This window comes from Pedobacter sp. GR22-10, assembly GCF_026239715.1.
Lineage (GTDB): Bacteria > Bacteroidota > Bacteroidia > Sphingobacteriales > Sphingobacteriaceae > Pedobacter.
Genome location: NZ_JAPIVR010000005.1, coordinates 57,672 through 115,342, shown reverse-complemented (window position 1 = coordinate 115,342; position 57,671 = coordinate 57,672). Strand labels below are relative to the sequence as shown.

Annotated in this window: 55 protein-coding genes and 1 riboswitch (2 of these 56 cut by a window edge); of the genes, 25 read left to right on the top strand and 30 right to left on the bottom strand. The window is 38.6% G+C overall.

Annotated features, from left to right (window positions below; translation table 11 throughout):
* On the bottom strand, nucleotides 1-337 hold the 5' end (the start) of the coding sequence (locus OQX64_RS19325) for a lysylphosphatidylglycerol synthase domain-containing protein (protein ID WP_265819999.1). Its footprint begins 641 nt before the window's first position; the window shows 337 of its 978 coding nt (coding positions 1-337); the start codon lies at nucleotides 335-337; its stop codon lies beyond the left edge, outside the window.
* A 41-nt stretch (nucleotides 338-378) separates the two neighbouring features.
* On the opposite strand from OQX64_RS19325, the gene ruvC reads away from it, so the two are divergent.
* A complete protein-coding gene (ruvC, locus tag OQX64_RS19320; protein ID WP_265819998.1) occupies nucleotides 379-966 on the top strand; it encodes a crossover junction endodeoxyribonuclease RuvC in 588 nt (195 codons plus the stop codon).
* 88 nt (nucleotides 967-1,054) lie between these two features.
* Here the strand turns inward: ruvC and OQX64_RS19315 are convergent, their stop codons facing one another.
* From OQX64_RS19315 to OQX64_RS19305, 3 genes are all read right to left on the bottom strand, one after another.
* On the bottom strand, nucleotides 1,055-1,939 hold the full coding sequence (locus tag OQX64_RS19315; RefSeq protein WP_265819997.1) for a DUF4349 domain-containing protein: 885 nt from the start codon (nucleotides 1,937-1,939) through the stop codon (nucleotides 1,055-1,057).
* A gap of 331 nt (nucleotides 1,940-2,270) precedes the next feature.
* Nucleotides 2,271-2,489, bottom strand: coding sequence for a hypothetical protein (locus OQX64_RS19310; RefSeq protein WP_029287390.1), 219 nt, complete (start codon nucleotides 2,487-2,489; stop codon nucleotides 2,271-2,273).
* Nucleotides 2,490-2,546: 57 nt separating this feature from the next.
* The gene (locus tag OQX64_RS19305; protein WP_265819996.1) at nucleotides 2,547-3,311 is read right to left on the bottom strand and encodes a 5'-nucleotidase, lipoprotein e(P4) family; all 765 of its coding nucleotides are present in this window, start codon (nucleotides 3,309-3,311) and stop codon (nucleotides 2,547-2,549) included.
* Nucleotides 3,312-3,497: 186 nt separating this feature from the next.
* On the opposite strand from OQX64_RS19305, the gene OQX64_RS19300 reads away from it, so the two are divergent.
* Nucleotides 3,498-4,193 (top strand): hypothetical protein, encoded by a 696-nt coding sequence (locus OQX64_RS19300; RefSeq protein ID WP_265819995.1) that lies wholly within the window; start codon nucleotides 3,498-3,500, stop codon nucleotides 4,191-4,193.
* A gap of 66 nt (nucleotides 4,194-4,259) precedes the next feature.
* Here OQX64_RS19300 and OQX64_RS19295 read toward each other — a convergent pair whose 3' ends face one another.
* The 9 genes from OQX64_RS19295 to OQX64_RS19255 form a co-directional block, all read right to left on the bottom strand.
* Nucleotides 4,260-5,387, bottom strand: coding sequence for an ATP-binding protein (locus OQX64_RS19295; RefSeq protein ID WP_265819994.1), 1,128 nt, complete (start codon nucleotides 5,385-5,387; stop codon nucleotides 4,260-4,262).
* A gap of 200 nt (nucleotides 5,388-5,587) precedes the next feature.
* Nucleotides 5,588-6,475, bottom strand: a complete 888-nt coding sequence (atpG, locus tag OQX64_RS19290) for an ATP synthase F1 subunit gamma (protein ID WP_088299477.1) — start codon at nucleotides 6,473-6,475, stop codon at nucleotides 5,588-5,590.
* Nucleotides 6,476-6,562: 87 nt separating this feature from the next.
* Nucleotides 6,563-8,137, bottom strand: a complete 1,575-nt coding sequence (gene atpA, locus OQX64_RS19285) for a F0F1 ATP synthase subunit alpha (protein WP_088299478.1) — start codon at nucleotides 8,135-8,137, stop codon at nucleotides 6,563-6,565.
* A 179-nt stretch (nucleotides 8,138-8,316) separates the two neighbouring features.
* Nucleotides 8,317-8,856 carry an ATP synthase F1 subunit delta gene (gene atpH, locus OQX64_RS19280; protein ID WP_265819993.1) on the bottom strand — a complete coding sequence of 180 codons (540 nt, stop codon included), beginning with the start codon at nucleotides 8,854-8,856 and terminating at the stop codon, nucleotides 8,317-8,319.
* Between the two features lie 91 nt (nucleotides 8,857-8,947).
* Nucleotides 8,948-9,442: a F0F1 ATP synthase subunit B gene (locus tag OQX64_RS19275; protein ID WP_088299480.1), complete on the bottom strand. Its 495-nt coding sequence runs from the start codon at nucleotides 9,440-9,442 to the stop codon at nucleotides 8,948-8,950.
* A gap of 87 nt (nucleotides 9,443-9,529) precedes the next feature.
* The gene (gene atpE, locus OQX64_RS19270) at nucleotides 9,530-9,742 is read right to left on the bottom strand and encodes an ATP synthase F0 subunit C (RefSeq protein ID WP_088299481.1); all 213 of its coding nucleotides are present in this window, start codon (nucleotides 9,740-9,742) and stop codon (nucleotides 9,530-9,532) included.
* A gap of 40 nt (nucleotides 9,743-9,782) precedes the next feature.
* The gene (gene atpB, locus OQX64_RS19265; RefSeq protein WP_265819992.1) at nucleotides 9,783-10,946 is read right to left on the bottom strand and encodes a F0F1 ATP synthase subunit A; all 1,164 of its coding nucleotides are present in this window, start codon (nucleotides 10,944-10,946) and stop codon (nucleotides 9,783-9,785) included.
* Nucleotides 10,947-10,960: 14 nt separating this feature from the next.
* Nucleotides 10,961-11,383 (bottom strand): hypothetical protein, encoded by a 423-nt coding sequence (locus OQX64_RS19260; RefSeq protein ID WP_265819991.1) that lies wholly within the window; start codon nucleotides 11,381-11,383, stop codon nucleotides 10,961-10,963.
* 170 nt (nucleotides 11,384-11,553) lie between these two features.
* Nucleotides 11,554-11,775, bottom strand: a complete 222-nt coding sequence (locus OQX64_RS19255; RefSeq protein ID WP_088299483.1) for an AtpZ/AtpI family protein — start codon at nucleotides 11,773-11,775, stop codon at nucleotides 11,554-11,556.
* Between the two features lie 177 nt (nucleotides 11,776-11,952).
* Here OQX64_RS19255 and OQX64_RS19250 point away from each other — a divergent pair, with 177 nt between their 5' ends.
* The 5 genes from OQX64_RS19250 to OQX64_RS19230 all read left to right on the top strand — a co-directional run bounded on the left by OQX64_RS19250 (nucleotide 11,953) and on the right by OQX64_RS19230 (nucleotide 20,838).
* The gene (locus OQX64_RS19250; RefSeq protein ID WP_265819990.1) at nucleotides 11,953-14,655 is read left to right on the top strand and encodes a tetratricopeptide repeat protein; all 2,703 of its coding nucleotides are present in this window, start codon (nucleotides 11,953-11,955) and stop codon (nucleotides 14,653-14,655) included.
* A 111-nt stretch (nucleotides 14,656-14,766) separates the two neighbouring features.
* Nucleotides 14,767-16,989, top strand: coding sequence for a transglycosylase domain-containing protein (locus tag OQX64_RS19245; protein ID WP_088299485.1), 2,223 nt, complete (start codon nucleotides 14,767-14,769; stop codon nucleotides 16,987-16,989).
* A gap of 115 nt (nucleotides 16,990-17,104) precedes the next feature.
* Nucleotides 17,105-18,907 carry an excinuclease ABC subunit UvrC gene (uvrC, locus tag OQX64_RS19240; RefSeq protein ID WP_265819989.1) on the top strand — a complete coding sequence of 601 codons (1,803 nt, stop codon included), beginning with the start codon at nucleotides 17,105-17,107 and terminating at the stop codon, nucleotides 18,905-18,907.
* 120 nt (nucleotides 18,908-19,027) lie between these two features.
* Nucleotides 19,028-19,426, top strand: coding sequence for a nuclease A inhibitor family protein (locus OQX64_RS19235; RefSeq protein WP_265819988.1), 399 nt, complete (start codon nucleotides 19,028-19,030; stop codon nucleotides 19,424-19,426).
* A 35-nt stretch (nucleotides 19,427-19,461) separates the two neighbouring features.
* The gene (locus OQX64_RS19230; protein WP_265819987.1) at nucleotides 19,462-20,838 is read left to right on the top strand and encodes a DNA/RNA non-specific endonuclease; all 1,377 of its coding nucleotides are present in this window, start codon (nucleotides 19,462-19,464) and stop codon (nucleotides 20,836-20,838) included.
* 149 nt (nucleotides 20,839-20,987) lie between these two features.
* Here the strand turns inward: OQX64_RS19230 and OQX64_RS22490 are convergent, their stop codons facing one another.
* Nucleotides 20,988-21,110: a hypothetical protein gene (locus tag OQX64_RS22490; protein ID WP_323670588.1), complete on the bottom strand. Its 123-nt coding sequence runs from the start codon at nucleotides 21,108-21,110 to the stop codon at nucleotides 20,988-20,990.
* A gap of 323 nt (nucleotides 21,111-21,433) precedes the next feature.
* Between OQX64_RS22490 and OQX64_RS19220 the strand changes: the two genes are divergently transcribed.
* The 5 genes from OQX64_RS19220 to bioA are packed head-to-tail and all read left to right on the top strand — an operon-like array spanning nucleotide 21,434 to nucleotide 26,209.
* Nucleotides 21,434-22,153: a hypothetical protein gene (locus tag OQX64_RS19220; RefSeq protein WP_322974980.1), complete on the top strand. Its 720-nt coding sequence runs from the start codon at nucleotides 21,434-21,436 to the stop codon at nucleotides 22,151-22,153.
* Nucleotides 22,146-23,255, top strand: a complete 1,110-nt coding sequence (locus tag OQX64_RS19215) for an aminotransferase class I/II-fold pyridoxal phosphate-dependent enzyme (protein ID WP_265819986.1) — start codon at nucleotides 22,146-22,148, stop codon at nucleotides 23,253-23,255. The genes OQX64_RS19220 and OQX64_RS19215 overlap by 8 nt, the downstream gene beginning before the upstream one ends.
* A 34-nt stretch (nucleotides 23,256-23,289) precedes the next feature.
* Nucleotides 23,290-23,898, top strand: a complete 609-nt coding sequence (bioD, locus tag OQX64_RS19210; protein WP_265819985.1) for a dethiobiotin synthase — start codon at nucleotides 23,290-23,292, stop codon at nucleotides 23,896-23,898.
* Entirely contained in the window at nucleotides 23,895-24,884 is a 990-nt protein-coding gene (bioB, locus tag OQX64_RS19205; RefSeq protein WP_265819984.1) for a biotin synthase BioB, read from the top strand. The genes bioD and bioB overlap by 4 nt, the downstream gene beginning before the upstream one ends.
* Nucleotides 24,885-24,934: 50 nt before the next feature.
* Nucleotides 24,935-26,209: an adenosylmethionine--8-amino-7-oxononanoate transaminase gene (bioA, locus tag OQX64_RS19200; RefSeq protein WP_322974979.1), complete on the top strand. Its 1,275-nt coding sequence runs from the start codon at nucleotides 24,935-24,937 to the stop codon at nucleotides 26,207-26,209.
* A gap of 151 nt (nucleotides 26,210-26,360) precedes the next feature.
* Here the strand turns inward: bioA and gldN are convergent, their stop codons facing one another.
* The 6 genes from gldN to OQX64_RS19170 form a co-directional block, all read right to left on the bottom strand.
* Complete coding sequence (gene gldN, locus OQX64_RS19195; RefSeq protein ID WP_088299922.1) at nucleotides 26,361-27,266, bottom strand: gliding motility protein GldN; 906 nt, start codon at nucleotides 27,264-27,266, stop codon at nucleotides 26,361-26,363.
* A gap of 7 nt (nucleotides 27,267-27,273) precedes the next feature.
* Nucleotides 27,274-28,806 (bottom strand): gliding motility protein GldM, encoded by a 1,533-nt coding sequence (gene gldM / locus OQX64_RS19190; protein WP_088299494.1) that lies wholly within the window; start codon nucleotides 28,804-28,806, stop codon nucleotides 27,274-27,276.
* Between the two features lie 39 nt (nucleotides 28,807-28,845).
* The gene (gldL, locus tag OQX64_RS19185; RefSeq protein ID WP_265819982.1) at nucleotides 28,846-29,655 is read right to left on the bottom strand and encodes a gliding motility protein GldL; all 810 of its coding nucleotides are present in this window, start codon (nucleotides 29,653-29,655) and stop codon (nucleotides 28,846-28,848) included.
* A gap of 38 nt (nucleotides 29,656-29,693) precedes the next feature.
* On the bottom strand, nucleotides 29,694-31,019 hold the full coding sequence (locus OQX64_RS19180; RefSeq protein ID WP_088299496.1) for an SUMF1/EgtB/PvdO family nonheme iron enzyme: 1,326 nt from the start codon (nucleotides 31,017-31,019) through the stop codon (nucleotides 29,694-29,696).
* 220 nt (nucleotides 31,020-31,239) lie between these two features.
* Nucleotides 31,240-32,010, bottom strand: a complete 771-nt coding sequence (locus OQX64_RS19175) for a uroporphyrinogen-III synthase (protein ID WP_088299497.1) — start codon at nucleotides 32,008-32,010, stop codon at nucleotides 31,240-31,242.
* Between the two features lie 14 nt (nucleotides 32,011-32,024).
* A complete protein-coding gene (locus tag OQX64_RS19170; protein WP_265819981.1) occupies nucleotides 32,025-33,005 on the bottom strand; it encodes a DUF4271 domain-containing protein in 981 nt (326 codons plus the stop codon).
* Between the two features lie 93 nt (nucleotides 33,006-33,098).
* Here OQX64_RS19170 and hemW point away from each other — a divergent pair, with 93 nt between their 5' ends.
* The 7 genes from hemW to OQX64_RS19135 all read left to right on the top strand — a co-directional run bounded on the left by hemW (nucleotide 33,099) and on the right by OQX64_RS19135 (nucleotide 39,466).
* Nucleotides 33,099-34,232 (top strand): radical SAM family heme chaperone HemW, encoded by a 1,134-nt coding sequence (hemW, locus tag OQX64_RS19165; protein ID WP_265819980.1) that lies wholly within the window; start codon nucleotides 33,099-33,101, stop codon nucleotides 34,230-34,232.
* Between the two features lie 86 nt (nucleotides 34,233-34,318).
* Entirely contained in the window at nucleotides 34,319-35,101 is a 783-nt protein-coding gene (locus OQX64_RS19160; protein ID WP_088299500.1) for an SDR family oxidoreductase, read from the top strand.
* A gap of 190 nt (nucleotides 35,102-35,291) precedes the next feature.
* Complete coding sequence (locus tag OQX64_RS19155; protein WP_088299923.1) at nucleotides 35,292-35,843, top strand: fasciclin domain-containing protein; 552 nt, start codon at nucleotides 35,292-35,294, stop codon at nucleotides 35,841-35,843.
* 279 nt (nucleotides 35,844-36,122) lie between these two features.
* A complete protein-coding gene (locus OQX64_RS19150; protein WP_265819979.1) occupies nucleotides 36,123-36,908 on the top strand; it encodes a DUF3050 domain-containing protein in 786 nt (261 codons plus the stop codon).
* A gap of 127 nt (nucleotides 36,909-37,035) precedes the next feature.
* Nucleotides 37,036-37,914: a cupin-like domain-containing protein gene (locus OQX64_RS19145; protein WP_265819978.1), complete on the top strand. Its 879-nt coding sequence runs from the start codon at nucleotides 37,036-37,038 to the stop codon at nucleotides 37,912-37,914.
* A gap of 101 nt (nucleotides 37,915-38,015) precedes the next feature.
* On the top strand, nucleotides 38,016-38,849 hold the full coding sequence (locus OQX64_RS19140) for a hypothetical protein (RefSeq protein WP_265819977.1): 834 nt from the start codon (nucleotides 38,016-38,018) through the stop codon (nucleotides 38,847-38,849).
* Between the two features lie 11 nt (nucleotides 38,850-38,860).
* Nucleotides 38,861-39,466, top strand: coding sequence for a sugar O-acetyltransferase (locus tag OQX64_RS19135; protein WP_265819976.1), 606 nt, complete (start codon nucleotides 38,861-38,863; stop codon nucleotides 39,464-39,466).
* Nucleotides 39,467-39,547: 81 nt separating this feature from the next.
* On the opposite strand, the gene OQX64_RS19130 is transcribed toward OQX64_RS19135, so the two are convergent.
* Nucleotides 39,548-39,973: a YybH family protein gene (locus OQX64_RS19130; protein ID WP_265819975.1), complete on the bottom strand. Its 426-nt coding sequence runs from the start codon at nucleotides 39,971-39,973 to the stop codon at nucleotides 39,548-39,550.
* Between the two features lie 87 nt (nucleotides 39,974-40,060).
* On the opposite strand from OQX64_RS19130, the gene OQX64_RS19125 reads away from it, so the two are divergent.
* Nucleotides 40,061-40,927 (top strand): carbohydrate kinase family protein, encoded by an 867-nt coding sequence (locus tag OQX64_RS19125; RefSeq protein ID WP_265819974.1) that lies wholly within the window; start codon nucleotides 40,061-40,063, stop codon nucleotides 40,925-40,927.
* A 63-nt stretch (nucleotides 40,928-40,990) separates the two neighbouring features.
* Here the strand turns inward: OQX64_RS19125 and OQX64_RS19120 are convergent, their stop codons facing one another.
* Nucleotides 40,991-41,944: a Smr/MutS family protein gene (locus OQX64_RS19120; RefSeq protein WP_265819973.1), complete on the bottom strand. Its 954-nt coding sequence runs from the start codon at nucleotides 41,942-41,944 to the stop codon at nucleotides 40,991-40,993.
* Between the two features lie 226 nt (nucleotides 41,945-42,170).
* The gene (gene rsgA / locus OQX64_RS19115; protein WP_088299924.1) at nucleotides 42,171-43,091 is read right to left on the bottom strand and encodes a ribosome small subunit-dependent GTPase A; all 921 of its coding nucleotides are present in this window, start codon (nucleotides 43,089-43,091) and stop codon (nucleotides 42,171-42,173) included.
* A 116-nt stretch (nucleotides 43,092-43,207) separates the two neighbouring features.
* Here rsgA and OQX64_RS19110 point away from each other — a divergent pair, with 116 nt between their 5' ends.
* Nucleotides 43,208-43,657, top strand: a complete 450-nt coding sequence (locus OQX64_RS19110; RefSeq protein WP_265819972.1) for a GyrI-like domain-containing protein — start codon at nucleotides 43,208-43,210, stop codon at nucleotides 43,655-43,657.
* Here the strand turns inward: OQX64_RS19110 and OQX64_RS22405 are convergent, their stop codons facing one another.
* Nucleotides 43,658-43,996, bottom strand: coding sequence for a hypothetical protein (locus tag OQX64_RS22405; protein WP_322974977.1), 339 nt, complete (start codon nucleotides 43,994-43,996; stop codon nucleotides 43,658-43,660).
* A 438-nt stretch (nucleotides 43,997-44,434) separates the two neighbouring features.
* On the opposite strand from OQX64_RS22405, the gene thrA reads away from it, so the two are divergent.
* The 4 genes from thrA (at nucleotide 44,435) to thrC (ending at nucleotide 49,619) form a co-directional block, all read left to right on the top strand.
* A complete protein-coding gene (gene thrA, locus OQX64_RS19100) occupies nucleotides 44,435-46,888 on the top strand; it encodes a bifunctional aspartate kinase/homoserine dehydrogenase I (RefSeq protein ID WP_265819971.1) in 2,454 nt (817 codons plus the stop codon).
* Between the two features lie 4 nt (nucleotides 46,889-46,892).
* Complete coding sequence (locus OQX64_RS19095) at nucleotides 46,893-47,213, top strand: hypothetical protein (RefSeq protein ID WP_265819970.1); 321 nt, start codon at nucleotides 46,893-46,895, stop codon at nucleotides 47,211-47,213.
* 50 nt (nucleotides 47,214-47,263) lie between these two features.
* Entirely contained in the window at nucleotides 47,264-48,196 is a 933-nt protein-coding gene (locus tag OQX64_RS19090; RefSeq protein ID WP_265819969.1) for a homoserine kinase, read from the top strand.
* 100 nt (nucleotides 48,197-48,296) lie between these two features.
* Complete coding sequence (gene thrC, locus OQX64_RS19085; protein WP_265819968.1) at nucleotides 48,297-49,619, top strand: threonine synthase; 1,323 nt, start codon at nucleotides 48,297-48,299, stop codon at nucleotides 49,617-49,619.
* 60 nt (nucleotides 49,620-49,679) lie between these two features.
* Here thrC and OQX64_RS19080 read toward each other — a convergent pair whose 3' ends face one another.
* From OQX64_RS19080 to OQX64_RS19055, 6 genes are all read right to left on the bottom strand, one after another.
* Nucleotides 49,680-50,099: a tail fiber domain-containing protein gene (locus tag OQX64_RS19080; RefSeq protein ID WP_088299512.1), complete on the bottom strand. Its 420-nt coding sequence runs from the start codon at nucleotides 50,097-50,099 to the stop codon at nucleotides 49,680-49,682.
* A gap of 82 nt (nucleotides 50,100-50,181) precedes the next feature.
* Nucleotides 50,182-50,484: a hypothetical protein gene (locus OQX64_RS19075; RefSeq protein ID WP_088299513.1), complete on the bottom strand. Its 303-nt coding sequence runs from the start codon at nucleotides 50,482-50,484 to the stop codon at nucleotides 50,182-50,184.
* 45 nt (nucleotides 50,485-50,529) lie between these two features.
* Complete coding sequence (locus tag OQX64_RS19070; RefSeq protein ID WP_265819967.1) at nucleotides 50,530-51,921, bottom strand: pyridoxal phosphate-dependent decarboxylase family protein; 1,392 nt, start codon at nucleotides 51,919-51,921, stop codon at nucleotides 50,530-50,532.
* A 44-nt stretch (nucleotides 51,922-51,965) separates the two neighbouring features.
* Nucleotides 51,966-52,919: a methylenetetrahydrofolate reductase gene (locus tag OQX64_RS19065; protein WP_265819966.1), complete on the bottom strand. Its 954-nt coding sequence runs from the start codon at nucleotides 52,917-52,919 to the stop codon at nucleotides 51,966-51,968.
* A gap of 396 nt (nucleotides 52,920-53,315) precedes the next feature.
* Complete coding sequence (metH, locus tag OQX64_RS19060; RefSeq protein WP_265819965.1) at nucleotides 53,316-57,014, bottom strand: methionine synthase; 3,699 nt, start codon at nucleotides 57,012-57,014, stop codon at nucleotides 53,316-53,318.
* A 137-nt stretch (nucleotides 57,015-57,151) separates the two neighbouring features.
* Nucleotides 57,152-57,255, bottom strand: a riboswitch (SAM riboswitch).
* A gap of 152 nt (nucleotides 57,256-57,407) precedes the next feature.
* Nucleotides 57,408-57,671, bottom strand: the 3' end of a protein-coding gene (locus OQX64_RS19055) for a Bax inhibitor-1 family protein (RefSeq protein ID WP_265819964.1). The gene runs 474 nt beyond the window's last position; 264 of the gene's 738 nt are visible here — the last part of the coding sequence; its start codon lies beyond the right edge, outside the window; it ends in the stop codon at nucleotides 57,408-57,410.

Sequence of the window (57,671 nt, the reverse complement as noted above, 5' to 3'; positions counted from 1 at the left end):
AAACACGCCCGCCATATTCTCCTAACCGGTTTGGTGTAAAAATGGCCAATGTTAATCCGCAAAATACTGATTCTATCGCCCTGTAGAAGCTAATGTTTTCGATGTGATTCATCAACCTTTTCCATTTGGCCGCTTCCAGAAACCAGTTGAGCAGCATCAGCAGTAAAACCAAACCAATGACCAGGATAATTTCTACTTGCGGGATATCTATTAAAAGTATTTTAAAATTGCGCAGGTTTTGATTGGCCACCAGTTTATGGTAAATAAACCAGAAGGCAAATACCACAATGGCTGCTTTAATCAGGATGGATAATGTTTTTTTGCTCTTGTCTGTCAAGATTATCATTTTAGTTTGCAAATATGCTTAATATTGCTGTAATGTTGAATGAAAAAAAGGAACGGATAATCATGGGCATAGACCCAGGAACGGCGGTGATGGGCTATGGTATTATTTTAGAAAAGGGCAACAAAATAGAATTGATCAGCATGGGCATAGTCAAAATGACGCATCTTGACGATCCTTTTCTTAAACTTCAACGTATTTTTGAAAAAACGGTTGTACTCATTGATCAATATAAACCCGATGTGATGGCCATAGAGGCTCCGTTTTACGGCAAAAATATACAGGTGCTTTTAAAACTAGGTCGCGCACAGGGAACTGCTATTGCAGCTGCACTCTCCAGAAATATTTCGGTTACGGAATATTCTCCACGTAAAATCAAGCAATCCATTACCGGTTCCGGAAATGCAACCAAAGAACAGGTAGCGGCCATGTTGCAGCGCTTGCTTAATTTTAAGGAAACACCTGAATTCTTAGATGCTACGGACGGATTAGCAGTAGCTGTTTGCCATTCTTTTCAGAAAATTTCTTCATCAGGAAAATCAAAATCCTACTCGGGTTGGGAATCTTTTGTGAGCGACAATAAAACCAAGGTTAAAGGACTGGCTGTTAAGGTTAAAAAATAATGTTTTCTGGCTAACGATAATTTAAGTGACTAAAAACAGAAAACCGCCACTGCTTTTGATTTAACAGTGGCGATTAGTTTCAGCAGTTTTAGATTCGGGTATCGGTCAAACTACCAGATGTCTGTGTTTTAATTTTATCTTTTCTGATGAAATACCTGATCAGGAAGAATATCGCAACTCCGGTTAAGATTAATGCCCAAATGTTAGCCAAACCAATAATAAGCTCTTTAAAGATCGTCCATCCATTGATGATCCCCATCCATAACCGATTTCCAAAGGCTGGTTTGTAATCATAAATATCATCATTAGCCACAACGGTTGTTTTAATGGTATTATCCTGATAAAATTGAAGTGTAATGGTGCTGTACTTCACACGATTATCAATAGATAAGTTTTGTAATTTTTTATCCACATAATCATCCTTAATATTAAGGGAAGTTTCTACAGATGTACTTTTCTTGCCCGCAACCTTATTCATCTGATTTGCAGCTTCTATCCTGTTGCCTGCCTTCATTCTGTTGCCTAAATAGGCCAGACTCTGGTCGTCCAGTTTTAAAGATTGGTTATCCACAAATACAGCCATTTTAGCAACCGTATTGGTAAAATCATCTAATTTTTCAGCTGGAACATTTGCAACCAGATACCCTTCCGTGCGATAGGAAGTAATTTCTTTAAGGGAATCAACAGATTGTTTAACTTTTTGCGTTTCCTGAATAATACTTTCAATAGAAAATTCGGCAACTGTACCACCCTGGGCTTTAATGGTTTGACTTAACTGCTCTTTTGTGTTTTGAACGTTCTTTACGCGAAACCGCATATCAGCAGTTTTGATGATTTTAGGTTCAGCAACCGTAGCTACCGAATCAACAGCCATTATGGATTCTTTAGCTTCAACATTTTGATCGTTTTTATTGGCGTTGTTGCAGCCGAAAATGGTTAAAATAATGGCTATAGCAATTATATTCCTTTTCATGATTTTCTGGTTCTAATAAAGTAATCATTTTTAAATATTTGCTTCAAATGGCCATTTAAAGTTTCGACGTTTTTGGTTAGTTTATTACATCGTGTTTCCCTTTATACAAAAAATAGATTAAGGTAACCCAACTGACAAAAGCGTTTATTTCCTGATGATTTTTTGACGAAAATTCCATAAACGCAATTAATAATTTGAAATGTACAGGTGGATGGAAGCTATTGAAACCTCATTTCAGTTTCTCAAATTAATGGTTAATTCAACCCTTTTCAACAAAAAAGCCAATCATGTATTTAACATAATTGGCTCTTGTATTTAGAGAGAAAATATTTTATGCGTCTAATATTTTGAATACACCTTTAATGGCAATGATTGCACCAATAAATAAGATAATCCATGAAACCAAAGATAAAACCCAGGAGTCGAAAGCGAAACGTAAGTAAGTACCTAATATGGCAACAAGTACACCAAAAATCATTAGTTTATAAATTCCCGGCTGATTTGCCGTTTTCATACTCTCTGTATTATGCTTTAATTCGTTGTTCTCCATAATGTTTATTTCTATGATGCAGCAAAAGTAATACATATTGCTGAATAAATTATAATTTTAGTAACTTTTTAATCGTCCTAAACGTTGTTTTGCTTTCTCCTGATCACTTGGTTTTTCACCCTGATACAAAGGCTTTTCCCAATCGCCATACATCGGGTTTGGGAGTACAATATATTTTATACCAAAAAGGTTTTGATTTTCATTAACCTGCTCAAATGTATTTTTGTTTTCCCGGTAGAAAATATTACTAAAATCACTCAGGTTATCACCGCATAGCATTAAGATATTATGGGTTTCAGCAATTTTCTGCCGCCTTGGCTCTTTATTGGATGTTCCTTTAGCCACCAGCAGGTGTGCATCATTGGCATATGGAAAATCAAAGGCCTGAAGGTTTTTTAAGGTTGCGGCATAATCCTTTTCATCGCGGTTACTTAAATAAAAGGTTTCGATGTTCTTAGCTGCAGCAAATTTCAGAAAGGCCAATGCCCCCGGAACGGTATCGGCACGAGCCAAACTTGTCCATTGGGTCCAATCTGCTGCATCGTAGCTTAACCCCTTCTTAATCTCATGCCCTTGAAATGGCGAATTATCTAATACGGTTTCATCAATATCCACAATGATACAGTTTGGCTTTTTGCTGGTATCCGCCCATAATGCTTCCTTTAATGATAATCTGGCAAAGTTGTAAGCCTGGAAACATAAAGCCCTGTATTCTCCAGATGTTTGCTGCCAGAGCACGGCATTGGTGTAATCCCTGGCCGGAGATTGTGCGTTAGCAAAAGATGAAACAAATGTTAAAATAAGAAGGATGTATTTTTTCATGATTCGAAATTCTCCAACAAAGATATTAACTCCTTTTTAAGCGCAACACAATTACTTTAATTTAATCAGACTAATTACCAGCCAGATACACTAAAACAACAAATCATTTACGACTTAACTTAAACTATTCATTTCTGATTTATCAGATTTTATTATATTTAGAGACACACAAATAAAAACATTAATATGAAAATTAAAAATTTACCAGGAATTGCTATGGCATTGATGTGCCTTTTTGCCTGCAAGAAAGGTGATCCGGTCATTGAATCAAAAAACCCATTAGATTTACTTAAAGATTCAGCATCATATTCTATTAATGGGAAAAACTATATTTCTATGGGTATTGAAAAAAACTGGACTTATACAACACAATCCAATCTTAAAATTACTTCAGGCGAAAATTTTAATTATTTATTAGTTGGAGATAAGGATTCTTTATTATTTGTAAGAGAATATAGCATTAAAGCACCCTATACCAACATTGCCCTTTCATTTATCAAAATATACAATAAAAATGAAACAGAATTTGCAAATGAAAATAATGGCGGATATCTAAATTACCCAAAAAACAAAACAGATATTTTTTCTCCTGGTTCATATAAATATTCAACTGAATTTAATAGAAGCAATTCGACCTCTGGAATCGCATTTACACTAATTAATCAACAAGGCATATATAAATCATATAGTCAATCAGATTTAGGGAAACAGCCATCTGTTACACAAATTGATCAAAAGGATTCAAAATTTGAAATTATAAGTTTAAAAAAACAAGAATCGGGATATTTACTAGAAGCTAAATTCAATCTAAACGTTTTTGATGAAAATAAAAAACTGCTAAAAATAGAAAATGGATACATGAGAGTAAGCATCCTAAAATAATTAAAAAAGTAAAGAAGCCCACTTCTATTTAAGGAGCAGGCTTCTTCTATCGCATTGCTAAATGAATTAAATCTTCAAAAAAACTCCTCTATCTGCTTTAGATAAGATCAATGCTTCCGCCTCAGGATAAGCCTGAGTAAATGTCGTTGGTATTTTATTTTTACTTTTTTCGTTCCATTTAAACTCAACGGCCAGAAATTTTGAATCCGATTTCTCGACATAATCGATTTCCTGTTGCTGGGTGGTTCGCCAGAAAAAGCAATCTGCTTCCAATTGGTTTTGGTGTAAAAACTTCATCCGCTCGGCGATCATATAATTTTCAAACAAGGCACCGACATCATTCCTGTTATTTAATGAATTAAAATTCCGGGTAATCGCATTGACGATTCCGGTATCATAGAAATATATTTTCTTATTCTTTTTTATCTCATTACGCACATTACCTGAAAAGGCCGGCAGGGTGAAAACCACAAAAGATTTCTCAAGCAGACTGACATATTTATCAACTGTTTTCTGATCGGCTTTAACTAATTGAGCTAATTCTGAAAAATTAACTTCACTTCCTATTTGCAAGGCCAATGCCTTCACAATTTTCTCAAAGAGCAAGGGCTTTTTTACCTCTTCAAGTGCAAACAAATCTTTATATAAATAACTATCTGCCAATAATTTTAAATGTTCTTCAGCATTTTGAGGATCATTAATCACTTCGGGATAAGCTCCGTAAATCAAACGCTGTGCTATTGATCGTTCTTCAGTAATAAAATCTGTAGCACTTACTAATTCTGCATAGGAAAGCGGCAAAAGCATCATTTCATATTTCCGTCCGGTTAAAGGCTCGTTGATTTTACCTGAAAGCTCAAAATCAGACGAGCCTGTGGCAATTACCTGAATACCTTTAAAGCGATCTACTATGATCTTGATTAACAATCCTACCTCATTGATCCGCTGAGCTTCATCTAAAAACAATACTTCATAATCACCAAGTATTTGTACCAACTGGCTTGCATTGGGTTTAGCTAATGTTTCCCTAACATCTGCATCATCACCATTTAGATATAATGTTTTTTTATTTACCCTTGCTAATAATTGTTCCACAAAGGTGGTTTTTCCTGTTTGTCTTGGACCAAAAATAATAAAAGCCTTTCCCTTAAAAAGGCGAGCTATAGCATAATCCAACTGGTTTCTAACAATCATAGCTTAAAAACATTAATCAAATATATAATAATTCTGGATTACAATCCAGAATAAACATAATAATTTTGGATTACAATCCAGAATAAACATAACAATTTTGGATTGAAATATCATTACTTATAAAAAAACCCATTTCAATTAAGAAATGGGCCTTGTATGATTTAAATGAAGACTAAATAATTTCGACTCTAGGCTACATTCTATCCGTTCAATGCTGCTGCACCACTAACAATCTCAGTCAACTCAGTGGTAATGGCTGCCTGACGGGCTTGGTTATAAGAAAGTTTTAAGGCTTTCAATAATTCACCGGCATTTTCTGTTGCCTTATCCATTGAAGTCATACGTGCGCCGTGCTCAGATGCATGTGAATCTAACACGGCCTTATATAACTGTATTTTAATAGATTTTGGAATCAATTGCTCAACAATATCTTCCTGGGATGGTTCAAGAATATAATCAACATTAGAAGCCTTTGTATCTATTTTGACAGCTTCTTCTGCTTTTGGTAATGGTAATAACTGTTCAGTGGTAATAAATTGAACAGCCGCGTTTCTGAAACGGTTGTAAACCACTTCCACCTTATCAAAATCACCTTTGATAAAACCAGCCATAATGGCATCAGTAATCTTGGTTACATTTTCAAAAGTTAAAGCAGCGTATACTTCATTATTGTTTCCAATCACATTGTATTTACGTTTTTCGTAAAAATCCTGTGTTTTCTTACCGATAGAAATAATACTTACATTACCATTCTTCAACTGCTCGCTATATTTCTCGGCAATTAAATTATTGGCCGCTTTAATCACGTTCATGTTGAAAGCACCAGCTAAACCACGGTTAGAGGATACAGTTACAATTAAAACCTTATTGGGCTCACGTTCCTGAATAAAAGGTGATGAAGACCCTTCTAAACTTGCTGAAAGATTTTCTAAAATCTCTTTCAGTTTAGTTGCATAAGGACGTAAAGCGATAATTGCATTGGTAGCACGCTTCAACTTTGCAGCGGAAACCATTTTCATAGCTTTCGTGATCTGCTGGGTTGATTGTACCGATGCAATCCGGTTTCTTACTTCTTTTAAATTAGCCATTCTTTATTTAGATGTGAGAGGTGAGATATAAGATATGAGACGTTTCTGGCCCAATCTCACATCTCAAATCTCATGTCTCAAACCCTATTAATATTTACCTGAAATCTCTTTTGCTACTGTATCTAAAACACCTGTAATGTTATCATCAAATTTTCCAGCTTTTAGGGCTGATAAAGTTTCTGGATGACGCATTTCCAATTGAGTTAAAAATTCAGTTTCAAATTCTTTAACCTTGTTAACCGGTACGTTACGCATTAGGTTTTTAGTACCTGCATAAACAATCGCCACTTGTTTCTCTACACTGAATGGAGAAAACTGTGCTTGCTTTAACATTTCTACGTTACGTGCACCTTTATCTAAAACTGATTTCGTTGCAGCATCTAAGTCAGAACCGAATTTAGAAAAAGCCTCTAATTCGCGATATTGCGCCTGATCTAACTTTAAAGTACCTGCTACTTTTTTCATCGACTTAATCTGTGCATTACCACCAACACGTGACACCGAAATACCTACGTTAATAGCCGGACGAATACCTGAGTTGAATAAGTTCGATTCTAAGAAAATCTGACCATCAGTAATCGAAATTACGTTGGTTGGAATATAAGCAGAAACGTCACCAGCTTGTGTTTCAATGATTGGTAAAGCCGTTAATGAACCACCACCTTTAACAATATGTCTGATCGATTCAGGCAAATCATTCATATTTTTAGCGATATCATCATTCGCGTTGATTTTCGCAGCTCTTTCTAACAAACGACTGTGTAAGTAGAAAACGTCACCTGGATATGCTTCACGGCCCGGTGGACGACGAAGCAATAAAGATACCTCACGGTATGCAACAGCTTGTTTAGATAAATCATCATAAACAATTAAAGCTGGTCTGCCTGTATCGCGGAAAAACTCACCAATTGCAGCACCTGCAAAAGGTGCATAGAACTGCATTGGAGCAGGATCTGCAGCAGAAGCAGCAACAACAACGGTATAAGGTAAAGCGCCATTTTCCTCTAATGTACGTACAATGTTGGCTACAGTAGAGTTTTTCTGACCGATAGCAACATAGATACAGAATACAGGCTGGCCTGCTTCATAAAATTCTTTCTGGTTAATAATGGTATCGATACAAACGGCAGTTTTACCAATCTGACGGTCACCGATAACCAATTCACGCTGACCACGGCCAATTGGAATCATGGCATCAATGGCTTTAATACCCGTTTGTAAAGGCTCATTTACCGGCTGACGATAAATTACACCTGGTGCTTTACGCTCTAAAGGCATTTCGTAAGTTTCACCTAAGATCGGACCTTTACCGTCTAAAGGCTCTCCTAACGTATTTACGACACGGCCAAGCATACCTTCTCCAACTTTGATAGAGGCAATTTTTTTAGTACGTTTAATGGTATCACCTTCTTTAATCTCGTCTGAAGCACCCAAAAGTACCACACCAACGTTATCTTCTTCAAGGTTTAATACAATGCCTTGGAGGCCGTTTGCAAATTCAACCAACTCTCCCGATTGAACTTTAGTTAAACCGTAAACACGGGCAATACCGTCGCCCACTTGCAACACGGTACCAACTTCTTCCAGTTCGGTTTCTGATTTGAAGCCCGCCAATTGCTGTCTGATAATTGCCGATACTTCGTCTGGTCTTACCTCTACCATAATTTTACTTTATCTCTTTTTGTAAATGTTTAGTGCTTGGCGCATGGCGGTTGGCGTTCAATGCCACACGCTTAGCGCATCCTTATTTATTATAGCCATTAATAATTAGTTATTATACTTCTTACCTGGCAAATTATGTTCTGTTTTCCGGTTTGGCTTTACTATTATCGCTTAATGCTCTAGTGCGCCAATTCTTTTCTAAGCTTACTTAAGCTACTGGCAATACTGGCATCAAATTGCTTATCACCTACTTTTAAAATAAAACCGCCAATTAATTTATCATTAACTTTTTCATTAAAGATTACTTCTTTAGCACCAAGTTCTCTTTTTACGGTAGCAACAATCTCTTCTTTTGCCTCATTACTTAAAACCGTGGCGCTGGTTACATCAGCAGTAACAATGCCCTTGATCAGGTTGTATTGCTGAACAAACTGCTTGGCTGTAGCAAACAATATGGCTGAACGCCCTTTACTCACTACAATTTTGAAAAAGCTAAGGGTTAACTTGTTAACTTTATCTGTAAAAATACCGTTCAAAATACCTATTTTTTTATCAAGAGGTACAATTGGATTTTTAAGTATCGCTTCCAGTTCAGGAGTTTCATCAACCACTTTTTCAAACAAAACCATATCATTATAAGATTCGGCTAAAGCGTTGTTTTCAACAGCTAAGTCAATTAATGATTTGGCATACCTGCCTGCAACTTTAATTTCTGACATATATTTAGGTGTGAGACTGGAGATTTGAGATGTGAGATGTGAGATTTAGCGTTATCACCCTATCTCAAATCTCATATCTACTATCTCAAATCTAGTTTAGTTCAACGTCTTTTAACAAATTAGCCACCAAAGCCTCTTGTTTTGCTTTATCATCCAACTGATTGCGTAACACACGTTCAGCAATTTCCAATGATAAGGTAGAAACCTGACCTTTAACTTCTGCTAAAGCAGCTTTTTTCTGGTTTTCGATCTCGATTTTAGCTTTCTCAATCAACTTGGCACCTTCCAACTGAGCTTGTTTTTTAGCCTCGTTTAAAATACCATCTTTAAGTGTTTTAGCTTCCTTCAAAATTTCGTCACGCTCTGCACGTGCCTGTTGCATTAAATCCTGGTTTTGAGCAGTTAAACGAGTCATCTCCTGTTTAGCCAGCTCAGCTTTATTCAAAGCTTCATCAATACTTTGCTCACGATCGTGGATAGCACCTAAAATAGGTTTCCATGCCAGTTTTCTAAGTAATATTAATAAGCAGATGAATGCAAGTGCTGTCCAGAAAACCAATCCAATGCTAGGGGTAACTAATTCCATTTTATATATTTTTTTACTTAAATTTTTCGTTAAAACCGGGAAGATAACCAATCGTTAAATTCCCGGTTTATAAATTCCAGTTTGCTATTAAACTTGTAAGCCTAATAAAGCAACTACTACTCCGAATAAAGCAGCACCCTCAATAAGGGCAGCAGCAATAATCATTGCAGTTTGAATTTTTGATGCAGCCTCAGGTTGACGAGCAATACCTTCCATTGCTTTGCCACCTACATGACCGATACCGATACCGGCACCAATTACTGCTAAACCGGCACCAATTGCCGCGATTGAACCTACCATAACTAATTTAATTATATAATTTGTAAAAAATAGTTTTCCGTTAATGATGCTCCTCTACCGCCATTCCGATAAACAAAGCAGATAATAATGTAAAAATAAAGGCTTGTAAAAATGCTACCAATAATTCTAATACATCCATAAAAAGAACGAATGCAACTGAAACCGGAGCAATAGCCAATGTTTTAAAAATAAATATTAATGATATTAAACTCAATACGATAATGTGACCAGCTGTAATATTCGCAAATAAACGAACCATTAATGCAAATGGCTTGGATATAATACCGATCAGCTCTACAGGAATCATAATCGGGTATAACCACCAGGGCACATCAGGCGTAAGAATATGTTTCCAGTAGTATTTATTTCCGTTTAGGTTAACTACCAACATCGTGGCGGTGGCCATTACAAATGTTAAAGCAATATTACCAGTTACGTTAGCGCTACCTGGAAAAATCGGCACCAAACCCAATAAATTGTTAAATAAAATAAAGAAAAAGATCGTCAATAAATAAGGCATAAACTTGGCATACTTATGACCGATGTTTGGCTTAGCAATATCATCTCTAACAAAAATAATAACAGGCTCAAGGAATGATTGCAAACCTTTTGGTGCTTTACCTACACGTTTTTTATAACCCGCTGCTACAGCAGAAAAAACAATTACGATTAACGCAATAGCAATAAACATTGCCGCAACATTTTTAGTGATTGAAAAATCAATTACGGTATCAGATGCCGCTTCATCAATCTGACCGTCTGCACCAACTACTTTGATGTTCTTATTGAACATGTCTTTAGTCATGCTTTGCTTTAAACCGGTTACCAAACGATATTTATTGTATTTACCCTGATAATCATGTTCACCATGATGAAAATTAGCGGATGAGAACACTTCCAAACCACCTGATGTATATAAGATGACCGGAAGAGGAATTGAAGTATGCCCCCATAAATGCCACACATGCGAATCAGCAATGTGTTCCATAATCACTTTAGTTGGCTCAAATTTTTCTTCGCCATGCGCTGTAGCACCATCTTCGCCAGAAACCGCATGAGCCGATTCTGCTACTACACTATCAGGAGAAACAGCACTTTCAACCTGAGCGAAAGTATCATTTTTGATAGATAAAAACGCGATTAAAAGCGTAAAAACAAAGATTACCTTCTTAACTTTCAACACAAAAACTTGGTTACAATCCATTTATTGGCAGTTTTTTACTTTAAATTTTGGTGGCGCAAGTTACGTAACAAACAGTATATTTCAAAGGCAGTAAACAATAAATACACAGAAAAAAAATTAAGTGCAAAAAGCAACCCGTTTCCCTTTGCTTTTATACTGTAAACCAGTACAAAAGCCATACAAAAAATCATTTTCACCGCAATTGATCCCATAATGGCCATTACACCTACTTCCGGATCCCTTTTTATTCCGATATCAACAAGTGTATATGCGATATAGGTTATACCTGCCATGAAGCCAAAAACTACCCAAAAATTTTTAACAAAGAGTTGTTTTTCAGGAAAAATCATCGGTAAAACGGCAATAATGGCAATTAGAATACCAACGAAAATAAAATAGATGCTTGTAAATTTGGTTAGCGCCAATGGAAACTTCTTTACGAATGAAAACTTGTGCAAAGATAAGGTTTTAGCATTAATGTAACTAGTTAAGGAAGATAAATATTGTGAAGGTTGGTTAAGTATTTAAATCGGTTGGCTGAGGTAAATATCCCATTGCTGTATTGTTAATTGATTAATTGTTGGTGCATATCATGCAACAATCAAACAATACAGCAATTTAATAATAATTATTTCGTAGCCTGTTTAATAGCCTGATACAAGGCTATGCCCACACCTGCCAGTGCAAAGGCTGCAGTAATGATTTTGCTTTTACTGTTGCGGTGCTCATCAATCTTATAACCTATGAAGGTTAACAAACCTATCGTAGCAATCATCTGGAAACCTATAGCAGAATATTTAGCTGCTGCATTAACCTTTTTACCATGATTTTCTTCTTTAGGATTTTCCATTTTTTAATATGATAATTAATTAACTTTGAATAATTAAAACTGATAGCTGAATAAGTAATTCTGCAAACATTTTTACTGTATAATACTAAAGGGGATTTATCATACTTGAAAAAACGCATCAACATAAGCATCAACAGCTTTCTCATCCTTCTTGGCTTATCATGTATATACGGCTGTGTGGCCAACAAAGATACCACCATCGATCGGAAGTTTCAAAATTTAACAGCCAGATATAATTATATCTACAATTCAAATGTTTTATTAACCGAACACCGGGAAGCTTTGTTGCAAAGTTACAGCGATAACTATGAAAAAATCCTTCCGGTTTACCTGGATCCTGAACCTCAAATTAATTTAATATTAGCACCCGCAGCCCCAAACAAACAATTAGATGCGGTAATTACCAAGGGACAAACGATTATAAACGATAAAAGTTTCAGCAATTATATTGATGATGCCTACATGCTTTTAGGGAAAGCAAACTACCTTAAAGGCAATTATTTCATCGCATCAGAATATTTCGATTATACCGCCAAAACCTATAGCAAAAACCTGAAAACTTTCATCATGGCCATGGACTGGAAAGCACGCAGCCAGATGGAATTGAACAATATGGTCTTCGCCGATAAGATTCTGGATACCATGTTACGTGTGCAAGACCTGCTAAAAAATGACCTGGCCGAACCTTTGGCAACCACTGCTCAAATGCGCATTTACCAAAACAGAAATAAGGAAGCGATTCTGTTATTGGAAACTGCGGTAAAACTCACTCATGATCAGCAATCAAGGATTCGCTGGCGGTATATTTTAGCACAATTGCAGGAAAGGGAAAAAGAATATCAGAATGCCCTGATCAATTTTACAAAGGTTGAAAAAAGCAATGCACCTTTTGAAATGTATTTTCATGCCAACCTGCAACGGATCAAATTAAAGGGAATTATTAACGGACAACAGGTTGACGAAGATAAGGCACTTCTGACCTTGCTGAAGGATGATAAGAATGCTGATTATACCGACCAGATTTATTATCAGGTTGGAGAAATGTTTTCAACAAAAGGAAAGTTTAATAAGGCTGAGGAAAATTATTTGAAGTCGATAGAGAAAAGCACCAGAAACCAGACACAGAAAGCATTGTCTTATCTGAGGGTAGCTGATTTAAACTTCAAAGAATTTAACAATTACATTAAGGCAAAGCTGTATTACGACAGTACAGTCATGATTTTACCCAAAAACTTTCCTGACTACAACAGCATTGCTAAAAAAGCCGAAAACCTGAAATACCTGACTGATCGTTTTACCCTGATTGCAAGGGAAGATACAGCACAGGCTTTTGCCAAACTTCCGGCTGGGGAACGGGAGGCCAGGGTTAAAGCATATTTAACGCAAAAGGTTGAGGTAGTTACCGTACCGTTACCAACGGGTAATCAACCTTTAGACAATCTGGATTTCCCTAATCAAACCTTAAATCCGGCGATGAAAGGTACGGGCAATACCTTTTATTTTAATAACAATGCCGCAATCAGCAATGGCTTTGCCGATTTCAGAAAACGCTGGGGAAACAGGCAACTGGAAGATAACTGGAGACAAAGCATCAGGTCATCAGCACAGGAAAACAGCCAGGTAATGTCTGGAGGTAAAGTTGCCAACGAAATTATACCGGCTAACGAAACCCATGCATCAACCAGCCAGGACCAGACTTCTTTAGAAAAACAGTTCCTCAATGATTTGCCCACCACACCCGAACGCTTGCTCGCTTCAGATCAGAAAATAATTGATGCCTATTTTGAAATGGCGAGCTTTTATCAGCAGGAATTAAATGATAAAGCCGAAGCCAATAAAATATACCTGATAGTATTAAACAGGTATCCTGAAAATAATCACCTGGCCGCCATTTATTATAGTTTATATCTCAATTTCCGTGGAATTGATGAAGATAAGTCAAATGAATACAGGCAATTGGTGCTTACTAAATTCCCGCAAAGCAATTTTACCAAAACCATTTTGGATCCTTCATACTCCGCCAAACAAAGCGAATTAGAGAACATTGCCATTAATAATTACAACGTAACCTTTGATGCCTATGCCAGAAAAGATTATCCAACAGTGATCAATCAGGCTAATGTGAACATTTCTGCATCGCCAGATAATGGCCTGGCACCACAATATGCTTACCTGAAAGCCATCGCCATTGGGCGTACATCCAAGTTAGATCCCTTGCTGAAAGAATTTAATTCGATCAATAACAATTATCCTGATGATATGGTGATCACTCCGCTGGTAAGGGATCACTTAAAATACATCGAAGCCAATTTGGATGAGTTCAAACAAAGACCGGTGGCATTGATTGATTTTGACGCCAATGAGCCACGTTTTGTGAGTCAGGCTAAACCCATTGCTATTCCGGCCAAGCCTTTGAACACGGATATACATGCGGCTATCCCGGTTGAAAAACCAAAGGCCAATGAGGAGGAAAAGCCCAACGAAATTAAACCTGTTGATGTAAGCAAACCTGCCAGTATATTTAGTGCAGCAAAATCAGAAGAATATTATTACGTGATTGATGTGGCAGATGCTACCTTAACACTCAGTTCTTCCCGTTTTGGAATCGGACAATTTAACCGGGGAAATTATCCTGATAATGATTTGGCGCATAAATTGATTGAACTGGATAACGATCAGCTCATCTACGTAACCAGCTTTATTGATTTAGAAGATGCCAGAATATATGAATCAAGCATTTCAGGCCAATTGAAGAACATCATGAAAGTTCCGGCTAACCTTTACAAAGGATTCATTATCAGCAAGGAAAACTTCGAAAAGCTTACCGACAGGCAACGTATAAATGAATATCTGGAGTTTTTAAAAGACAATTATAAATAGAACAGGACGCTTAATCAAAAGCAGAAAAGTTTCATTTCTTTAAAAATTAATAAATTTGCAGCTTAAAATCGGCCTTACATCAAGCCCTTTTTGAACTAATTACAACACAAAATGAATAAATCCCTTTCTGAACAGGAAACAAAAAAATATAGTTTAGTCATCTGGAAAATACTGATTACCGGAATAGCCTTATTTGCTATTTTTATTTCCATGATCGGCTTAGGCCTTTTCGGCGAACTACCTTCTTTCCGTGATATTGAGCACCCAAAAAGTAATCAGGCATCAGAAATTATCGCTGAAGATGGTCGCCCGCTCGGAACCTATTTTGTACAAAACCGGTCGAATGTTACTTACAAAGATATTTCTGAAAATGTAATTAACGGATTGATCGCAACTGAAGATACCCGTTTCAAAGAACACTCCGGAATTGATTTCAAACGTACCTTTACCATTATTGGTTATAACCTGATCGGGAAAAAGCAAGGTGCCAGTACCATCACCCAGCAACTGGCCAAAAATCTTTTTCCAAGGGAATCAAATCTTAACTTCTTCTCGCTGGTGCTGACTAAATTCAAAGAGTGGATTGTTGCGGTTAAACTGGAGCGAAATTATACCAAAGAGGAAATCATTACCATGTATCTGAATACCGTGGATTTTGGTAACCAGGCTTATGGAATTAAATCTGCAGCAAGGGTGTACTTTAACACCACTCCTGATAAATTAACGTTAACCCAAGCCGCTACACTTGTTGGGATGCAAAAGGGCATCACCATGTACTCTCCTACCCGGCATCCGGAGCGTTCAAGAGACCGCAGAAATACGGTAATGGCCATGATGGTAAAATCGGAATTGCTGAGCCCGCAGGAATTTGAAGAAGAAAAAGATAAACCTCTGGGCTTAAAATTTAATGCCGCCACCGTAAATGATGGTATCGCGCCATATTTCAGATCGGTTTTAAAGAACGATATCAAAACTATTTTTCAGGAACAGGGCATTACCAAACCTGATGGATCAGCATATGACCTGGATCGTGACGGACTGAAAATTTATACCACGCTCAATTACGATATGCAAAAATATGCCGAAGAGGCACAGAAAGAATATATGAAAGTGCTGCAGGCACAGTTCTTAGCCAGCTGGAAAGGCAGGAATCCTTTTAAAGGCAAAGATTTACAAATTCAGCAGGGTATTAAGAGGTCCGACCGGTATAAAGCTTTAAAGCTGGAAGGAAAATCGGATGATGAGATTAGAGATGATTTTAATACCAAAACTGAGATGACGATCTTTACCTGGAAAGGCAATGTAGATACTGTAATGAAGCCAATTGATTCTGTACGCTATTACAAAATGTTGCTGCGTAATGCCATGATGACCATGGACCCTACCAATGGCCATGTTAAAGCCTGGGTTGGGGGAATTAATTATGAGCACTTCAAATACGACCAGGTGAAAATGGGTACCCGGCAGGTGGGTTCAACCGCTAAGCCTTTTACCTATGCTGTTGCTATTGAAAACGGTTATTCGCCTTGCTATACTGTACCCAATGTTCCGGTAACCATTGATGGTTATGGAGAACCATGGACACCCAAATCTTCCGGAAAGCCACTCGCAGGAAGTATAACCCTTCAAAAAGCATTGGCTTTTTCACAAAACTATGTGACCGCATACCTGATGAAACAGGTTGGTCCGGTAGCGGTTTCTACCCTGGCCACTAAAATGGGGATTCCGAATGTTCCGGCTTACCCTTCCATAGCATTAGGTACGTTTGATTCTTCCATTTATAATATGGTGGGTGCCTATGGCGCATTTGCAAACAAAGGCGTGTACACCAAGCCGATTTATTTATTGAAGATTGAAGATAAAAACGGTGTGGTGTTGTTCTCGCAAAAGGAAATACCAAAACCCATCATGAGTGAGGAAGTGGCTTACGTGATGACCAGAATGCTGAAGGGCGTGGTTTCCGGTGGTACAGGTTCGAGGTTAAATTATAAATATAAAGTAAACGCACCTATAGGTGGAAAAACCGGAACCACACAAAATAACTCCGATGGATGGTTTATGGCCATTACCCCTCAGTTGGTCACCGGTGTATGGACGGGTTGTGAAGACCGGGCTTTTCACTTTATCAGTACCAGCCAGGGTGAAGGTGCCAATACAGCCCTTCCTATTTTTGCAGGCTTTATCAAGCGGGTTTATGCCAATCCGGCCTTAAAAATCAGTCATGCTGATTTTGATGTCCCTAAATCAGGTGTTTCCATTACCTACGATTGTAACCAATATCAGCAACAGCAGGAAGATACCAATCCGGAATTGGATGAAAAATTAGGTTTTTAATCTTCATGGCTTCATTACGCCTGAAAATTATTTATAATCGCCATCATTGCTGAGCAAAATTAGTTCCTGATCCTTTTTCAGGAAAATTTTATCTGATCACCCTATTATTGAAAGCATGAGCAGTTTCGACCATAAAACAGCATTAACCGCTATTCCGCATAAACCAGGCGTTTACCAGTACTGGGATGCGGACGGAAAGTTAATGTACATTGGCAAGGCAAAAGACCTTCGAAATCGTGTGGGCTCCTACTTCAATACCGATAAGCAACAGTTTAATGGCAAAACAAGAGTATTGGTTTCTAAGATCAGGAAAATCACTTTTACCATTGTTGATACTGAGATTGATGCCTGGTTGCTGGAAAACAGCCTGATTAAAAAGCATCAGCCTAAGTTTAACATCAACCTGAAAGACGATAAAACCTACCCCTGGATTATCGTAAAAAATGAACAATATCCCAGAATTTACTGGACCAGAAAGGTCATTAAAGATGGTTCAACCTATTTTGGCCCCTATGGTTCCATTGGAATGATGCACACCATCCTGGACTTAATTAAGGAAACCTATCCGCTAAGAACATGCACCTTACCCTTAAACGATAAAAATATTGCTGAGGGAAAATTCAAAGTTTGTTTAGAATACCAGATTGGAAATTGTAAAGGCCCATGCCAGGCTTATCAAACAGAATCTGATTATGATAAAAACATAGGTGAGATTAAGGAGATTCTGAATGGAAAAATAGGCAATGTCATCCGTGATGTAAAAAGCATCATTAAATCAGCTTCAGAGGACTTAAATTTTGAGCTGGCACACCAATATTCCAGAAGGCTACAGGTTTTAGAAAAATACCAAAGTAAATCGACAGTTGTAAACAGTGCCATTACCAATGTAGATGTGGTGAGTATTGCTTCTGATGAACGCTATGCCTTTGTCAATTACCTTAAGGTGATGAACGGAACCATTATTCAAACCCAAACCATCGAAATCAAAAAGCAGCTGGATGAAAGTGATGATGAATTATTAATTACGGCCATGCTGGAGTTCAGAACCAAATTTAACAGTACATCAAAGGAAATCATTGTACCATTTGAACTTTCACTCGAGGATGAAAACCTGAAGTTTACCGTACCTAAGCTGGGTGAAAAAAAGAAGTTACTGGAACTTTCTCAAAAGAATGTGCTGTTCTTTAAAAAAGAAAAGCTGAATCAATATGAAAAGCTAAATCCAGATTTAAGGACTGACCGTATTCTTACCACCATGCAAAATGATTTACGGTTAACCCAACTACCAAAGCATATTGAGTGTTTTGATAATTCAAACTTTCAGGGAAAATATCCGGTTTCGGCCATTGTGGTGTTTAAAGATGCCAAGCCATCCAAAAAAGATTACCGCCATTTTAACGTAAAAACAGTTGAAGGACCAAATGATTTTGCAACAATGGAAGAGGCTGTTTTTCGCCGCTACAGGCGCATGCTGGAGGAAGATCAACCCTTACCCCAGCTCATCATTATTGATGGTGGTAAAGGACAGCTTTCATCTGCGGTGAAAAGCCTTAAATTGTTAGGAATAGAAAATAAAGTTACCGTGATTGGTATCGCCAAGAGACTGGAGGAATTATTCTATCCTGGTGATTCCTATCCCCTATATCTAGATAAGAAATCAGAAACCTTAAAAGTTATTCAACAACTTCGGGATGAAGCCCACAGGTTTGGTATCACCTTCCATAGGAAAAAGCGTGACCAAGGCACATTGAAAACCGAGCTTGAACAAATTGAAGGTATTGGCAAAACCACCGCTGATAAATTATTAACCCATTTTAAATCGGTTAAAAAGATTAAAGAAGCTACGGAAAAAGAGCTGGCAGAGATCCTGAACAAGAAACAGGTTATGACGCTGCTCAATCATTTCAAAGAAGTTTAATCATCGAACGAGTATCTGTAGAAAAGATTAACATAATATTAATGTTTCCACAGTATCGCTTCCATACTTTTTCTATAAATTGGGCATGTTAACACCAGCAAACATTCATCCCCGATTTACATGAATAACAACATCCTGGCTGCAATGACCAAGCTTTTATTGGGCACATTGTACTTTACTGAAACAGAAAGCACTTTTACAGTGACCGACTGGGGTAAAATCCCGCCAACAGAATTATTATCCAAAATTGCAGCCCGACATCATTCTGATGCATCTCATTTAAAACAAATCAATCCTGCTGCCTTTTTTGATCGTCTGGTATCGAAAGTGGATGCAGCTGATGCACCCATGGTTGAAAACGCGCAGAAAATCCAGAAGTTCTACACCTATTTAACGGAAAACCTCTCCAGTATCCAGGTAATCAGGGTAGAAGGCAACAGCAAAATTCCTGTACTTATTACCGGATATCTTGCAGATGGCACCTGTGTGCTGATTGAAACATTTGCAGTAGAAACCTAAAATCAATCCCATCAATTACATACACCCCATTAAAAATGAAAGCATTAAAAAAATTAAGCTTAATGGCCGTTTTGTGCCTTGGCCTTGCTGCCTGTAAAAAAGAAAATCAGGTTCAGCCAGAAACGGTTTTATTTGAACAAAAATTAAACAGTAAAGCAGTTGCATCCGGTGAGCAGTCTATCGTTGCCGGTTTTCCTGAAAATTTCGAATCCGGCAACAAAACCAGTTATACCACTGCTTCTGTAACATTAGGCAGTGGCAGCTGGAGCCTGAACGATGCCCTGATTGGTAATCTTGCCGCTGATGCGAAAAATGGAAGTCAATCTGTACGCATACGCAACACTGGTATTTTGAGTATGAATTTCGATGTAAACGGTGCCGATGCAGTAAGTATTGCGCATGCCAGGTATGGCAGCGATGCCAGCAGTACCTGGCAGCTTTGGTATTCAATCAATAGTGGTTCCAGCTGGCAGCAATCGGGCAGTACAGTTACCAGCAGCAGTAGCACATTGTCTACCATAACTTTTAACACGGCAATTTCTGGTAATGTTCGTTTTCAGATCCGCAAAATCAGTGGCGGTACAGCGCGGATAAATATAGATGATGTCAGCATTTCTACTGGTGACGGCGGTACCACAAACCCACCTACCACAACCCCGGGCGATAATAGTTACCTTTTACTTGGAAACCCAAGTAATGCTGTTGCCAGTATATCCAATCCTGAAAATTACTTAATGGAACGCACCTACTATACCAGTTCTTACAGCAAAAGCAGGGCTACTCCAAATTGGGTAAGCTGGCATATCGGATCATCCGATTTAGGTTCTGCATCACGCCAGGATGATTTCAGATCTGATAACACTTTACCTTCAGGCTGGTACGAAGTATCAAACAGCAGTTATTCAGGTTCGGGTTTTGACCGCGGTCACAATTGCCCTTCGGCAGACAGAACATCTTCAGTTGCCGCAAATTCTTCTACTTTTTTAATGAGTAATATGATGCCACAGGCACCTAATAATAACCAGGGTCCATGGGCTGATCTTGAAAATTATACCCGTTCATTGGTGACAGCAGGTAATGAGGTTTATGTGATTTGCGGTTCTTACGGATCAGGCGGTACAGGAAGCAATGGCGGCATTACCTATACTATTGATAATGGCCGGGTAAATGTACCATCCAACACCTGGAAAGTGATTGTTGTATTACCAAATGGCAACAACGATTTAAATCGGATAGCATCTAACACAAGGGTAATTACCGTAAATATGCCAAATACAAATGGCTTAAATACCAATTGGAAAACTTATCGTACAACTGTTAATTCGATAGAAACGGCAACAGGTTATGATCTTTTATCAAACGTGCCTACAGCTATTCAAAATGCAATTGAATCTGTAACGGATAACCAATAGCGATCTTTATGGATCGGAGAAATGAAAGCATATCAAATAATGCTAAAAAATGAGTTCATTTCTATTCACTAAATCTTTATCTGAAAACGAGATAAGCGTGAACAAAAAAGGCTTCGAAAATTTTCGAAGCCTTTTTTGTTTTAATATTCCTAAAGTCCCTGTTCGTAATCCAGAACAGACTTTTTAATTCTTTCAGACTCGCATAACCTTTGTTTTGGGTCTGCAATGATATCCCGAAGCTTGTTATCACCAAGATTAGATTCTTTAACGATGTAGCTGCTAAACGACGAATAAAGAAATCATCGAAATTCAAAGTAGAGACATCATTATTGGTGTTTACCAAACGTTTCTTGGTTAAGATTTCCCTGGCCCTTGGGATTGATGGCGTCCTTCGCTAAAGCCTATGCTTTGTTAAAGTTGGTTAGCAAATGTAGAAAAACCCTAGTCTAAACGAGATGTTAACACGATAGTTTGAAAGACTGAAATTAAGGATCTTAATCATCTTAAGAAATTACAAGCGCCCTGTTTATTTGTAATAATTTAACCAACTCGTCTTAACTTAGCAGCATTTGCTTTTCTTTCAGCACCAATAAACTTGCGAAAGGAATTTCAACCGGACCACCCAAATTATCAAAACTGGCCCAATACAACCATCCGGCAATCCATTATTTTTGGTGAAAATCAAAAACAAATGGAATTCTACCATCTTCTTGAGAAAATAACTGGAGACAATAAAATCCATGCCAAATGGCTTAATACCCTATCTTTCATGGAGAATGCTGGAGCACGAAAAATTTCAGCATGTGAACATCCAAACACTGTAAGTTTAGTTCAACTAAAACATGCTTGTGAAGAACATCGCCACGCCTATTATCTCAAAAAACAGATTGGTAAGTTGGGTAATTTGCTGTGCAGCACTTATAAACAACATGAACTACTGGCACCTGTTGCAACACAACAATACCTTCATGCGCTTGATATTAAAGCTTGCAGGTATTTACAACATCACTTCAATTTAACAAAGGAAGAATTGAAATATGCTGCCTATCTCTTTGTAACCTATGCAATTGAAGTTCGTGCCGATGAATTATACCCCATTTATCAAGATGTTCTTACCAAAATGGCCTCAAAAATTATGGTAAAATCAATCATTATGGAAGAAGAAGGACACCTGGAAGAAATGATTGAACAACTTAATGGGTTTTCTGAAGATTGGAGAACCCATGCAGAACACATCTTACAGATGGAAACAGAACTGCACACCCGGTGGATCAATGCCATTATTGATGAATTAAAGCCATTTAACCATGCTTAAAAGTTTTGATCGTTTTCAGGCAGATCTTAATCAAAGAAAAACTGAAGGAACTTTGAGAATATTAAAACCAAAGGCAACCGGAGTAGATTTCTATTCAAACGATTACCTCGGATTTGCGAGAAATACAAAGCTTCAAAATTTACTACTGCAACAAATCATCGCCAGCCCCCAATTATTATCGGGAAGTACAGGTTCCAGGCTGATAAGCGGAAACAGTGCTGACGTGACGGAAACAGAAAAATTTATCGCAAATGCACATCAATACGAATCTGCATTATTATGCTCCTCCGGATATGAAGCCAACCTAGCCTTATTTTCTACATTGCCTGAACGGCATGACTCTGTTATTGTTGATGAAAAGATCCACCGTTCTGTGCACGATGCCTGTAAAATGTCTCATGCCAAAAAAATAAAGTTTAATCATAATCAGCCTGAACATTTAGAACATATTTTAAAAAGGCAAAACGGGCGTTGCTATGTTGCAATAGAGAGTCTGTATTCGATGGATGGCGACATTGCACCTATTCAGGAAATTTCCAGAATTACAGAAAAGTATGGTGCTTTCCTGATTGTTGATGAAGCACATGCTTTTGGAGTTTTAGGCTATGGATTGGTTGATCGATATCAGCTTCAGCATAAAACTTTGGCAACCGTTATCACCTACGGGAAAGCGCTGGGCGCACATGGCGCAGCTATTTTATGTAATGAACTGATCAAATCTTATCTCGTCAATTTTGCTTCTCCTTTTATCTATACCACCTCCGCTCCAAACCTCCATTGGATGGCGATAAAAACCGGCTATGACTTTTTAAAAACAGAGGCTGATTCGTTATTAAAACTTCAGGATAACATTAAAATTTTCCGGGAGCAGAAATTATCAGCTCCATCAGCAGAAAACAGTCCCATTCAAGCTGTTCTCATTCCGGATTGTAATCGATTAAAACGCCTGCAGCAAACGCTATCTGATGAAGATTTTTTGACCTATGTGGTTTACAGTCCGACTGTAAAACAAGGTACAGAACGCCTGCGAATCTGTATTCATAGTTTTAATACAGAAAGGGAAATTACCGCACTTACCAGCATGATCAGAAAATTTAGATAACAAAAATTAAAAACAGTTTTACCAGGTAAAAAACATGAAATTATTCATCACCGGAATAGGGACAGAAGTAGGAAAAACAATCTGTGCAGCCATCCTAACGAAATATTTTAATGCCACTTATTGGAAACCCATCCAATCTGGCGATCTGGATCATACCGACAGCATGAAGATTAAAGCATGGGCAGGTGAATATGTGATCATCAACCCCGAAAAATATCTCCTGAAACTTGCAGCATCACCACATCAATCTGCTGCCAAAGAAGGAATCTCAATTCACACAAATGACTTTTTACTCCCTGAAAATTCTGAATGCCTCATTATAGAAGGTGCAGGAGGATTAATGGTTCCGATTTCTGATCACGAATTTATGATCGATCTAATTGCAAAATTAGACCTTCCTGCTGCACTGGTAGTAAGAAATTACCTGGGTTGTATCAACCACAGTTTATTATCAATAATGGCCATAAACCAAAGAAAAATTAAGCTGCAATATTTGATTTTAAATGGAAGTTTCCCCGAAGCTACCGAACGGGTTATCTGCAATTTTACAGGAGCCGAAACGAAAATTATAAAAATTCCCCACATCAAAAAAATCTCAGAACAAAGCATAGAAAGTATCTCAAAAAAAATTGAAAATTTATGATAACGGATCAGAAAACAATCGTTAGAAACAACTGGACTAAAGGTGAAATAGAAGAAATTTACCATTTACCCTTATTGGACCTTATTTATAAAGCCGCCACCGTACACCGTGAATGGCATAATGCGCAAGAAATACAAATCTCTACCTTACTATCTATAAAAACAGGTGGCTGTCCGGAAGATTGTTCTTATTGCGGACAGGCTGCCAGGTACCATACCAATATTAAAGTTCAGGCTCTATTACCTACAGAAACCGTAATTGCACATGCACGGAAGGCAAAAGAAAGTGGTTCCTCTCGTTTTTGTATGGCTGCCGCCTGGAGAGAAGTAAGAAATAACAGCGATTTTGATCAGGTAATCGATATGGTAAAAGGTATTAACGAACTCGGTTTGGAAGTGTGCTGCACCCTGGGTATGCTAACCGAAGAACAGGCCATCCGGCTCCAGCAAGCAGGTTTGTATGCCTATAATCATAACCTGGATACGTCAGAACAATATTATCAGGAGATTATATCGACCAGAACTTTTGATCATAGAATTAACACCATCAATAACGTTAGAAAAGCTGGCATCACCGTTTGTTCCGGAGGAATTATCGGGCTTGGAGAAACCCACCAGGATAGAATTTCTATGTTATTAACATTAGCAACAATGCCACAGCACCCCGAATCTGTTCCCATTAATGCACTAGCCAGGGTACAGGGAACACCGCTTGAAAATAACGAAAAAACAGATACCTGGGAAATGGTAAGAATGATCGCAACCGCAAGAATGATAATGCCTACATCAATGGTTCGCCTGAGTGCCGGAAGAATTGAGATGACGGCGTTTGAGCAGGCCTGGTGTTTTATGGCTGGAGCAAATTCCATTTTTACCGGCGAAAGGGAAACTTTACTCGTAACACCCAATCCAGGTGTTTTAGAAGACATGCAAATGCTGCAAACCTTAGGTCTAAAGCCAATGAAAGTGGAAAAAGCTACCCTTTAAATAAGAAATACAGCATCTATCATTATGGGAAAATTATCAATAAAATGCTTATGAATTTAAGAGAACGAGACCGGGCCGTTAACTGGCATCCTTACACACAAATGAAGAATGCTGGGGATGCAATCCCGATTGTTAAGGGAAAGGGCGTTTATCTTTTTGATGACAACGGAAACCAGTATATCGATGCTGTTTCGTCATGGTGGGTTACGCTGCATGGCCATGCGCATCCTTATATTGCACAAAAGGTTTCCGAGCAGTTAAATATTTTAGAACAGGTTATTTTTGCAGGATTTACCCATGAACCAGCCATTAAACTTTCAGAAAACCTGTTGAACCTTCTCCCTGAAAACCAACAGAAGGTTTTTTATTCTGACAATGGTTCAACAGCTGTAGAAGTGGCGCTTAAAATGTGTATTCAGTACTCTTTTAATAAAGGCCTTAAAAAGTCTAAAATTTTAGCTTTTAAAAATGCTTACCATGGCGATACTTTCGGAGCCATGTCTGTAAGTGGAAGAAGTGTCTGGACGATACCCTTTGCAGAAATGTTGTTCGAGGTGATCTTTATTGATACACCAACGACTGAAAACCTGGAAAATTTAAAATCTCAAATTAAGGCCTGCCACCAGGAGCTGATTTGTTTTATTTGCGAACCCTTAGTTCAGGGTGCTGCCGGAATGTTGATGCACAGGGCTGAAGATTTGGATCAATTAATGCAATACTGCAGAGCACAGAAAATCCTAATTATTGAGGATGAGGTTTTTACTGGTTTCGGAAGAACAGGAAAACTATTTGCAGCTGATCATCTTTCCGTACAGCCTGATATAATGTGTTTTTCGAAAGGGTTAACAGGTGGAACTATTCCAATGGGCATTACCACTTGTTCAAATGAAATTTATAATGCTTTTCTTTCGGATGATCAGTATAAAACGCTATTTCACGGTCACTCTTTTACTGCAAATCCGCTAGCCTGTACTGCAGCTTTGGCCAGCATGGAATTGCTGTTGAACGAAGAGACTCAAAGTAATATTCAGCGGATTTCTGCGCAGCATTTTCAGTTTTCAACTGTTTTAAAACAGCATCCACAAATTGAAAATATCAGGCAAACCGGAACGATCTTGGCCTGGGAAATAAAAAATGATCAGCAAACTTCTTATTTTAATGAGATTGGCAAAAAACTGTATCATGAATTTTTATTACGCGGAATAATTATGCGTCCATTAGGAAATGTGATATATCTCGTTCCACCTTATTGTATTACAGAGGCAGAACTGGATTTCATTTATCACAATATTTTAGATATGTTAAACGGCTTTAATACAGCGTAATAAAGGACTAAAATTTAAATGTATAGTATTAACGCTACACTTTATAGGCCGCTTAAAAATATCAATTACAACCCTGTCGCTACATAAAAAAAGGAGCAAATTAATCTGCTCCTTTTTTATGTTATATAATGCTGCCTTTTGGGGCTAGGGCTTAATATTCCCAAAGTCCCTGTTCGTAATCCAGAACAGACTTTTTAATTCTTTCAGACTCGTATAACCTTTGTTTTGGGTCTGCAATGATATCCCGAAGCTTATTATCACCCGGATTAGATTCTTTAACGATGTAGCTGCTAAATAAACGACGAATAAAGAAATCATCAAAACTCAAAGTAGAGGCATCATTATTGGTGTTTACCAAACGTTTCTTGGTTAAGATTTCTCTTGCCTCAGGGTAATAAATCCAGAAAACCGGCTGCCATTGTTTCGACGATTCAATGTATTTCATGGGGGCAATACCCACAATACGCGGCTCAAAAATAGAACGTTTCACATCAAAAATCCAGTCTTCTTTAATTCTGAATTTTAAAAAGGATTCAGGATTGAGGTCGTTAGCTACTGTCTTAACCGTACCTGCCTTGGAGTCTGTAACTTCAACTGTTCCTGAAGCCTGCATCATTGCGGTATCAGCAGCTAAAGGATTGGTAAATGCATCATCCTCATTATTTAAACTATCAAAAGGAGAATAAGCTGTAAGCTCTTCCGCTTTAACGGCAGCAATGATAACATCTATCAAACGAGATTTCGGTGATCTTAATGCAGAATTTACAGTATCACGTAAATCGATCTCTCTCCAGATGCGTTTAGCATAAAAAACATCTTCTTCTCGTACATCTGCCAAAGGCACCATTTCTGTGCTATCTATATCCTTACGGGCATAAAAGCCATCTTTTGGTGGAACCTTTAGTTTTTTCTTTGCCGTTTTCACAGGTGCCTTTACAGTATCTGTTACAGTTGCTGCTGGTGCAGCTTTTTTTGGCGCCAGCTTTGTTGGCCTTTTTTGTGCAAAAACCAATGTAGTAAACAACGCAAAAACAGCAATACTTAAAATCCTTTTCATCTTATTCTTATTTAACCGTGAATGCCAATGAAGGTAATACATTCTGACGTCCGTCTGGACCAACAGAAACAATATCTTCAAAAAATACTCTTGTTCCCGGGGTAATGGAGTTTATTGCGGCTCTAACCGGACCTGCAAAACTTCCGCCGCTACCCGAAATCGTAACCGCATCAGAACGTGGTTTGATAATCGTTAACTTATAACGTTGAATTTTAAATTTCACATCAAAAGGAAAATCATCAAGGTCTGCTTCAATTTCACTTTCACTTTTCAGCTGAACGGATGCCACATCACCACCTGATCGTCCACCAACCTTAGCAATTGGTTTTGGAATGGCCTTCACCCTGAATTTTTGAGAACCCAGGCTAACGGTTTTACCTGCATTCGATGCGCTTACGTTAATAGAAACTTCCTGACCAACCTGACTACCCGCAAGGTTTACATTGTAGTTTCCGTTCGAGCCAGACATTGACCCAGCCGAGATAGAAGCCTTAATGCTCTCTAATGGAAATCCTGCTGCCGAAACCGTAAATGGGTTTGGAATACCAGCATAAATCACATTCATTTTGGTAGATGACACTGTTGCTGATGGTTTTGCCACCTGGTATTTCTGCGGCTGCGTTTTGTACTCTTTCACTTGTCCATCAGTTTGACGCACGCGAATGGTACCTACCCAGGTGAATTCACCTACACTTCCAGTCCCGCCAGTATATGTTCCTTTGCCTTCTTTAACCGACAATTTATTTCCGTTTACCGTAATATCAGGTGAAGACCTGGAATCACTGGCTGTTAAAAATACTTCAGCAGTATAAGGCTGGCCCTGGATTACATAGGAAGTTGGTGCTACAGCTACCGCAGCAAACTGATCAAGATTTACCTGAGCCTTATCCATATTTCCGAACAACTTCTTAACAACCTCGGCTTCAGCATTTTTAGTATCGGCCTGAAGTTTAGTTAAAACCGTCATTGCAGCGGTTAAAGGCGTACCCTCACCAAAATAAGTAGCCTGCCAGTTGCCTTTTCTCTTTCTTTCCGGATCTTTGGCTTCCAGTGAAAAAGCCACATTAGCCCGGTCTGCCGGATCAAGCAGGGAAATTAACTTCTCACGTGTTGCGTTGATTTTTGCTTTTAATTTATCGGCTTCCCCTTTATTGATCATGATATCCTGAGCAATATCCAGGTTATCCCTGTTAACCAGATCGCCGGTTTCGGGATTTATGCCATCACCAGCCGAAGTAAATTGTTTTTTAATCCCCTCAATATAATTATTCAACTCATCTGCAGCAGCCTTGGCCTGCTGAGCCTTTTCATAGATCGGCTGTGCACGAGCAGGTTCTTCTTTCAATTTTGAATTTTCAAAAGCTGAGAAAAGTTGATTAATACTGGAGTTCACATTGTTTTTTGAAGTATCCAAACTATCATTGATATTTTTGAATGCATCTAAAACAGTATCTGATACGTTTAAGGCCAGCATCGCCAACAATACCAAATACATGATATTGATCATCCGCTGCCTTGTTGTTTCTTTTCCGCCTGCCATATTTATGTAGCCTTTTATTTAGATTAAAAACTATACAAATTATAAACGTGGGCCATTCATAGCCGATAGCATATTGCCATAAATTGCATTTAATGATGACAGGTTTTTAGCCAGCTTGTTCACTTCTTCTTTGAACTGTTTAGAATCTTCCATTGATTCATTAAAGTTCTCCATGGTAAGTGATAAGTTTGAATAAAACTTATTCATTGATTTTAAATGAGCGCTCGAATCCTGTAATTCCAATTCATACACGGCATTTAAAGCAGATAGATTTTTAGACAGATTATTTACCTGGTCATGGTAAGCCTGAGAATCTACATTACTTTCGCCCATTGCTTTCAGGTTCGCTGTAGCTTTTTCGAAAGAAGCACTTAAGTTATCAAAACCAGCAGAAGCTGTTTTTACCTTACTTGTAAATTCATTCGTGGCTGTAGAAGCGTCTGCAACATTGGATATTGCAGCTACCTTATCGCCGAATGTACGAAGGCCATTACCGAGACTTTCAATCAGTTCAGGACCAACTTTAGCATCGGCCAACATTTTATCTAATGCAGCTGTATTGGCCGGAGCAGACACTGAAGCCACAGGTCTTGCAGATGCTTTGGGCAACTCACCTGTAAAATCTGTTCTGAGTTCAGGATAAACCCTTTCCCATGCCGGTTCTGGCTCGGGTGGAAAAAAACCTGTTAAAAAGAATAGAATAGCTTCTATACCTAAGCCTATTCCAATCATGTAACTACCGAAGATTCCACCTATATGCAAAATCTTGAATAATGCGCCTACGATTACAATACTTGCTCCCCATGAAATCGCTACATGTAACCAGCCTGGTTGTTTCTTTGCTGCCATAAAATTAGATGTTTTTCTTTAGTATTAGTTTGTTTGGTTTAGTTTCTTAAATCGGTACCGGGATAAGATGAAACACATCTGAAACCAATATATGATCTTTGTGTATCCTGATATTCATAAGTAGATACCGCATTTTGCAGGAAATACCCGGTATCTTTCCAGGAACCTCCTTTAACTACTTTTCTTTTGAGGTATTTGCTATCATTTGGTCCGGCAACGTAGGTAAAGTTCGGATTTAAATCATGTAACAATGGCGACGCACTTTTGTTGTAAGCTGTCAAGGTCCACTCAGAAACGTTTCCTGCCATGTTATAAAGGCCATAGTCATTAGGAAAGTACGATTTCACACCAACTGTATAAATCCCACCGTCACTGGAATAATCTCCACGTCCTGGTTTGAAATTTGCCTGTAAACAACCTTTGGTATTTCTGATATAAGGCCCGCCCCAAGGGTACTTTGTTTTGGTATTACCTCCTCTGGCGGCATATTCAAATTCAGTTTCTGCCGGCAACCTGTAATCAGATCTTGATCCGGACGGCATTTTTCTGGCTTGTGCCACACCATCGTATAACCTGGTTCTCCAATGAGAAAAAGCTTTAGCTTGTTCCCAGCTTACCCCTACTACCGGATAATCATCATATGAGGGATGGTTGTAATAACCACGCACCATAGGGTCATTTTGAGAATAGGAATAATCTGTTTTCCAAACCATGGTATCCGGGTAGATCGCAATGTTATAACGATCTATATAATCCTGCCGTTTACTATTTGGATTTTTATGGCCTAAAGCGGCCTTATCCATATTTAATTCTGCGTAGCTATATTCAAATTTACGTACATCAAATTCTTTTCTTCCGGGCAAGGCATCTAAGCCGGAATAATACATCCCGTCCAGCTGAGCAGTTTCTGCACCAGCTCCCTTACCTTTATTGCGCCAGATGTTAGATCCATTTGTGCCAACTGCTTTCCAGTTGATATATTTCTCGCCACCCAATGCTTCTGCAGCTCCCCTACCTTTTGGAGTCATCATGAACCGTTGCGGATTTCCCATCATGGCAATTGCAATAGAATCTCTTACCCAGTTGGTAAACTGGCGGTACTCTGCATTGGAAATTTCGGTTTGATCCATAAAGAATGCACTGATGGTTGTCATTCGGCTCGGACCATTCTGTGAAAAGGTGATATCCTCATCAGATCCCCCTAAAGGTGTATGCCCGGGTGGAATATATACCATCCCCAAAGGAACCTGGTTATTTTTGAATTTCCGGTTATAGGCTCCCACCAACTCGCCCTGGCCTCCATGACCACAACTCGCAAGCAATACCGTTACACCAACAATGGCCAGAAGGTAGATTTTCTTCATATTATTTATAGTGTGCAGCGCACGATTAAGGGGCAATTTTATCAAAAATCACTACAATAATCAACAAATGCAAATATTTAATTAAATAGTTTATTCCCAAAATGCGTAACGCAAAAGGCTGCGTTTTCATACTTTGGTGTGCCTGCTTATAGAGATATAACTTCCTTTAAACTGATAAGTTACGTATTTATTATCATCAAACAAAAAATTATTAAATTTCTTATTTATTTGATGTTTTAATATAGTTTTCAATGGCCATGGTCATGGATGGAACACCAGGAGTAGGTGCGGCAATATCCACAATTAATCCCATATCCACGCAAGCTTTGCTTGTATTTGTTCCGAATGCTGCAATACGGGTATTATTTTGCTTAAAATCGGGGAAATTTTTAAACAAAGACTGAATGCTTGAAGGGCTGAAAAATGCAATTACGTCGTAAAAAACCTCGGCTAAGTCTGACAAATCACTAACCACCGTTCTGAAAAGAACCGCAGGTGTAAAATCATAGCCGCTTTTTTCAAGGAATTTCATGGTATCTTCCGTTGCCACATCAGAACATGGATACAAAAACTTTTCATTGGCATGCTTTTTCAGCACTTCAGCTAAATCTGCTGCTGTTTGTTTACCAAAGAATATTTTTCTTTTCCTGTATTGAATGTACTTTTGAAGATATAACGCAATCGTTTCAGAAAGACAGAAATATTTTAAATCAACCGGAACGTCATAACGCATTTCTTCACAAATTCTGAAGAAGTGATCTGCAGCGTTACGGCTGGTAAAGATTACAGCAGTGAAATCAGCCAAGTTAATCTTATCTTTCCTAAAGTCTCTCGCCGGCACCCCCTCAACATGTATAAAAGACCTGAAATCAACTTTTAAATTGTGTTTCTTGGCCAAATCGTAGTAAGGAGATTTTTCTGTTTCAGGTTTTGGTAATGTAACCAAAATACTTTTCACTTTGCGAATTCTAGAGTCGTTCTTTTCTTGCATTTTCCTTGTTCGTGCTACAATCCTATCGTTTTAATTAGTATTAAAATAGGACATATTTCGAGGGCGCAAAAGTACAGAATTAAATGCATTTTTGAAAACTTATTATTAGAAAGTATGGTAATACCCGCCCTGAGCAATTGAAAGGCAAATATTACGCCTAAAAGTAAAAATGCCAGTGCAATATAAACCACCCCATATTTTAAAGGCGACAATGCAAAAGCAACCACCAAAGGGATAAATAGCAGCGAAGCGTTAAAATAACTCAGGTATAAAATAGAGATATATTCTCCAACCGGCTTCTGAACATTAAAAAGGTATCCAATAAACCGCAAGATGATCAGTTTCAATGCATAAAACACAATAATCGTGAGGGATATGGTGAAGAAAAACTTAAATCCATGCTTGGCCTGATACATATCGTAATACTGCGCCACCAGGAAAAAAAACATCCCTAAAATAAACCCAAACTGAATAAATAAGAGTAAAAAAGGCCATGAACTGAACAGGTTATCTTCTTTATTAATGTTATTTAATATCCTATTGCTAAAAAACGACTGCACAATGGCCGATAGCTGTTTTGAAAAGGCATTTTTTAATATCGCAAAGATAATCAGCATGGCGAAAATAAACCCCAGCAAACCTACATTTCCCTTCGGAATCTGTTTACCAAGCTGATAGGGATTGGCCTTCTTTTTAAATTTTGCGTATTTATTTTGCCAGCCCTGAAAATCCAGCCTGGGAAATAAAAACTCTCGCTGAACACTATCCATCATCGCATTTTTGTTGATGATGCTATCTGGCAATACCCAGGTATGACGAAGGATAGAATCAGTAGCCTTCTTTTGTTTGGCCAGTGTTGCAGAGTCAAGGCGGTAACGCTTGTATTTATACTGAGTGACCGCTTTTACACTATCTATAGCAGCAGGAATTTCCTGTGCCGAAGCAAAGTTTGCCAGCCATATGAGGATAAAAAAGGTAAGAATAAATTTCGGCATGCAGTACAAAGCTTATGGATGCAAAAGTAGCTGAATAATCATTGTTTACCTAAAGAAAATAAATGGATTTAGAATATGCTGTATCTTTGCGGCATGTCCGGTATTTACATCCATATCCCATTTTGCAAAAAGGCCTGTCACTATTGTGATTTCCATTTCAGTACTTCATTGAAGTATCAGACTGAGATGGTAGATGCCATTTGCAGGGAGATTAAGATGAAACAGGATCGAATTTCGAGCCAGGTGGGGAGCATTTACTTCGGTGGAGGAACCCCCTCTATTTTATCAGAAAACGCTCTGCAGCAAATTTTTGATACCATCAATCATACCTTTTCAGTTGATGCTCATGCGGAAATCACCATCGAAGCTAATCCTGATGATCTGACTGCTGAAAAACTAAAAACCTTAAAGCAACTTCCCATTAATAGGTTTAGCGTAGGGATTCAATCTTTTTTTGATGAAGATTTGGTTTGGATGAACCGTGCTCATCATGCAATGGAAGCTGAAGATTGTATTAAGAGAAGTCAGGATGCGGGTTTTGAAAACCTGAGTCTCGACCTGATTTATGGCTATCCCCTGCTGAGCGATTCAAAATGGCTCGATAACATCCATAAAGCAATAGCACTTCAGGCACCGCATCTATCAGCATATGCCCTTACCGTGGAACCAAAAACGGCTTTGGCCCATGCAATAAAAAACAAGAAACAAACACCTGTAAGTGATCGCCAAAGTGCAGCACAATTTGTCATGTTGATGAATGAATTGGTATCTGCGGGCTTTGAACATTATGAAATTTCTAATTTTGCTATGCCAGGTCACTATGCCGTACACAATACCAATTACTGGCGGGGCGTGGATTATATAGGAATCGGACCCTCAGCACATGGTTTTGACGGACAAAACCGGTATATGAATCCTGCTAACAATGCACAATACATGGAGGTATTGGCGCAAAATAAACTCCCTGAAATAGTAGAAGAATTATCAATAAATGATAGGTTTAATGAATACATGATGACTTCTTTGAGGACCATGTGGGGCACAGACTTAAAGAAAATTAAAGCTGATTTTGGCTCTGCATTTTTAGAAGAAACCAATTATAATCTGAAAGCTTTTGAAGACAAGAATTGGTTAATTATCCAGAATGATCAAATTAAACTCAGCGAAAGTGGTAAACTTTTTGCCGATCATATTGCTTCAGAATTGTTTATAATAGAAAATGATTAGATGAATGAATTAAGGAATGACTGATTTAGGTTTAAACAACATTCACTCATTCAAAACGCTATCATTCAAAAATTAATTAATAATATATGTCTAAAATTGTGTGGGTTACGGGCGCATCATCAGGTATTGGTGAAGCCCTGGTTTACGAACATTTTAAAGCCGGAGACAAACTCATTATTTCGGGCCGGAACCGTGATGAGCTCTTCAGGGTGAAAGGCAATTGCCAAAATTCTTTTAATGTACATGTGCTAGCTTTCGATTTATGTGAAACGGAAACCCTGACAAAAAAGGCAGAAGATGCGATCAGGATTTTTGGCAGCATAGACTTACTAATCAATGCAGGTGGAGTTAGTCAACGTGGATTAGCACTGTCAACAGATCTAAATACCGAACAGCAGATTATGAATACCAATTTCTGGGGAACCGTAATTTTAAGTAAGGCGGTTTTGCAGTTAATGATAAAAAATGGCAATGGTCAAATCGTCGTGATCAGCAGTCTGGTTGGAAAATTCGGCACAAAGTTCCGCTCAGCCTATGCAGCATCCAAGCATGCTTTGCATGGGTATTTCGATTCTTTAAGATCAGAAATTGAGCATCCGGATATTCATATTACCTTGATCTGCCCGGGATTTATTAAAACTAACGTTTCTGTTAATGCTTTAACTGCAAATGGTAGTCGCCAGGGAAGTATGGACGATGCACAAGCAAACGGAATGAGCGCAACAGATTGTGCCAAACAAATTATGGTTGCTGTTAAGGCCAAAAAAGAAGAAGTATATATCGGCGGAAAAGAAACCAAAGCCATTTTTCTGAAACGGTTTTTCCCGTCCTTTTTCTCCAAAAAGATTAAAAATGCAAAGGTAACCTGATCACTAAAACAATCCACTTACCCCATATAGTTGTAGATTCAATGTGAATTTATAAGCAAATATTTCAAAAAAAATAATTTTAAAAAACTATAAATCAATTATTTAACATTAATTTTCATGTTTTAAAAAACCAAGTATCTGTGATGTGTCGTAAATGAAGGCAAATAACAAAAACTTAAAATTTAAAATAATGAAAAAACTAATCTTATCGGCAATTGCAGTAGTTACTATGGCAGTTACCACTCAGGTTTATGCACAAAAAAATCCTATGGTTGGCGGTGCAGCCATGTATCCAACTAAGGACATTGTAGATAACGCTGTAAATTCTAAAGACCACACAACACTGGTTGCAGCAGTTAAAGCAGCAGGCTTGGTAGAAACCCTAAAAGGTGCTGGTCCGTTCACCGTTTTCGCACCTACAAATGAAGCGTTTGATAAACTTCCTGCAGGTACAGTAGCCAATTTAGTAAAGCCAGAAAACAAAGCAACTTTAACTAAAATTTTAACTTACCACGTTGTAGCTGGTAAATTAGATAGCAAAGCAATTGCTGCAGCCATCAAAGCTGGTGGTGGTAAAGCTGAACTGACAACAGTTGAAGGTGGTAAACTTTGGGCCTGGATGGAAGGTAAAAAATTAGTATTAAAAGATGAAAAAGGTGGTATGAGTACCGTAACAATTGCTAATGTATATCAAAAAAATGGTGTAATCCATGTAATTAATTCAGTTTTAATGCCTAAATAAAACATCAGTTTAGTTTAAATATTAAGAATGCTTTTGCCTCGGCAAAGGCATTTTTTTTTGTAAAAGCATTTTCCTATTATTATTTTTTGCATTTGAGTTCTGACCTAATTTCAATAAGTCGTTTGTCAGCCGTTTTTCAGGTTTTTGATTTTTAGGAAGTTGTCGCGAATTACTGCTTAATTTTGGTGCATAAATTTACAAATGAAAACGGGGCAAAAAAATAGTTTGGCAAATCATTGATTACGCTTACTCACCTATCGATCATTCAAATACGAAAACATGCATCCTAATATTTTAAAAATCAAGGAAAACATTGAACCGCTTAGACAGCAGATTATCAACCACAAGGTATATCATGCCATTAGTGAGATAGAAGATCTGCAAATTTTTATGGAGCATCACATCTACGCCGTTTGGGATTTTATGTCGCTGCTTAAATCTTTACAAATCAATTTAACCTGTACCACTTTACCCTGGTTTCCGGTGGGTGATGCAGTTACGCGTCAACTTATTAATGAAATTGTTGCTGGGGAGGAAAGTGATCTTGATGCCAGTGGCAATGTTAAAAGCCATTTCGAACTGTATTTAGATGCGATGGCGCAATGTGGTGCTAACATCAATCCCATAAACAATTTCTTAACTTCATTAAAGAATGGAAGAGATTTTAACATGGCTTATGAATTAGCTAAAGTTCCGCAGGCTGCCAGAGATTTTATGAATGCTACATTCGAAACCATTAATAGCGGCAAAACGCATTTGCAAGCGGCCAGTTTTACATTCGGCAGGGAAGATTTAATTCCAAACATGTTCTTTAGCATGGTTCATGATTTAAACAGTACTCAACCCGAAAAGGTATCCATTTTTAAATATTATCTGGAACGCCATATTGAAGTAGATGGCGACCATCACAGCCATTTGGCTTTGGCCATGACAGAAAAGTTATGCGAGAAAGAAGATCTGTTTTGGGCAGAGGCTGAAGAAACAACTAAGAGGGCTTTGCAAAACCGCATAAATTTATGGGATGCCGCTTATGCCGAAATTGTTAAAAGCAAAGTTCTGGTTTAAATGACCAAATTGTTATCTTCCTGTTAAGTTAAATACGTGATTTAAGTCACATTTAGTCCACAGTATACTTTTTGTAAAATAAAATTTACATTTTTGTTGTTCGGCACAAATAACCGATTTTAAACGCATGAGTTTCATTCTAAAACCTGTTGATATCGTGGAGCACATTACTCCTGAAGATTTCAAAAAAAATTATTTGAAAACGAAGCGCCCGCTTGTCATTAAAGGCCTTACCAAAGACTGGCCGGCAAGAGAAAAGTGGACGACAGAATACTTAAAAGAAATCGGCGGTGAACTGGAAGTTCCATTGTACGATAATTCAAAAGCTGATCCATCAAAACCGATTAATGCGGCAACAGCCCACATGAAGTTTGGTGATTACCTTGATTTAATTAAACGTGAGCCTACAGAATTGAGAATCTTTTTCTTTAATTTATTTAAGAAAGTCCCCAGTTTAATTCATGATGTAAAAATTCCAAAAGATTTAATGGGTGGTTTTATAGAAAGCATGCCTGCCATGTTTTTTGGTGGATCAAACTCCGTTACTTTTTTACATTACGACATTGATTTACCACATATCTTCCACACGCATTTTGGTGGCAGAAAGCATATTATTCTTTTCGATAATAAATGGAAAGACAGATTGTATTGCTTGCCAAATGCCACCTATGCCCTAGAAGATTACCAGGTAGACAATCCTGATTTTGAAAAATTCCCTGCGTTAAAAGGCGTTGAAGGTTATGAAGTTTTTCTAGAACACGGCGACACCTTATTTATGCCAACAGGCATGTGGCACTGGATGAAATATCTTGATGGTTCATTCTCTTTAAGCTTACGTGCATGGGATCAATCCATTACCCGCAAAGTAGCCAGTGTTTGGAGTTTATTTACACATGGTGCCATTGATAGTTTAATCAAAATGACTTTCAAAGAAAAATATGCCCATTGGAGGGAGAAAAAAGCAGTCAAAATTGCCGAACGTGCTTTAGCAAAAGGCAAACCATAAGATTTGTAATTACAGATCAAAAGCGGGATTTCTTAACTGAAGTCCCGCTTTTTTTATATAGATTGCCTATAAGTATATAATTAACTAATTATTTAGCTATTATGAATGAATACTTAACATTAAATTATAAGGATAAGACGTATACGCTAAAAGAACTAATAGAGGATAATAACAACTTTAGTGACTCACTAAAGTTTTTTAATGACTCAAAACGCCCTGATATTTTTTTTGTCAATGATGTAGGCTATTGTATAGCTTTAGAAAAAGTTGAACAATTATATAATCTAATTGCTAGTTCCAGATTCTCTTTAATTGAGGCTCACAATAAATTGCATAAAAGCCCTGTCGAATGGAAATCAGGATATTTAGGTCAACTTTGGCTTAGAGCTCAATACCTTAAAAACTCAATAATTTGGTATAATAGCTGTTTGGATTATGTTTACCAAATAATTTGGTTCGCTTTTGACTTTTTCGGAGAAATAAAAACTAAGAAGGATTATCGAAGAGAACTTATTGAATGTAACTGGAGTAAAATCTCAGAAATCCTTGAGAGTAAATCTGATCAAAATTCATCCATACTCCTTTGTCAATTAAAGCAGATAAGAAAAGACAAGAATCTAAAAAAAGTAAATTTATGGGCTAATTCTTTAAAGCACCATGGAAATTTAAGTTTTAAAGAACTAAGACTTTCTGATAATTACCTGTTAAATTTTACCGAAGATTTTACTAATAAGGATATGATAGGAGATGTTCTAGACATCGATGAAACATGTGAAACTGTAAAGTTAGCGCATTGTAAACTTATAGAGTTTATTAATTTTCTGCTAGATTTCATTAATTTCGAGAATATATTTGATAGAACTAATGAAGGGCAATTCATTATAAACTCAAAAGAAAAATTAGAATACAAAAAAATAATAATTAATATGAATTAACTATGAACGTCATGCAACTAACAGAAAAAGAAAAAATGCTGGCGGGCAAAGCTTATCAGGCTGGAGATGCGATCCTATCGAAGGAAAGGTTAAAAGCCCGTGAAATCACTTTTGAATTCAATAACCTGGCGCCAAAATTTATTAAACAACGTAAGGAATTACTTAAAAAGCTTTTCGGCAAAACAGAGAAAATGTTTTATGTTGAACCGCCATTTCGTTGCGATTATGGCTATAACATAGAAATTGGAGATAATTTTTACGCTAATTTTAATCTGGTTATTTTAGATTGCGCGAAGGTATCTATCGGGAACCATGTTTTTATTGCACCTAATGTAGCCATTTACACGGCGGGACATCCCATTCACGCACATCTGCGTGATCAGGAATATGAATGGGCACAGGAAGTTACGATTGGGAACAGTGTTTGGATTGGCGGCAATGTAGTGATTAATCCCGGCGTGAAAATTGGTTCAAATGTGGTTATTGGTTCTGGAAGTATTGTTACCCGCGATATTCCGGACAATGTATTCGCTGCCGGAAACCCTTGCAGGGTGATCCGCCAACTTACTGACGAGGATAAGGAATTTTATTATAAAGATTTTAAACTTGGAGAATAATTGTTCCATACATTAAATCATCGTTTCTAACTAACAAACGATAAGAAATTAAGGCCATGAAGTTTAAAACTACGTCAGTTTTTAGCTGGAATGGTCTACAAAGATCTTCCATTCCCCATTCAATCGCTTAAATAATAAGGTAAAATAACCCTGTGGCTCGTCTTTTTCACGCTTTAAATGCCAGCTTCCTAAAACAAAGGCTACGTCAGTACTTAGAAAATCCACTTTTTTAATTCCAAAAGTTAACACGCCCATTCCGGCTTTACCCGCATAGGTTTTTTTATAATTATCAAGTGTTTTCTGCCAGCCGTAAGTGGGGCCGCTACTGCCTACAAAAAGCAGGCTGTCGCTTTTAACATAACCTTGCATAAAAGTTTCTAAATTACCTTTATTCCATTCTGTTCTTTGCATTTCAAGTACATCCAGAATGGCCTGTTTATCTTTTGGCGCCTGTGCAAATGCGCTCACTGAACAAATTAGCAGTAGGGTCAATATTTTTATCTTCATTATTTTCTGGTCTTATGGTAAAGATATGAAACAAATTATTCCGATCCATGTATAAAAACTGTTTCTTTACGTCACAAATAATCAGGCATGAAAAAAACAGTGATTTCAATAGGCGAAATTTTGTGGGATGTTTTCCCTGAGGGGAAAAAAGCAGGTGGGTCAAGCATGAATGTAGCTCTAAATCTTCATAAACAAGGGATCAACAGTAAATTTATCAGCGCAGTTGGAGATGATGAATCAGGAAAAGAATTAATCCGGTTTTTAAATGATCAGCATTTTGAGTCAGATTTAATTCAATTCAATAACTTGCCAACCAGTACTGTTGAGGTAAAATTAGATGCACAGCATCAGGCAACATATACCATTGTAGAGCCGGTTGCCTGGGATGCAATTGAACTTTCGGAAGAAGCAGTTGCTGCTGTCAAAGATGCTGATGCCCTGGTTTATTGCAGCCTGACCTGCAGAAATGAAAAAAGCAGAAATACTATTTCATCATTATTGAAGCATGCTAAACTTAAAATATTTGATATTAATCTTCGTTCACCTTTTTTTACGATTGAAACGGTGAAAGTGCTGCTTGCTGAAGCTGATATTTTAAAAGTTAATGAGCACGAACTGGTTTATTTGAAACATGAACTGGCTTTAACAGGTAATTCAGATGAACAGCTTTTGAAACAGCTAAGCCACACTTTTAACATCAACATCATTTGCTTAACTGTGGGCGACAAAGGCGCTTATGTACTGCAAGAGAACAGACTTTACCACCATAAAGGTTATCAGGTTGAAGTTGAAGATACTGTTGGTGCAGGCGATGCTTTTCTGGGTACCTTTATTGCAAGCTACCTAAAGGGCTACCCAATAGATACCACCTTAGACCGGGCCTGTAAGATTGGCGCATTCGTCGCCTCACAACCTGGCGCAAATCCTGATTATGGCGATGAGGTTTTCAGTTAACAGTTTGTAATTTTCAGTTTTAAGTTCACAGGTAACAAACGAACCAATGACTAATGAACCAATTTACTTAAAAACCACTTCCGTTGCGCCGTAACCGAATTTTTCTTTCCTGGCATCCATATAAGTTTTAATATGTGGATTTTTGCTGATCAGTTTGTGGATTTTATCTCTGAGTGTTCCATTACCCGAACCGTGGATAAAAATCATCCTATCATAATGATGAACAACTGCTGCATCCAGCGCATTTTGGAAATAATTTAATTGGATTTGCAGGATTTCATCTGCCTCTAAAAAGTGATGATCATCTCTCAATTTTTCTATATGCAGATCAATTTCCTTTGCCGGTGCTTCAATGGTTTTCTTTTCTGCCGGCGATTTAAAGAAACTCTCTTTTAACTTCTGTGCATCGATGGTAACAGGTACCAGATCATCCAGGCGAATCAGCCAGCCCTTGTTTTTAGCTACTGGTAGTTCTTTCTGTTCAGAAGAGAAATCTTTTGCCCTGAACTTTTTGCGGATCACCAGCGGATCAACAGGCTTTACATCCGTTTTACCAGAAATTAAGATCTGAAAAGTAAACTCCGGCCAGAGATCCAGGTCTGCCAATGATGCCGAATAAACCAAGGTGGATTGATAGGCCTCAATAACACCATGAAAAGCACCTGCATATTTTTCTTTTCTTTCCGTAGTTAAACTCACCAGAAGCACATTTGGTGACTGATTTAATAAATGAAAGTGAACCACATTCCCGGCCTTATTATCAGTAGCTACGCCAACATAAATGCCATTTTCAATTTTATTTATAGACGGTACATTTACCTGAACAGGCTTAGGTGCATCTTGTACCTCAGTAATAACGCCATGGCCATGAACTGAGGTTAAGTTACTTATGGCCACAGGAATTTCAAACCCATCTTCATCGGTAACGCCCAATGTTTGCGCATCGATAATTTTTGTCACATACCCTTCACGTTTTTCATCAACAAAACGAACAAAATCTCCCAGTTTGAATTTCATATTTACCCCCCACCCCCCTGAGGGGGCTTTTGACTTTCTATAGTTTAAACAAAACGTTTATTTTTTTTCCCTCTGTAGCCAGCTTTTCCACCTAGCCTTTCAAATCCCTCTGAAAGAGGCTTTCGACTCTCTATAGTTTATAACAACTCTTTTTTCTGAGCGCTCAGCGTTGTACTTCCAGCTTTTCCACCTAGCCTTTCAACTCCCCCTTCAGGGGGCTGGGGGGCTAATGCCTGGTGTCGTTACCATGATAAATGCTCAGGTAACTTTCATACCTTGAAATGGCTATTTCGTCATTATTTACGGCCTCAATTACAGCGCATCCAGGTTCATTTACATGGCGGCAATTGTTAAAACGACATTGATGCGAGGTTTTAAAAATTTCCCTGAAAAAATGCCCCAGTTCTTCTTTTTCAATATCAATTACCCCCAACTCACGAATACCAGGTGTATCGACAATGAAGCCGCCCTGAGGCAGTTCAAACATCTCGGCAAATGTGGTGGTATGCTGTCCCTTATCGCTCCAGTCAGAAACTTCCCCCGTACGTAAATCACGGTCAGGCAAAAGGGCATTAATTAAACTTGACTTTCCTACACCTGAATGACCAGAAATTAAAGTGATTTTATCGGTTATTAATTCCTGAATAATAGGAATATTGATGCCCTTCAAAGCAGAAACTTCATAGGTCGCATAACCAATATTTTCATAAATATCTTTAAACTCCTGAAGAATTTCCAAGCCCTCTTTACTAAACAAATCCAGTTTATTAAATACGAGAACCGCCGGCACATCATAAGCTTCGGCCGTAACCAGGAAGCGATCAATAAAACCCAAAGAGGTTCTTGGCGATGCAAGGGTAACCACTAAAATGGCCATATCCAGGTTGGCAGCCAAAATCTGCGCTTGCTTACTCAGGTTAATGGATTTGCGGATGATATAATTTTTCCGGGGCAACAGTTCATCGATGATTCCCTGGTTGCTGTCACGTTCCAAATCAAACTTCACACGGTCTCCAACAGCAATTGGGTTAGTGGTTTTGATGCCTTTCATCCTGAATTTTCCAACAATCCGGCAGTCGTAACGTTCGCCATTATCACCTAACACGCTGTACCAGCTACCTGTAGATTTTATAACTAATCCTTGCATACTTTGCACAAAGGTAAGCATAAGGGATGGGAAAATGGATAATCGAAGCTCATGCATTTTCTAAAAAATAGAAGCTTAAAGTTATTCAACAAACAATACCTTAGCTTAAAATTTATATGATGGAAAACTTCAAGATAATCGGGATATCGGTTCAAACAACCAATCAAAACAATCAGGCCGCTACAGATTTAGGACAGCTTTGGGGCAGGTTCTATCAGGAGGAAATCAGCAAACAAATCTCCAATAGAGAGAGTGATGATGTTTATGCCATTTATACTGATTATGAAAGTGATTATACCGGAAGCTACACCACCATTATTGGCCACCGTGTTACTTCTCTGGATGAGATCCCGGATGGTTTAATAGGACGGGAAATAAAAAACGAAAAGCTGCTCAGGTATATCGCCAAAGGGGAAATGCCGAATGCTGTTGTCGAAACCTGGAAAGAAATCTGGGCCAATGATATTGCCTTATACCGCACCTATCATGCTGATTTTGAAGTTTATGGTGAAAAATCTCAGCAGGGCGAAGATTCAGAAGTGGAGGTTTATATTGGCGTGAGGTAATCATAGTTTTTCAAGATATGGTTTCAGTCTTTTAAATTCCTTTTTTTTAAATTTATCCCTTATGATGATGGTAATAACACCGTGGGCTCCCCTGGTTCCATAAATAGCAGCGGCAGCCGCATCTTTTGTTACATTTACGGACTCAATTGTATTTGGATTGATCGCTTTTGTATATTCATTTTTTATAATAAAAGTTTTATTTTTAAATACCATAATCCAAAGCGGTGCCGGACTCGTTGGAGATGTTTCTCCACATTTTAATTTTATTTCAATATTATTTTGTGAATAGGCAGTAGCACTAAAGACAATCAACATTAAAGCAGCAAAAAAGAGTTTCATGAAATTTATTTTAAATAATGATGCCAAATCAATCAGGATTCCATAGGAATTTATGATATTAAATTTTAAATTCATCATTCAAAACCCACCCGGTTTTCAGTTCAAAAAATATCTTTATCTCATCTACTTAAACGTTTTATTAAAAATTCAGAAATAAAATTCAAAAAATATTTGCATTTTAAAAAAATATTCTTCTACTTTACGGTGTACAAAGTACACGAAGAAGGCATGAATTTTACAACATCAATTATGACAACGATTATTATTACCACCGGGATAAACCAGCGGGGCTAATTTGTTGTCAATTGAATTAACATAAAAACACAGAAAGCGTCCCGACACAAATCGGGGCGCTTTTTTTTTACCCAAACCACTGAAACTGTACTGAACCAACATAATTAAAAAGCAAAGTGGCAGTTTCGCTAAAAACCAGAACTAATGAAAGTACTCAAATTCGGCGGCACATCCGTAGGTTCGGCCGAGAACATTAAAACGCTACTTAATATCGTAGCCAAAGAAAAATTACAAAGCAATCCGATAGTTGTATTATCGGCCATGAGTGGTGTAACCAACCTGCTTACCGATATGGCAGAACGGGCTGAATGCGGAGAAGATTATGATGCCTCTTTAAAAGAAATAGAAGCGAAACATTTTGCAGTGATTCGTTCGCTTTTACCCGCAGCGGCGCAAAACCCGGTGTTCACCCGTCTGAAAATTTTCTTTAATGAACTGGAAGATTTATTACAGGCCGTAACCAACCTTCGCGAATTAAGTGCGCAAACGAAAGATCAGATTTTAAGTTATGGGGAACGTTGCTCTTCTTTTATGATCGCACATATTGCCGCCCAGACCTTAAGCCATGCACTTTATGTAAATGGAGCTGAATTAATTAAAACCGACAACAACTTCGGACAGGCAAAGGTAGATACCGAATTAACTGAAATATTAATTAATGATTTTTACCAGGCCAATAAAGACCAGGTGCTTTTTGTTACCGGTTTCATCGCCAGTAATACAGCCGGAAGGGTAACTACCTTGGGTCGTGGCGGTTCTGATTATACTGCTGCAGTATGGGGTTCAGCTTTAAATGCTGAAGAAATCGAAATCTGGACGGATGTTAATGGCATGATGACCGCTGACCCACGGATTGTTAAAAAGGCATTTTCTCTACCAGAACTAAGTTATACAGAAGCGATGGAGTTAAGCTATTTTGGGGCAAAGGTAATTTATCCGCCAACGATGATTCCGGCTTTCATGAAGAAAATCCCCATTGTAATTAAAAACACCTTCGAACCAGACTTCGCCGGAACCTATATTAAAAGTGATGTAAAAACATCCAGCCTGCCTATCAAAGGGATTTCATCTATTGATCACATCAGCATCATCAACCTCACCGGTAGTGGCATGGTGGGCAAAGCCGGATTCAGTGGAAGGTTGTTTTCGCTTCTCTCCCGTGAGCAGATTAATGTCGTGCTCATTACCCAATCATCGTCAGAACACAGCATTACTTTTGCCGTGAAACCCACAGATGCCGGTCAGGCCATTGCCTTAATCAAAAAAGAATTCGAACTGGAGCTGGATGCCAATAAACTGGCTTTACCCGAAGTGGAAAACAACCTGGCCGTTTTGGCCATTGTGGGCGAAAACATGAAACGTACGCCGGGCATGAGTGGCCGTTTGTTTGGCGCACTGGGCCGCAACGGAATCAATGTTAGGGCCATAGCACAAGGCTCTTCAGAATATAATATCTCTGTAATCATCAGCAAAAATGATTTATCAAAAGCTGTAAACGCTGTTCACGATGCCTTCTTTACTGATTTAAAGAGAACCCTAAATATCTTTTGTCTGGGAACAGGAAACATCGGCAAAACCTTATTTAACCAGCTGAAAGAACAAATGCCTTTCCTTGCTGAAAATAATGATTTGCAGGTAAAAGTAACCGGCATCTGCAATACCCGAAAAATGGTTTTCAATGCAGATGGCTTATCACTGGAGAATTGGGAAAACGATTTGAATGAAAATGGCGAGCAGGCTGATTTGGCAGGGTTTGTAGCAAAAATGAAAGCCATGAATTTACCAAACTGCGTTTTTGTCGACAATACCGCCGCTGAAAAACCTATCGAATTTTACCAGGGTGTTTTTGAAAGCAGTATTTCTGTAGTTACCTGCAACAAAAAAGGCAATTCGGCAGATTACGCACAATACAAATCATTTAAAGATACTGCCCGTAAGTTTGGCGTAGATTTTTATTATGAAACCAATGTAGGTGCAGGTCTTCCAATCATCCGTACCCTAAAAGAATTGATGATGAGTGGAGATAAAGTGGCGCGTATTGAAGCCATTTTATCCGGAACTATCTCTTACATTTTCAATAACTTTAAAGGTGAAGCGGGATTTTACGAAACCGTAAAAGAAGCACAGGAGTTGGGCTATACCGAGCCTGATCCACGGGATGATTTGAATGGAAAAGATTTCATGCGTAAAATGTTAATCCTAGCCCGTGATGCGGGTTATCCATTGGAAGCTGCTGATGTAAAAATTGATAACATTCTGCCCGAAGCCTGTTTAAATGCCACTTCCGTTGAAGATTTCTACACTGAATTGCAAAAGAATTCGGCTTATTTTGAGGACTTGAAAAACCAGGCGGCCAATGATGGGAAAGTGCTGCGCTACATCGGAAAACTGGAAGATGGCCATGTAGAAATCAGTCTGCAAATGGTAAATGACAGTCACCCTTTCTATATGCTTTCAGGAAGTGACAATATCATCTCATTCACCACTGACCGATACAAATCCCGTCCATTAGTAGTGAAAGGCCCTGGAGCTGGTGCAGAAGTTACTGCCGCAGGAGTTTTTGCCGACATCATCAATGTAGGTACTTTAAACAACTAGTACCATGAATCCGGTTTTAGCAGATAAGAATGAAATCATAAACTTGGTTGATCAGGCAATAATTGATGTTGACAGCATGACGGAAAAATCATGGAACAATAAACCTCAACCCTCAAAATGGTCTAAGAAAGAATTACGGGGTCATTTGATCGATAGTGCATCGAATAATATCCAGGATGAATGGGTGCTTTATCAAAATTATCAGATCAGCCGGGTAATTAAAAACATTCCGGAAGAAAAGCTTCATAATAACGGTGACACCGGAAAAGGAAAAGAGAGCTGCATACACTTTCTTATTTTATTGAAGATGATGTTGTGCATTTAAAATATCATATAAACCAAATAACCGCTTAACAATAGCTAAGCCAATTAATAATGAAAAATAGTATAAAAGTTTTCGCTCCCGCTACAGTAGCCAACGTAGTTTGCGGTTTTGATGTATTGGGTTTTGCGGTAAATCAGCCGGGTGATGAAGTGGAAATGCATTTAACCGATACCCCAGGCGTAATCATCAAAACCATTACCGGCGATGGTGGCCGTTTGCCCCTTGATGCTGCAAAAAATACGGTAAGTGCCAGTGTACAACATTACCTGCAACATGTAAATCGTTTGGATATTGGCGTTGAAATTGAACTGCATAAAAAAATGCCTATTGGCAGTGGATTAGGTTCAAGTTCGGCCAGTACGGTTGCCGGCTTATTTGCAATAAATAAGTTAATGGGCGATTTATTAACCCCAAAAGAACTGGTCCCTTTTGCGATGAAAGGTGAAGAACTGGCCTGCGGTTATGGGCATGCTGATAATGTAGCACCGGCCATTTTAGGTGGTTTTGTGCTAATAAGAAGTTACGAACCACTTGATGTAATTTCATTACCAACCCCTGCCGGAATGTATGCCGCAATTGTTTATCCGGAGGTGGATGTACCCACTAAAGATGCCCGCCAAATGATTCGCAGCAAGGTTTTGCTTAAAGATGCGGTTACCCAGTGGGGAAATGTTGCCGGTTTGGTTAGCGGATTATTTATGAATGATTTTGATTTAATCGGCCGCAGCATGAAAGATGTGCTGGTAGAACCTACGAGATCCATTCTAATCCCGGGTTTCGAAGAAATGAGGGCTATTGCGATGGAAAACGGCGCCATCGGGTTCGGTATCTCAGGTTCCGGCCCTTCCGTTTTTGCGCTAACAAAAGATGAGGAAACGGCAAAGAAAATCACTAAAGCACAGCAACAACACCTGCATAAAATTAACATAAACAGCAAAGCCTACGTCTCTTCCGTGAATGCCGAAGGACCAAAAGTAATGTAAATAATGCTGGAAGGCAGAAGGCGTAAAGGCTGCGGGTTAAACGCCCAAAACCTCCCAACCTCCCAACTTTCCAACCTCCCAACTTTCCAACCTTTTACAAATGAAACTATATTCAACCAATAATAAAGATTTACGCGTTTCTTTTAAAGAAGCTGTTTTTAACAGCATGCCTCAGGATAAAGGCTTGTATATGCCGGTAGAAATTCCGGAACTGGACGCTGATTTCATCCAGAACATTGAAAAGTATTCTCTACCGGAAATTGCTTATAAAGTAGCTTCAACACTTCTTAAAGATGAAATTCCGGCAGATGATTTAAAGACTTTGATTGAAGATGCCATTAACTTTGAGGCGCCTGCTGTAAAACTAGATGATCAAACATTTGTACTGGAACTTTTCCACGGACCCTCGCTGGCATTTAAAGATTTTGGTGCCCGTTTCATGAGTCGGGTGATGGCTTATTTTCTTAAAGACGGAGAGCAGTTACTGGATGTTCTGGTAGCCACTTCAGGCGATACGGGAGGTGCTGTTGCCCTCGGATTTTTAGGCGTACCCAATACCAGGGTAACCATTCTTTATCCGGAGGGAAAGGTAAGCCCGATCCAGGAATTACAACTGACGACCAACGGCCGGAACATCAGGGCAATTGAAATCAAGGGAACATTTGATGATTGTCAGGCTTTGGTTAAACAGGCTTTTGCCGATGAAGAATTAAATGCCAGATTCAGGTTAACATCAGCCAATTCCATCAATATTTCAAGATTGATTCCTCAAACCTTTTATTATTTCAATACTTACGCACAATTGAAAAGAGCAGGTTTACAGGATGTTATTTTCTCGGTTCCAAGTGGAAATTTCGGTAACATTGGTGCGGGCTTACTTGCGTATAAAATGGGTTTACCAGTTAGACAATTTATCGCTGCAACAAATATCAATGATACGGTGCCCCGTTTCCTGGAAAGTGGCCTTTACGAAACGAAACCATCCACACAAACCTATTCTAATGCCATGGATGTAGGTGCACCAAGTAACTGGGTGCGCATCATGGATTTATTTGACCATGACATTGACACTTTGAAAAAGGTAGTGACTGCTTACCGTTTTAATGATGAGGAAACCCTTGCAGGGATTAAAAACATTGATAAACAATTTAATTATGTGGCTTGTCCGCATACCGCAATCGCTTACTTAGCCATTGAACGGTACAGAGCAGAAAACCCGGCAAACGATAACGCTGCTGTATTTTTATCAACGGCGCATGCCTGCAAATTTCCCGATATTTTTCCAGCGGATATGGCAGCCAAAATTGAAATCCCTGAACAGGTAACAGCCTTAACCGGCAGACCAAAACAGGCCGATCAGTTAGGAGCGAATTTTGAAGGATTTAAACATTATTTATTGAATGCATCAGAAATGCCTGATTAAAAATTCAAAAACATTAACCTGAAATAAAAGGGCTGAATCAACATTCAGCCCTTTCCGGTATCATTTGGCACTATGTGATTTCAAAGACTGAATCTCACGCTTTAATGCTTCAATCTGCTCCTGCTGTTCTTTGATGCTACCAACCAGTAGGGGGATTAAACTTTCATAATCAACCTTCGTAAGCGTAGCCGACCGATAAGCGTTTTTACCTGTTGCATAATCTTTAGCCTGTACCGTTACGATTTCGGGTACAGCCGATTTAGCTTCCGTTCCGATAAAACCATATTGTTGTTTAGGAGAAATTTTTAATTTTTCAGCCCATGCTTTATCATAATTAAAACTAACTGGTTGTAATTTAGAAACCGTTTCCAATGAATTGGTAACTGGTTTCACATTGTTTTGTGCGACTTCCTGTGCACTAATCTGTAGAGATGCGGCAACTAAAAATGCCGCAAATGTAAATGAAATTGCTCGTTTCATATGATTTATAAATTTAGATTAAAAGATAAACTGCCGCAATAGCCGAATAGCCATGCGAATTAAAAACAGGAATAAAAAATAATTACCCCAATGGTGGAGGTGTTATTACCTCAGGGAAATAGGTTTTTTTAAACGTATGATCCGGAATGATCAACTTTTTCTCAGTGATAAAGCATGTACACACATCCGTAACAGAAAAGAAATGATTGGTGAAATATTCAGTTTCCACTTTCTTTTCCTCTTTTTCAGTCGCATCATCATTGGTAGATGCATATTCCAGTTCAGTTGGCGAATATTTAATATACGACATGGCATTACTCACCTTTATAAAAAAAGTGGCTGCAATACAAATGATCAATATATACTTCAAACCAGTGAATTTCATTGTTACAAATATAGGTTGTACAAACTCTCTAACAATCTAATTGCGTTAAAGTTCTGTCAGAATTCTTTTCATTTCATCGGTAGCAATTTGAATATCAACTGCCGAAGTCCGCCAATTTACAAAGGCTGCACGAATACCCTTTACACTATTATACGTGGTTGAGGTCATGAATACTTTACCGGTAGCATTTAACCGATGAAGAAATTCATCTAAGTGATTTTTATCTTTTAATGAAAAGCAAACGGTATTCAATCGCACAGGTGCAAGCATTTCGAATGCCTCATTACTTTCTATAAACTCAGCAAATAGTAAAGCATGACCCACATTGTTTTCTACAATTTCCTGATAGCCCGACTTGCCATAACTCATTAAACTAAACCAGGCGGGTAATGCTTTTAAGCGTCTGGAGTTTTCCGGCAGGAAATTGAGGTAATTAAAGTTCTCTAGCGGATTACCCAGGTACGCTGCATTTGCATTTTGGAAAGTTTCCATCTGTAGACGTTTATGCTTCTCCTTTAAAAAGAATACTGCACTTTCGTAAGGTACATTTAGCCATTTATGGCAGTCGATAGTGATGCTGTCTGCCTGCTTCCAACCCGCTACCAGGTGTTGATATTTTGGTGAACAAGCTGCAAAACCACCAAAGGCTGCATCGATATGCCACCAGAAATTATATTTTTTATGCAACTTTTGAATGGTTATGAAATCATCGAAGTCCACGGTATTAACAGTCCCTGCACTGGAAATCAAGATAAAAGGTTCACCATTTAGTGCCACAATTTTATCTTCCAGATCGGCTACATCCAATGCTTCCCGGTTACCGGGCAACACTTTAACTTTAACGACATTATTGCTCCCTATTCCAAGTATAGAAAGCGATTTCATTGCTGATGAATGCGGCGTAGCCGATAAAACTTTGATCAAACCACTCACGCCATCTTTTGCAAAATCTTTTCCGGCTTGCTTTCCAATCCATTGTCTGGCACACCCTAAACACGTGAAGTTTGACATGGTGGCACCGGTAACAAAACCGCCAAAAAAATCATCAGGCAAATTAAAAAGAGATAATAAAAGCCTGATGGTTTCGAATTCTATTACTGCAGAAATATCGCCATTCCCTTTTGCCGATTGTGTATTTTGATCATAAACGGAAGCCAACCAGTCGCCGGCAATGGCAGCAGGAGTAGTTCCACCAGTTACAAAGCCCCAAAACCTGGGTCCTGATGACGCCACCATTGCAGGTTCAAATCTATCATTAAAAAATTGGAGCGCACCCAAAGTGCCCAAACCGTCTTCATGTAAATCCACTTCCTGATCAGGATTTACTTTGCCAGTTGTCAGTCTGTTATGCAGATGATTTAAATAGTCTGAACTTTGCTGCTGTACCTGAGCAAGAATTTCATCAAGTTGAGCTAAGTCTTTATGTAAGTGGTTCATTTGTAATTCTTATGGGTAATCAAAAACAGTTTAATTCAAGTATTTTAGAAAATTGCTTTCGCTATTTGCTTCGTTTGTTCTGGTCTGCCCATGGTATAAAAGTGCAGTACGGGCACACCAAAATCCATCAACTCCTTGCATTGCTTAATCATTGCATCGGTACCGATTTCTTTTGCTTCAGCATTGCTTTTAGCATAAGATAAAGCATCAGTTAATTCATCCGGCAGGTCTATATGGAAAATTTTAGGCAACACATTTAATTGCGTGAGGGTGCTGATTGGTTTCAAACCTGGAATAATCGGCACATTGATATCATTCTCTCTACATTTCTTTACGAAGTCGAAATATTTCTGATTATCAAAAAACATTTGTGTTACAATGAACTCTGCACCCATATCTACCTTTTTTTTCAGATACTTAAAGTCGGCATTTAAATTGGGTGCTTCAAAGTGTTTTTCAGGGTAACCGGCAACACCAATGCAAAAATCACTTTTGAAGGTCTCAATATCTTCATGTAAAAATTTACCTTCATTGTGGTTTTTGATATGTTGGATAAGGTCTGTCGCATAACAATGTCCACCTTTTGTAGGAATGAAAGAATGATCGGCAGCACGGGCATCACCACGCAGGGCCAATACATTGTCTATTCCCAAAAACTGTAAATCGATCAATGCATTTTCGGTTTCTTCCTTGGTAAACCCTCCACAAATTAAGTGGGGTACTGCATCAATTTTGTATTTATGAATAATTGCGGCACAAATGGCAATCGTACCCGGACGCTTGCGGTAAGATACCTTTTGCAGCAAGCCGTTATCCTGTTCTTTATAAATATAATCTTCACGCAGGGAAGTTACATCAATAAAGGGCGGATTAAATTCCAGTAAAGGATCAATAGCATCGTAAATCCACTGGATACTCTGGCCTTTAATTGGCGGCAATAGTTCAAAAGAGAATAAGGTTTTACCCTTGGCATTTTTTATATGGTTGGTTATTTTCATTGGGTTAAAGGTTGCAGGTTAAAAGTCTGGGGAGGGCTAATTGAACAAGCGTTTGATAATAGTTTATAAATCCGTTTAATAGTTTTTCGTGTCGTTTCCGGTTTAATGAGTATAAGCCTTTAAATCCGGTTCAGTGATAAAATTCAAATCATAAAAAATACAATTGTGTTTCGACTTCGTAAACAGAACCTCTAGCTTCTGATCGGGATCATCAGGCCAAATCTTTCTTTGTTAGGAAATCAGAAGATGCCAAATAAATTTCCTTTGATAAGATTCTAGCCTGTTTCCAAACATCTAAATCAGTATAATTTTCTTTTCTTTTCCATCCAAACTTTGCTATAGCCTATCGCATTTTATACATCCAAAGCGGTAACCTTCAACTCATAACCCAAAACTTTAATAAGCCAAATTCGGACTCAGCCATCTTTCTACTTCTTCTATTGACATATTTTTACGGAGGGCATAATCTTCAATCTGGTCTTTGGTAATTTTGCCCAATCCAAAATACCTGGATTCAGGATGTGCGAAATAAAACCCACTCACTGCCGCCGTTGGATACATGGCATAACTTTCTGTTAAACGAAGTCCTATCTGGTTTTCAGCATCTAACAATTCAAATAAAGTACCTTTTTCCGTGTGTTCCGGACAGGCCGGATAACCAGGTGCAGGACGAATTCCGGCATATTCCTCTTTAATTAATTCAGCGTTTGAAAGATTCTCATCTTTGGCATAACCCCAATATTCTTTACGTACCCGCTCATGCATGCGTTCGGCAAAAGCTTCCGCCAAACGATCAGCCAGGGCCTTTGCCATAATGCTGTTGTAATCATCATGGTTTAATTCAAATTCTTCAACCAGTGCATCAATTCCAATACCCGTAGTTACTGCAAAGCCACCAAAATAATCCTGAATACCACTTTCTTTCGGCGCAATAAAATCTGATAAGGCATAATAAGGTTGTCCGTCAACTTTTTCTGCCTGCTGGCGAAGGGTGTGTATGGTTACCAGTTTGGGGTTTGGAGTTTGGAGTTTGGAGTCTCCCAACTCTATACTCTCAACTCTCAACTCAATATCGTCTCCAACCGCATTTGCCGGCCAAAAACCAATCACCCCTCTGGCGGTCAGTAATTTTTCATCCAGAATCCGCTTCAATAACTTTTGTGCATCATCAAAAAGTTTTTTGGCTTCGTCACCTACGTTTTTATCATCAAAGATTTTAGGATAGCTTCCGCGAAGTTCCCATGTGTGGAAAAACGGTGTCCAATCAATGTAAGGAACGAGTTCTTCCAATGGATAATGATCAAATACCCGGATTCCGGTAAATTCCGGTGCAGGAAGATCTGGTTTAAAATCGATCTTAAATTTATTTTCCCGTGCCTGTTCAAGCGTTTTAAAGCGCTTATCAGAACGCTTGTTTAAATGCGCTTCGCGGGCTTTATCATACTCAGCCCTGATACCTGCTACATAATCATCCTTTGTTTCCGGATTCATTAAGGTACTGCAAACTGTTACACTTCTGGAAGCATCAAGCACATGAATGGCTGGCCCCGAATAATTTGGAGCCACCTTAACGGCAGCATGAATTCTGGATGTAGTTGCACCACCAATAATCAATGGAATGGTAAAGCCTTCACGTTCCATCTCCTTGGCAAAGTGAACCATTTCGTCTAAAGATGGCGTAATCAATCCGCTTAGTCCAATAATATCTGCATTGATTTCTTTGGCTTTTTTGATGATTTCCTGTGCCGGAACCATCACGCCCATATCTACAATTTCAAAGTTATTACAGGCTAAAACTACGCCTACGATATTTTTACCAATATCATGCACATCACCTTTTACGGTAGCCATCAGCACTTTTCCGGCTGATGAACTTTGATTCTGATCCGGATTATCCAGTTTTTCCTGCTCAATGAACGGCAATAAATACGCCACAGCCTTTTTCATTACACGAGCAGATTTCACCACCTGGGGCAAAAACATTTTTCCGGCGCCGAATAAATCACCAACAATATTCATCCCGTCCATCAGCGGCCCTTCAATCACCTGAATCGGACGGGCATATTTCTGTCGTGCCTCTTCTACATCATCATCCAGGTATTCTACAATTCCTTTAACTAAAGAATGTGATAATCTTTCTTCCACTGAGCCCTTTCTCCATTCCTCATCCTTAACCACTTCCTTACCTTTTGATTTTACGGTATCGGCATATTCTACCAAACGTTCGGTGGCATCATCTCTCCGGTTGAGCAATACATCCTCTACACGTTCCAGAAGTTCAGGTGGAATTTCCTGGTAAACTTCGAGCATCCCTGCATTTACAATCCCCATATCCAGGCCTGCCTGAATGGCGTGATAGAGAAAAGCCGAGTGCATGGCTTCCCTAACAGTATTGTTTCCCCTGAATGAGAATGAAATATTAGAAACCCCGCCGCTCACTTTAGCATGCGGGAGATTTTCTTTGATCCAACGGGTGGCATTGATAAAATCAACAGCATAGTTGTTGTGCTCTTCCAGTCCGGTGGCAACGGTTAAAATATTGGGATCGAAGATGATATCTTCCGCAGGAAATCCAATTTCATGCACCAAAATATCATAACTTCTTTTACAAATCTCTTTTCTGCGCTCGTAGTTATCGGCCTGGCCTTGTTCATCGAAAGCCATCACCACTACAGCAGCACCGTATTGCATAATTTTACGGGCACTTTCGCGGAATTTATCCTCGCCTTCTTTTAAAGAGATTGAATTCACAATTCCTTTTCCCTGCAGGCATTTCAAACCATTTTCAATCACCGACCATTTAGAGGAATCGACCATGATGGGCAACTTTGCAATGTCGGGTTCGGAGGCGATCAGGTTTAAAAATTTGGTCATGGCTGCTTCCGAATCCAGCATTCCCTCGTCCATGTTCACATCAATCACCTGTGCGCCACCTTCAACCTGTTGCAAGGCCACGGCGAGCGCAGCTTCGTAATCACCCCCTAAAATCAGCTTCGAAAATTTAGGCGAACCGGTAATATTGGTTCTTTCCCCAACGTTTACGAAAATACTTTCAGGCGTAATGGTTACGGGCTCCAGGCCACTTAACCGCATAAACGGCTGAATTTCCGGAATTTTTCTTGGTGATGCTTTTCTGGCATTCGCCGCGATACAGCCGATATGTTCGGGCGTGGTACCACAGCAACCTCCTACGATATTAACAAAGCCAGAAGCGATAAAGTCATCTACTAAGTGTGCTGTCTCATGCGGTTGCTCATCATAAGCACCAAATTCATTGGGCAAACCTGCATTTGGATAGGCAGAAACGTAACATCCCGCTTTTGCGGCTAACTCTTCAATATGCGGACGCATTTCTTTCGCACCCAACGCACAGTTGAAACCTATACTTAAAGGTTTTGCGTGCATCACTGAGTTTAAAAAAGCCTCGGCAGTTTGTCCGGATAGGGTCCGACCAGAAGCATCGGTAATCGTACCGGAAATCATAATCTCCAATTTACGGCCAATAACTTCTTCATATTTTTTGATGGCTACAATAGCCACTTTGGCATTCAGCGTATCGAAAATGGTTTCAATCAGCAATACATCTGAGCCCCCATCTACCAAACCGCGCACCTGCTCGTAATAAGCAGTCTCCAATTCATCAAAGTAAACCGCCCGGTAACCCGGATCATTTACATTGGGCGACATGGAAAGCGTTCTATTGGTTGGGCCAATGGCACCGGCAACGAAACACTTACGATCTGGATTAGCAGCCATAAACTCATCTGCCGCTTCCTTTGCCACTCTAGCACCTTCATAACTTAATTCATACGACAAATCTTCCATCTGGTAATCCGCCATGGAGATTCTTTGCGTACTAAAGGTATTGGTTTCGATAATATCTGCGCCAGCGGCTAAATATTCGAGATGTATGGCTTTGATAATATCCGGACGGGTGATGTTCAGCAAATCATTATTGCCTTTCACATCGCAAGGATGATCCTTAAACCGTTCCCCTCTAAAATCTTCTTCGGTAAGCGTATAACGTTGAATCATCGTGCCCATCGCACCATCGATGACCAAAATACGTTTTTCTAATTCTTCTCTTATGCTCATTCTGTTATTAGATGTGAGAGACGAGAGGAGTGATCTGAGAAATTAAGACATTTATAATTGGCCTCAAATCTCAAATCTAATTTCTCAAATCTCAAAAAAGCTTATTCAAAAAGTTGGCACATGGATCGTACTTCCTTAACTTATCTTTCTCCCGGTTAACCGAGATTAGAATGTAGCACCTTGTTGGCACAGGTTGCTAAGACTTCGTTGGGTCTAATCCCTCCGTCTTTCTTAATAAGCATACAAAAATGCAACAAAGCAACATCATTTCCAAAATTTATCGCTTCGCTGCCAAATAAAATTACAAAGGCCATGCAAATATGCACGGCCTTTAAAATATTGTTTTGTCATTAACCTGAAACCAGATAAATCCAGCGGTCAGAATTTAGTGAATTATCTTCTGCTACCGAAGAGACGTAGTAAAGAAACAAATAAGTTAATGAATGTGATATAAAGTGACAACGCACCCATTATTGCTAATTTTTTGCTGTCGGCCAATGCAATTTCATTTCCGCTTTCATCCAAACCTTCACCAATTCTTTTAATTTCCTGAACCTTATAAGCGGTAAGCGCAGTAAAAATAGCCACACCAACAAAGCCTAAAATGTAGTTCAGCGTTTCGCTGCCGATAAAGAAGTTGATCAGACTTACGATAAC

Excerpts from the sequence above, each read along its gene's own strand:
- ruvC (WP_265819998.1), top strand. The coding sequence starts at position 379 with ATGTTGAATGAAAAAAAGGAACGGATAATCATGGGCATAGACCCAGGA.
- OQX64_RS19315 (WP_265819997.1), bottom strand. The coding sequence starts at position 1,939 with ATGAAAAGGAATATAATTGCTATAGCCATTATTTTAACCATTTTCGGC.
- OQX64_RS19310 (WP_029287390.1), bottom strand. The coding sequence starts at position 2,489 with ATGGAGAACAACGAATTAAAGCATAATACAGAGAGTATGAAAACGGCA.
- OQX64_RS19305 (WP_265819996.1), bottom strand. The coding sequence starts at position 3,311 with ATGAAAAAATACATCCTTCTTATTTTAACATTTGTTTCATCTTTTGCT.
- OQX64_RS19300 (WP_265819995.1), top strand. The coding sequence starts at position 3,498 with ATGAAAATTAAAAATTTACCAGGAATTGCTATGGCATTGATGTGCCTT.
- OQX64_RS19295 (WP_265819994.1), bottom strand. The coding sequence starts at position 5,387 with ATGATTGTTAGAAACCAGTTGGATTATGCTATAGCTCGCCTTTTTAAG.
- atpG (WP_088299477.1), bottom strand. The coding sequence starts at position 6,475 with ATGGCTAATTTAAAAGAAGTAAGAAACCGGATTGCATCGGTACAATCA.
- atpA (WP_088299478.1), bottom strand. The coding sequence starts at position 8,137 with ATGGTAGAGGTAAGACCAGACGAAGTATCGGCAATTATCAGACAGCAA.
- atpH (WP_265819993.1), bottom strand. The coding sequence starts at position 8,856 with ATGTCAGAAATTAAAGTTGCAGGCAGGTATGCCAAATCATTAATTGAC.
- OQX64_RS19275 (WP_088299480.1), bottom strand. The coding sequence starts at position 9,442 with ATGGAATTAGTTACCCCTAGCATTGGATTGGTTTTCTGGACAGCACTT.
- atpE (WP_088299481.1), bottom strand. The coding sequence starts at position 9,742 with ATGGTAGGTTCAATCGCGGCAATTGGTGCCGGTTTAGCAGTAATTGGT.
- atpB (WP_265819992.1), bottom strand. The coding sequence starts at position 10,946 with ATGGATTGTAACCAAGTTTTTGTGTTGAAAGTTAAGAAGGTAATCTTT.
- OQX64_RS19255 (WP_088299483.1), bottom strand. The coding sequence starts at position 11,775 with ATGGAAAATCCTAAAGAAGAAAATCATGGTAAAAAGGTTAATGCAGCA.
- OQX64_RS19245 (WP_088299485.1), top strand. The coding sequence starts at position 14,767 with ATGAATAAATCCCTTTCTGAACAGGAAACAAAAAAATATAGTTTAGTC.
- uvrC (WP_265819989.1), top strand. The coding sequence starts at position 17,105 with ATGAGCAGTTTCGACCATAAAACAGCATTAACCGCTATTCCGCATAAA.
- OQX64_RS19235 (WP_265819988.1), top strand. The coding sequence starts at position 19,028 with ATGAATAACAACATCCTGGCTGCAATGACCAAGCTTTTATTGGGCACA.
- OQX64_RS19230 (WP_265819987.1), top strand. The coding sequence starts at position 19,462 with ATGAAAGCATTAAAAAAATTAAGCTTAATGGCCGTTTTGTGCCTTGGC.
- OQX64_RS19215 (WP_265819986.1), top strand. The coding sequence starts at position 22,146 with ATGCTTAAAAGTTTTGATCGTTTTCAGGCAGATCTTAATCAAAGAAAA.
- bioD (WP_265819985.1), top strand. The coding sequence starts at position 23,290 with ATGAAATTATTCATCACCGGAATAGGGACAGAAGTAGGAAAAACAATC.
- bioB (WP_265819984.1), top strand. The coding sequence starts at position 23,895 with ATGATAACGGATCAGAAAACAATCGTTAGAAACAACTGGACTAAAGGT.
- bioA (WP_322974979.1), top strand. The coding sequence starts at position 24,935 with ATGAATTTAAGAGAACGAGACCGGGCCGTTAACTGGCATCCTTACACA.
- gldN (WP_088299922.1), bottom strand. The coding sequence starts at position 27,266 with ATGAAAAGGATTTTAAGTATTGCTGTTTTTGCGTTGTTTACTACATTG.
- gldM (WP_088299494.1), bottom strand. The coding sequence starts at position 28,806 with ATGGCAGGCGGAAAAGAAACAACAAGGCAGCGGATGATCAATATCATG.
- gldL (WP_265819982.1), bottom strand. The coding sequence starts at position 29,655 with ATGGCAGCAAAGAAACAACCAGGCTGGTTACATGTAGCGATTTCATGG.
- OQX64_RS19180 (WP_088299496.1), bottom strand. The coding sequence starts at position 31,019 with ATGAAGAAAATCTACCTTCTGGCCATTGTTGGTGTAACGGTATTGCTT.
- OQX64_RS19175 (WP_088299497.1), bottom strand. The coding sequence starts at position 32,010 with ATGCAAGAAAAGAACGACTCTAGAATTCGCAAAGTGAAAAGTATTTTG.
- OQX64_RS19170 (WP_265819981.1), bottom strand. The coding sequence starts at position 33,005 with ATGCCGAAATTTATTCTTACCTTTTTTATCCTCATATGGCTGGCAAAC.
- hemW (WP_265819980.1), top strand. The coding sequence starts at position 33,099 with ATGTCCGGTATTTACATCCATATCCCATTTTGCAAAAAGGCCTGTCAC.
- OQX64_RS19160 (WP_088299500.1), top strand. The coding sequence starts at position 34,319 with ATGTCTAAAATTGTGTGGGTTACGGGCGCATCATCAGGTATTGGTGAA.
- OQX64_RS19155 (WP_088299923.1), top strand. The coding sequence starts at position 35,292 with ATGAAAAAACTAATCTTATCGGCAATTGCAGTAGTTACTATGGCAGTT.
- OQX64_RS19150 (WP_265819979.1), top strand. The coding sequence starts at position 36,123 with ATGCATCCTAATATTTTAAAAATCAAGGAAAACATTGAACCGCTTAGA.
- OQX64_RS19145 (WP_265819978.1), top strand. The coding sequence starts at position 37,036 with ATGAGTTTCATTCTAAAACCTGTTGATATCGTGGAGCACATTACTCCT.
- OQX64_RS19140 (WP_265819977.1), top strand. The coding sequence starts at position 38,016 with ATGAATGAATACTTAACATTAAATTATAAGGATAAGACGTATACGCTA.
- OQX64_RS19135 (WP_265819976.1), top strand. The coding sequence starts at position 38,861 with ATGCAACTAACAGAAAAAGAAAAAATGCTGGCGGGCAAAGCTTATCAG.
- OQX64_RS19130 (WP_265819975.1), bottom strand. The coding sequence starts at position 39,973 with ATGAAGATAAAAATATTGACCCTACTGCTAATTTGTTCAGTGAGCGCA.
- OQX64_RS19125 (WP_265819974.1), top strand. The coding sequence starts at position 40,061 with ATGAAAAAAACAGTGATTTCAATAGGCGAAATTTTGTGGGATGTTTTC.
- OQX64_RS19120 (WP_265819973.1), bottom strand. The coding sequence starts at position 41,944 with ATGAAATTCAAACTGGGAGATTTTGTTCGTTTTGTTGATGAAAAACGT.
- rsgA (WP_088299924.1), bottom strand. The coding sequence starts at position 43,091 with ATGCAAGGATTAGTTATAAAATCTACAGGTAGCTGGTACAGCGTGTTA.
- OQX64_RS19110 (WP_265819972.1), top strand. The coding sequence starts at position 43,208 with ATGATGGAAAACTTCAAGATAATCGGGATATCGGTTCAAACAACCAAT.
- OQX64_RS22405 (WP_322974977.1), bottom strand. The coding sequence starts at position 43,996 with ATGAAACTCTTTTTTGCTGCTTTAATGTTGATTGTCTTTAGTGCTACT.
- thrA (WP_265819971.1), top strand. The coding sequence starts at position 44,435 with ATGAAAGTACTCAAATTCGGCGGCACATCCGTAGGTTCGGCCGAGAAC.
- OQX64_RS19095 (WP_265819970.1), top strand. The coding sequence starts at position 46,893 with ATGAATCCGGTTTTAGCAGATAAGAATGAAATCATAAACTTGGTTGAT.
- OQX64_RS19090 (WP_265819969.1), top strand. The coding sequence starts at position 47,264 with ATGAAAAATAGTATAAAAGTTTTCGCTCCCGCTACAGTAGCCAACGTA.
- thrC (WP_265819968.1), top strand. The coding sequence starts at position 48,297 with ATGAAACTATATTCAACCAATAATAAAGATTTACGCGTTTCTTTTAAA.
- OQX64_RS19080 (WP_088299512.1), bottom strand. The coding sequence starts at position 50,099 with ATGAAACGAGCAATTTCATTTACATTTGCGGCATTTTTAGTTGCCGCA.
- OQX64_RS19075 (WP_088299513.1), bottom strand. The coding sequence starts at position 50,484 with ATGAAATTCACTGGTTTGAAGTATATATTGATCATTTGTATTGCAGCC.
- OQX64_RS19070 (WP_265819967.1), bottom strand. The coding sequence starts at position 51,921 with ATGAACCACTTACATAAAGACTTAGCTCAACTTGATGAAATTCTTGCT.
- OQX64_RS19065 (WP_265819966.1), bottom strand. The coding sequence starts at position 52,919 with ATGAAAATAACCAACCATATAAAAAATGCCAAGGGTAAAACCTTATTC.
- metH (WP_265819965.1), bottom strand. The coding sequence starts at position 57,014 with ATGAGCATAAGAGAAGAATTAGAAAAACGTATTTTGGTCATCGATGGT.